This is a genomic window from Ruegeria sp. BHSC223 (assembly GCF_059613025.1).
The window spans coordinates 56,022-107,895 of record NZ_JBXWRR010000011.1 but is presented as its reverse complement, the minus strand read 5'-3'; the positions used below and the strand labels follow the sequence as shown (position 1 = coordinate 107,895).

The following is a 51,874-nucleotide window of genomic DNA, read 5'->3' as shown; positions in this document are numbered from 1 at the left end:
CACCCCGCCAACTCGCTCAGATAATCCGACACCCGCACCGGCGTACGACGGATATACGGCGCGATCCGATCATGCGCACAAAGCATGTCCTCGTAGGAAGGAATATACATCTCTCACCTCGCTCTCAGGCCGCCGCGAGCAGGGAGGTTGCGCTATGTGTCCGGAAATACGCCTGCGCGGCGGCAACACCCGACCCAAGCGGAACATCAAGCCCCAGATCGGCCATGCACATCTCGGCGGTGGCGATGCCTGACAGCGTCATGACATCGGTCAGGCTGCCCAGATGGCCGATGCGGAACACCTTGCCCGCGACCTCGCCCAACCCGACGCCAAAGGCCACGCCATATTTGCTGGCGGCATGGGTCACGATATCGGTGGCGTTGAACCTCTCGGGCGTGCGGATGGCGCTGACCGTGTCGGAATAGACATCCGGCGAGGCCGCGCACAGATCGAGCCCCCAGGCGCGAACCGCCGCGCGCACGCCTTCGGCGATGCGGTGGTGGCGGGCAAAGACATTCTCCAGCCCCTCGTCCAGCAGCATCCTGCACGCCTCGTTCAACCCGTTCATCAGGCCCACGGCGGGGGTATAGGGATAGGCGCTGTTGGCATAGCCCCTGGCCATGTCATGCACATCGAAGAAGGTGCGCGGCAGGGTGCCGGTGCGGGTCGCCTCCATCGCCTTGGGGCTGAACCCGACAATCGCCAGCCCGGCCGGCAGCATGAAGCCCTTTTGCGAGCCGGTGACGGCCACATCCACCCCCCAGTCGTCGAAGCGGAAATCCATCGACCCGATCGAGCTGACCCCATCGACGAACAGAAGCGCCGGATGCCCCGCCTTGTCGAGCGCGCGACGCACCGCCGCGATATCCGAGCGGACCCCGGTTGCGGTCTCGTTATGGGTGGCAAGAACCGCCTTGATCCTGTGTTCGGTGTCGGCGGTCAGGATCTCTTCGTAACGATCCGCCGGCAGACCCTCGCCCCAGGGGGTTTCGACGACCTCGACCGCCAGCCCATGACGCTGGCACATGTCGATCCAGCGATGGGAAAACATGCCGTTGCGCGCGGCCAGCACACCGTCGCCCGCCGACAGCGTATTGGTCAGCGCGGTTTCCCAGCCCCCGGTCCCGGTGGAAGGAAAGATGAAGACCTCGGCTGTTTCGCTCTTGAGCACGGCCTGCACCCCCGCTCGTGCCGGGTGCAGGATCTGCCCGAACAATGGCGAACGGTGATCGATCGTCGGCATGTCACAGGCCTTGCGCAGGCGCTCCGGGATATTGGTCGGCCCAGGGATGAAAACGGGGTTCTGGAAACTCATCTTGTGCCTCGTTCAACGGATTCGGTGTCCTATCATCAACCGGGCACGACCTCTTGACAATTTTTTTGAAAATGTTTTTCATGCTAAGTAAATTTCTATTTATATGTTTAATATCATGTACCTATAGTTTTTCAGCTCTCCGAAGTGCGAAGTCTGAAAAACGAAGAAACGACAGGAGTGCAGCGGTTTGGCGACGGAGAAACGGAAAAGAGGGCGACCCAAGGCCTTTGCCGACAAGAGCGAGCAGAACACCAATCAGTCGCTCGACCGGGCCATCGACATCCTCGAATGCCTCGCCTCGGCGCGGGGGCTGACGCTGTCAGAGGTGGCGGACCGGCTCGACCTGGCACCGGCGACGGTGTACCGGGCGCTGCACACATTCGAGAGCCGCCGTCTGACCGAGATCGACCCGGAAACCCAGACCTGGCATATCGGCCCAGACCTGTTCCGACTGGGATCCGCCTTTTTGCTGCGCAGTTCGCTGGTCGAGCGCGCCCGCCCCGTTCTGCGCAAGCTGATGGAAATGACCGGAGAAACCGCCAATATCGGTATCGAACGCGATGGCGAGATCCTGTTCCTGAGCCAGGTAGAGACCCAATCGAACATCCGCGCCTTTTTTCAACCCGGCACGCGCGCGCCGCTGCATGCCTCGGGGATCGGCAAGGCGCTGTTGTCGCAATACGACCGCGCCCGCATCGACAGGCTGCTGCCCGATCCACGGCTGGAACAGTTCACGATGAAGACGTTGTTCGACAAGGAACAGCTGCTGGCCGAGCTTGACCTGATCCACCGCCGGGGCTGGGCGCTGGATGACGAGGAACGGACCCACGGAATGCGATGCGTCGCGGCGCCGATTGTGGATTTCACGGGAGAGGCGGTTGGTGGCATCTCGGTTTCGGGGCCCTCGGACCGGATGCCCGACGCGCGGCTGACCGAGATCGGCAACATCGTGCGCGATGCGGCGGTCGACCTGTCGCGCAGGCTGGGGGCGCCTTTGCGAGCAGGATAGCCGGAGCGAGCGGTCCCCAACCTCTGCATTCGTCATGCGAATGTCTTGCGGGTTTTTGTGGCGTTGCGCTTCCAAAGATGCATCAGCGCCATGTTCGCTCTTGTTTTGGCAATGCCGGTGATCAGCCAAATCCCGCTTTCACAGGCACCCGCAACCCAAGCCACAGTCATTCAGTATTGAAACAGCAAGTGACTTCCGATTATGCGTTCGGCCCTATATCAGGGGGCTAACACGGGTCGGGAAGGACCCAGGCAGGATAAGGGAACGAGCATATGTGTGGAGTGGTCGGTGTCGCCGGTGTGGGCGACGCGCAGAAAGAGATTCTCGGGATGCTGACCAATCTGGAGTATCGCGGCTACGACTCCTCCGGCATGGCTGTTCTCAGCAACGGGCGGCTTCATGTCGTAAAACGGCAGGGGGCACTGTCCGAACTGAAGAAGGAACTGCTCAAGCCAACGTCCCAGTTGCATGGGTCTGCTGGTATCGGTCACACCCGCTGGGCGACCCATGGTGCGCCGTCGGACATCAACGCGCATCCTCATCTGTCGAGCGACGGCAAGATCGCAATCGTCCACAATGGCATTGTCGAGAATTACAAGGCGCTGAAGGATCAGCTGATCGACGAAGGCTATCTGTTCAAGTCGGAAACCGATAGCGAGGTCATCGCGAATTTGGCCGCGAAACTCTATCAGGACTGCGGCGCAGGGAGTTATCGCCAGGTGCTCGCGCGGCTACAAAGCCGTTTGGTCGGCGCTTATGCGGTGGTCATCCAATTCGCAGATGCACCCGACCTGATCGGCGGCATCCGTAATGAATGCCCGCTGAACTATATCCAGAAAGACGGGCAATCGGCGATCTCGTCCGACCTGTCCAGCCTGGTCCCCTATGGCAAAGACGTCTTTTGCCTGAAGGACAAACAATGCGTTATCCTCGACAGCGACGGGGTCTCGGTGTTCGACGAGATGGGAACGGATTCCGAGGCGATACCGATCACCATCAACTGGTCGGTCGAAAAGGCCCGCAAGGATGGTTTCGATACCTTCCTGCAAAAGGAAATCCACGAGGAGCCAGCGGCGGCACAAGCGTTCTATCGCGAGATTCGCAACCACAAGGCCGCGCTCGACGAGTATCTGAAGCAACACCGCTTTTCCAAGATCGTTGTCGTCGCCTGTGGCTCGGCCTCGTTCAGTGCGATCTTTGCCGAGGCGCTGGCGCGGCAGTTCGATTTGCCCATTGATGTGATTTCCGAGGTCGGGTCGGAGATGCGCTATAATCCGCCGATGATCTCGGAGACGACGCTGGTCCTGGCCATCAGCCAATCGGGCGAAACCGCCGATACTATTGGCGCGGTCAAAGCGGCCAAGCAGAAAGGGGCGCAGGTCGTTTCATTCGTCAATGTCGCGGGGAGCACGCTGGAGTTTGTCTCGGACCTGGTTCTGCCCCTGTCGGCCGGCCCAGAGATCTCGGTGCCCAGTACCAAGACCGTAACGAACATGTTCCTAGCGGTCTTTTTCTTCCTTGACGCGATGCGGCAGGCCTTGGGAGGTCAGCGCGATGAGAGCTGGTTCGCTTCGGCCGAGGAGTTCCGCGCAGCGCTGGCCGAGATGGTCGGACGCGAGCGCCAGTTCCGCAGCATCGCCGAGCGGGTTTCGGGCTATCAGAGCTGTTTTGCGATCGGGCGGGGGGTCGACTTCTCCATTGCCAAGGAAACGGCGCTGAAGCTCAAGGAAACCTCGTATCTGCATTGCGAGGCGATGAATGCGGGAGAGTTCAAGCATGGCAGCATCTCGCTGATCGAATATGGCATGCCGGTGCTGTGCATCCTGACCGACGAAATGCAGCGCAAGAAGATGGTCTCGAACATCAACGAGATCCGGGCGCGCGGGGCGCAATGCATCGTGATCTCGGATCTTCTTCCGGCCGAGATCGAGGATGCCGATGCGATGACGGTGATCACGGTCCCGGCTGTCGGCCCGGTTTGGAACACGATTCTGACGCTGATGGTCGCGCACTATATCTCGTTCCTGATCGGCAGCCTCAGAGGGATCGACGTCGACCGGCCCCGCAATCTGGCAAAATCGGTCACAGTTGAATGAACCGGCGCCCATAGTGGTCGGATAACCGGCTAAACCAGATCAGAGCAGCGCCGAAGCGATCGGTTTGCCCCTCATTCCGGCTGGAACACGTCCTTGAACTGTTCGCGCAGGATGTTCTTTTGCACCTTGCCCATGGTGTTGCGCGGCAACTCCTCCATCAGGATCAGTTGCCGCGGGTGTTTGAACCGAGCCAGCGCTGTTTCGACCCGGGCCATGATTGCCTTCGTATCGGGGGTTTCACCCGGTTGCGGCACCAGGATGCCCAGCGGGGTCTCTCCGAAGTCGGGATGGGGCACCCCGATCACCGCACTTTCCAGAACGCCGGGCTGATCGTCCAGCAGTAGCTCCAGCTCCTTTGGATAGATGTTGAACCCGCCCGAGATGATCAGGTCCTTGCCGCGTCCGACGATGGTGACATAGCCATCGGGATCCTCGAAACCCAGATCGCCGGTGATGAAGAACCCGTCGGGGCGCAGTTCTGCGGCGGTTTTCTCCGGCATCTGCCAGTAGCCCTTGAACACGTTGGGGCCGCGCACCTCGATCACGCCTATTTCGCCCTGTGGCAGGGTTTCGCCGGTATCGGGGTTGGTCACCTTCAGCTCGACCCCCGGTAGGGGCAGACCGACAGTGCCGGCGCGGCGCTCTCCCTTGTAGGGGTTTGAGGTGTTCATGTTGGTCTCGGTCATGCCGTAGCGTTCGAGGATGCGGTGGCCGGTGCGCTCTTCGAACGCGACATGGGTTTCCGCCAGCAAAGGCGCCGAGCCCGAGACGAAGAGGCGCATATGTTGCGCCAGCTCGCGGGTGAACCGGGCATCGCCCAGAAGGCGGGTGTAAAAGGTCGGCACCCCCATCATTGCGGTCGCGCGGGGCATCTGCGCGATGATCTGGTCAAGGTCGAATTTCGGCAGAAAGATCATGCTGCCGCCGGTGATCAGCGCGATATTGGTGGCCACGAACAGGCCATGGGTGTGAAAGATCGGCAGCGCGTGCAGCAGCACGTCATCAGCGGTGAACCGCCATTCGCGCGCCAGCGTCTCGGCATTAGACAACAGGTTGTCCTGGGTCAGCATCGCGCCCTTTGAGCGGCCCGTGGTGCCCGAGGTATAGAGAAAGGCCGCCAGGTCGCCGCCCTCCCGCGCGACGGTGTCGAACCGCTCGGGCATCGCGGCGGCGCGCTCGGTCAGGCTGCCCGAACCATCGGCGTTCAGGGTCTCGATCCGGGCGCCCAGACCCTTGGCGATCGGGGCCAGCATGTCGCGGCTGCGCCCGTCGCAGACGATCAGCGCGGCGCCGCTGTTGTCGATGAAATAGCTGAGTTCGTCGGCGGTATAGGCGGTGTTGAGCGGTAGAAAGATCAACCCGGCCTGGGCGCAGGCGGCATAAAGCGCTAGCGCCTCTACTGATTTCTCGACCTGCGCTGCCACCCGGTCCCCCGGTTTCAACCCCAGATTGGTGGCGGCATGGGCCAGCCGGGCCGCTTGTGCCAGAAAAGTAGTGTGGCTGATTACCCGGCCATCGGGTAGGTGCAGAAACGGCGTCTTCTGCCCGGCATGGATGCCGAAGAGGCGGTCATAGAGGGGATTTGCCATGGGGTACCCTTTCCTGCGTCGCGGTCCGGTTGTCCTTCTGGGTGATTGCGCGGCAATGGTAAAGTCCGCTAGCCAGCGCAGCGCGTCAGAGTTAGCGGTTGCGATCCCTGTGATCCCGAAGATGGGCGAGGAATGTACTGACACGGGCCAGTCCTTCGGTCAGGATCCGCGGGTCGTTAGCATAGCCGATGCGCAGCCAGCCCTCGATATGCAGGGCCGAGCCGGGGGTGAACATCACCCCGGTCTCCTCCAGCAGGCGGACACAGAAGTCGCGCGACGGCATGTCGAAGTTGTATTTCAACAGCGCGGTGGTGCCGGCGCGTGGGCGGACCCAAGAGATATCGGGCTCGCGGTCGACCCAGTCGGCCAGAATCTCGATATTGCCCCGGGTGATGCGGTGGCTGCGTTCCAGGATGCGATCCTTGGCCTCGAGCGCCATGGCGGCGAAATAGTCGTCCAGCATGCCGACGCTGATCGTGTTGTAATCGCGATGGATCGACACCGCAGCGATCAGGTCGGGATTGGCGGCGATCCAGCCCAGCCGCAGACCGGCCAGAGAAAAGGTCTTGGACATGCCGCCGACGCTGATACCGCGTTCGTAGAGATCGGCGATGGCAGGGGCAAAACCGTCGCCCTGATGATTGGTCCCACGATAGACCTCGTCACACAGGATCCAGGTCCCATGCGGGCGGGCCAGCGCGATGACCTCTTGCAACAGGTCATGTTCCATCAAAGCGCCGGTGGGATTGTTGGGATTGGCAAAGGCGATCAGCCGGGTTTCGGGCCGGATCAGCGAGGCCAGTTCCGCCATGTCCGGAAGAAAGCCGTTCTCGGGCCGCAGATGCAGGATATCGACCGTGGCGCCATAACTTTCGGGAATGGAGTAATGCTGCTGGTATGTGGGGCGGATGGCGATCACGTGATCGCCCGGTTCGACGACGGTTTCATGCACCAGCGCATTGGCACCGATGGCGCCATGGGTCACCACGATATTGTGGCGCTGCTGATGCTGGTAGAGGGTCGAGATCGCATCGCGCAACCGGTCGGAGCCTTCGATGGCGCCATAGGTCATCTTCATCGCGCGCAGGTCGTCCATCACGTCGTCATTGCGCCCGGCCAGTTCCAGCAACTCACCGATGTCGAGCGAGGCCACGCAGGTTTCGGCCAGGTTATAGGCGCAGTGGTTCTCGAACTCGTTCATCCAGATTTCGACGCCAAAGGGGTCTATGCGCATGGCTGGCCTTTCTTTCGGTCTGCTCGGCGGTCCGGTCCGCGGGACAGAGTTCCCAGATTTCGGTGCTGGACGCAATCTCTGCCAGGTTCCGCATCTGGATCAGGCGAAGCGCGCGCGACGAAGGGCCCGTTTTCCGACACGGAAAACGGGCCGGAAAATTTTGCAATTTTCCGGTTCGGAAATCTACGATTTCCGTTACCACCGCATTTGAGGGGTCAACTCTCGGCCTCATCCAGCAGGCGCCGCACCCAGCGTCCGGCCAGCCAGCTGGCCGGGATGCCCAGCGGTAGCGACCAGAGGAGCGCCGCAACTGGACCCAACGGTGTTCCACCCACCACGCGCAGCATCAGCGCTGCCATGAAGAGATTGATCGCCACCGTCGCCGTCACCGCCGGCCACAGCAGCAGCGCCAGTTTCCAGACCGGCCAGCGGCCCTCGATGCCCGGCTCAGTGGCTGGTGCCTTCAGAGAAGGTGATCTTGTTCCAGACATTGTATTTCCCCGAGGGTTTCTTCATCGGCAGGCGGCGTACTTCTTCCAGCGTCGCGGCATCATAGACAATGACCGCGCCATCCTCTTCCCAGACCGAGACCAGCGCATGTTTGCCGTCACGGGTGAACTCCACATGTGCCACCGTCTTTCCCGGTGCCGGGCGCAGAGTGCGCACGATCTCGAGGCTCTGCTTGTCGATCACATGCATCGCGTCCTTGTTGGGGCCAAAGAACACGTCGGCCCAGAAATAGGGGGTGTTCTCGTGACTGCGCAGAAAGAAGCCCGGCCCCTCGGTCGGGATCGTCGCGATGCGGGTCCAGCTTTCGGTGTCGATGACGCTCAGCTTGCCCTCTTTCAGATGCGGCGTGGCCATCACCCGGCGCCCGTCGCGTGCCCAACTGATGCCCGAACCCAGATGCGGCATGCCCTCCAGCGGCAGTTCGGCGATCTCGCGCCCGACGTTCAGGTTCACCACCACCCCGCGCACCCCATCGCGCGCGGCGCCGATCAGGTTGCGGTAATCGTCGGAGAAAAAGAAATCGTCGAGCGGCTCGGATATCTCGATCCGGCGCCGGGCGAACAGCCCTTCGGACGAGGCGATCGCCTCGACCATGCCCTTTTCGCGAGAATGGATGAACCCCTCGTAGACCGGCTCGGCATCGGGGTCGGTCGCCACCTCCCAGATCTCGGGCGCGTCCTTGAGCGCGAGGATGAAGCTCTGCCGTTGCGGCGCCTGATAGACGGCCGAGACCCGGCTGGGCGAACCATCCTTGGCGGTCACCTTCATGACCTTTGCCACCGACAGGTCCTCGGTGCTCAGCAGGGTCAGCGACATCGGCAGGTAATTGGCCACCGCCAGCCATTTGCCGTCATGGCTCATGGCGATGTTGCGGCTGTTGAGCCCCGCGCGCACCCGGCCCACCTGTTGCAGCGACCAGAGGTCGTATTTCTGCACCCAGCCGTCGCGCGACATGATGAAAACGTAACGCCCGTCGGGGCTGAACTTGGGCCCGCCATGCACCGCGAACGGCGTCTCGAAGCGGTCGAGCACCTCGAACGTGTCGCCATCCAGCACGCTGACATGATGATCGCCGGTTTCCACCACCAGGGTGATGTTCATCGGATCGGCATCCCAGACCGGCGCGGCGGCGGCGCTGTAGTCGCCGTCCAGCACCCGGCTTGCCGTGATCTCACCCTCGCCCCAGGCGGGGATTTCTGCCAGCGGTTCCTTCACATAGTCCGCCAGCGCGGCGATGGCCGCTTCGTCCAGCGTTTCCGAGAACCCCGGCATCTGGGTTGCGGTGCGGCCATCCTTGATCACAGCGGCCACTTTCGGACCGCGCATCCGGCCCAGCGTCTCGGGGATCAGCGCCGGTCCCAGCCCGCCCAGCCGCGCCGCACCATGGCAGCTGGCACAATACTCGGCATAGTCCTCGGCCGGTCCCGCCGCCACGGGTCCCGCCAGCATCAGGGCGCAGACCCCGTATTTCACTTTGCTCCAAATACTCCCGCCGGAGGCTCCCGCACGCGCGACAGGCACAGCGGATGCGGCCCCATGTGGGCGGGTTTCAAAAGAACTGATGCGCCGGGTCATGTCTCTTTCCTCGGAACGGGGTGACGGTCAGACGGTCCGAACCCGTCACGCCGATCTCGGCATCCGACAGGTAGCAGGCCGGGTCCTCGGCCCAGGGATCGCCGGTCAGTTGCAGGGCGCGGATGCGGGTATTGCCACCGCAGACATCCTTGAGCGTGCAGGCGCCGCAGCGGCCCTTGAGCGGGCGGGGGCGGGTGCGCAGCAGCGCCAGCATCGGGTCGTCGCCGGTCCAGAGCTGCGAGAACGGTGTCGTCTTCACGTTGCCCACCGTGTAGTCAGACCAATAGGTATCGGGATGCACCCGACCCAGATTGTCGATATTGGCTACGCCCAGCCCGCTGGAATTGCCGCCCCAGGCGGCCAGATGGGCGCGGATATGCGCCACCTTCCCGGCATCGAAATTGCGCCGCACCCAATCCAGGAAGTAACCCGCGTCGGCGTCGTTGTTGCCGGTCACGATATCCAGAGGCATGTCCTCGGCCGCAGCCACCCAGGCGCGGTCCAGAAGCAGGTCCATGGCGTGGCGGGTGCGCAGATGCGCGGCATCCTCGCCCCGGTTCTTGTCACCGCGCCCGGCATAGACCAGATGGCTCAGATAGAACTTGTCCACCCCCTCGTCATCGCAGAGCCGAAGCAGGTCGGGCAGGTGGTGCTGGGTGCCCTCGGTCAGGCAGAAGCGCAGGCCAACCTTGATGCCGCGCGCCTTGCAGGCGCGGACCCCGCGCAGGGCGTCGGCGAATGCGCCCTCGACGCCCCGGAACCAGTCATTGGTGGCGCCGATCCCATCCAGCGAGATGCCCACATAGCTGAAGCCCACATCGGCGATGCGGTCGGCGGTCTCGCCGTGGATCCTGGTTCCGTTGGTCGACAGCGCCAGCATCGGCACCAATTGGCGCGCGCGCAGGGCGATGTCGAAGAAATCGAACCGGTCGAGCGGCTCGCCCCCGGACAGGATGATCGCGGGCACCTTGAACTGGCCCAGATCCTCCAGCGTCTCAATCGCCTGTTCATGGCTCAGCTCGCCGGGAAAATCCACATCCGCCGAAACGGTATAGCAGTGGCGGCATTTCAGGTTGCAGCGCCGGGTCAGGTTCCAGATCACCACCGGTTTCACCGGGCCGGGGCGGCGCGGACGCACCGGGGTCGGCGCGATCAACTGGTGCATGTATTCGGTGAGCCGGAACATGTCAGGTCCTTTCCTTCAGACGCAGCCCGGTCTTTTTCAGGATGCGGGTGGAATAGAGGATGTCATGCCCCCGGCAGGCGGTGCCCAGCAGGGCGGCGATCTCGCCGCGCTTGGCCTCTACCTCGTCCCGGTCGGCGCCATGCACCATGGCAAACAGGTTATAGGGCCAGTCGGGCCGGGCGCGGGGGCGTTCATAGCAATGGGTCACAAAGGGCAGGGCACCCACGCGCGCGCCCAGATCGGCAATGCGGGCGTCATCCACGTCCCAGACGGTCATGCCATTGGAGGTCATCCCCAGCTTGTAGTGGTTGGGCGCGGCGGCGATGCGGCGGATCACGCCACGGGCCTTCAGGGCGGCGATACGCTCCATCAGTTCGGGCTCGGGCAGGGCCAGGTCGGCGGCGACGCGGGCAAAGGGCGCGGGCACCAGCGGCAGCCCCTCTTGCATGGCCGCGATGATCCGTCTGTCTGTCTCGTCGATCATGCCGCCACCCGGAAACCGATGAAGAATTCCTGCAATTTCGGAAAGCGCAGGACCGCGATCCCGGTTTCCGCCTCGATCGCATCGGCGGTGGCCGCGATCCCCTGGGGGGTTTCGGTGGCCAGCACGAACCACATGTTCAGCCGGTGCGTGCGTTCATAATTATGCGCCACCTCCGGGTGGGCATTGACTTTGGTCAGGACGGTGTCGAATTCCGCCTCTGGCACAGCCATCGCACACAGGCAAAAGGCCCCGCCCATGGCGGCGGCGTCGAAAAACGGCCCGAAACGGGTGATCAGCCGCGCCGCCTTCATCCGGGCCAACCGCGCCAGCAATTCACCCTCGGTAAGACCCAGTTCGGCGGCGACGGCGGCATAGGGATGGGCCGTCAGCGGCAGATCCTCCTGCATGCGGTTGAGGATGCGGCGGTCGGTTGCGTCGGGGCTCATGCGGCCTCCTCCTTGCGGGGTTTGATCAGCGCGCCGGTCTGTTTGAAACAGCGGGTCGAGAACAGCACCTTGTGCGGTGTGCCGGCCAGTTCGGGCAGGGCCGTGGCGCTGTCCAGCACCGCCAGCGCCTCGCGGCGCGAGCGGGCGTGGATCATGGAATAGAGCCGGTAGGGCCAGACACCCGGTACCGGGCGTCGCTCGTAGCAAAGGGTCACGCCGGGATGCGCGGCCAACACCGGACCGGCGCTGCCGATCCGTTCGGGTGGCAGGTTCCAGACCACCATCGCGTTCGACGACCACCCCAATGCCCGATGCCGCACGATGACCCCAAGACGCGAGATCACCCCGGCCTGTTGCAACAGCGCGATGCGCGCCCTTGCCTCACCCACGTTCAGGCCCAGCCGGGTCGCCAGCTCGGCATAGGGCGCGGGTACCAGCGGCAGGCCCTGGGTCAGCGCCTGCAACAGGTCGGTATCGCCGGGACGCAGCACGCTGGCATCGACCGCCCGCCGGGTCGGCACGCGCGGCGTTCTGGCACCCATGCGAAAGCCCAGATCGACATTGAAGGGCCGCAGCAAGGGCAGATCGAGTACCCGCAGCCCGCTGGCCGCTCCGATCCGCGCCAGCGTCGCGTCCACATGCGCCCGATTGGGGCCGGTGGCGACGAACCAGAGGTTCCAGTCATCCTCGCGCTGGTAATTGTGGTTCACCCCCGGCTCGGCGCCGATCATCCCGGCGATCTCTTCGATCCGGTCCTCGGGCGCGGCAACCGCGGCGAGGGTGCTGGCAGAGGCGCTGCCGGGCGCGATGGTGGCGCCCACCCGGGTGATCCGCCCCGCCGCCTGCATCCGGGCAAGGCGCGTGATCACCTCGTGCTCCGAGATGCCCAGCTGTTCGGCGAGGCCCAGGAACGGGCGGTCGGTGATGGGAAAATCGCGCTGCCAGTCATCCAGCAGGGCACGGTCGATGGGGTCGGTGATCTGGCACATGATGGTTACAACCCCGTCCGATGGGCGCGCGCGGTAAAGAAGATTCCCGAGGGGCTGTCGGCCTCGATCTCGCGCAGTTTCTCAAAGGTGCGGGTGTCGTAGACCATCACCTTGCCCGCGTCGCGGACGCTGATCCAGACCTCGTGCCCGCGCGGTGTGAATTCCATATGCAGCACGGCGGGGCCGGGTTTGAACTGGTGGATCACCTCTTTGCTGACCGTGTCGATCACCTGAATGGTGTCGTTCAGCGGATGGGCAAAGTTGACCCAGACCTGACGCCCGTCGGGCCGCGCCATGGCGAATACCGGCTGGCCATGGGTGGCGGTACGCCCGGTCTCGGTCAATGTGTCGGCATCGACCCACAGGACCTGCGCATGCCCCACGGCGGGCAGCACGAATTCGCGGCCCGTCAGCGCCCAGCCTTCCAGATGCGGCATCTTGTAGACCGGCATTTCCTGCTGGCCCCGGCCATAGCCGGGCAGCACGCGGATCGGTTGGGGCGTCTCGTCCCACAGGTCAAGCGCGGTCAGCCCGTCCTCGCCAAAGAGGCCGGTGATATAGGTGCGCCCATTGCCGGTGATCAGCGCGTCATAGGGATTCTTGCCCATGCCGGGAATGGTGGTCAGCATCGGCTCGGGCGTGGTGAAATCGGCGATCCATGTCTCGCCCGTATCCCAGACGGTAAAGACAAACCGGCGGCCCGGCGCATCGACCAGGCCGATGGTCTTGCCGCCGGTGGGGATGTCGGCAACCATCTCCAGCGTGTCGGCGTCAAAGACGCGCACCCCGCCGGGGTCATAGTTGGACACGGCCACCAGCCGCCCATCGTCGGAAATGGCGCCGCCGATGGCATTGCCAGATTGCAGCACACGGTTCACGATCTGGCGGGTGGTGATGTCGAGTTTGGTCAGACCGCCGTCGCGACCAAACACATAGGCAAAGCGTTCATCCGGAGAATAGACCAGCGAGGCATGCGAGAGATCGCCCAACCCCTCGATCCGGGCCAGCGCGGCGCGCTCGGACTGGTCGACCAGCAGGACCGAGCCGGTGGCCCGTTCGATCACCAGCCCCAGATCGCCGGTGGCGACAGTCTGGGCGTTGACGGTGCCCGCCATCAGCGCGACGGCAAGGGTCAGGACAAGCGGTTTCATCGGGCCTCCGGGTCTTGCAGGTATCGGGCGATCCATTCGGCCTCTTCCTCGGTCAGAAGCGGGCGCCAGGGCGGCATGGCGGTGTCGGGGATGCCGTCGAGGATGACGCCGGTCAGCACCTCGCGGTCGAAATGGCCAAGCGCCTCGGGCCGGATATCGGGGCCAAGCCCGCCCTTGAGCGTCAGCCCGTGGCACGAGCCGCAATCCTGCTGCACCAGCCGCCTGAGCGCGTCGGGGTCGAGGGTTTCGGCGGCAAAGGCGGTGGTGGCCAGAAACGCAGCAACGGTCAGCAACGCCTTGCCTGTTCCAACGGCGGTGCCGCTCTGAAAGCGGGGAAAGAAAGAACTGTCAGCCATGGGCCACCGCCTGTTCCAGCAACTCGGTGACCGGCTGCTCGGCATAAAGCGAGACCACCTGGCCGATGATGAAGAGGGTCGGCGCCTCAAGCGCCTCGGCCCGCGCATCCGCCGCGATCCGGTCCAGCCGCGACAGCAGGCGGCGCTCATCCGGCGTGGTCGCACGGCTGATCGCCAGAACAGGAGTGGTTGCGGGCAGGTTCTCGGTCATCAGGCCGATGGCGATCTGGCCGATATTGGCCACGCCCATATAGACCACAAGCGTGGTGTCGGGATCGGCCAGGCGTTTCCAGTCGAGGTCCAGCACCCGGTCCGCCTGCCGGTGGCCGGTGACATATTGCACGCCCGTTGCCAACCCGCGATGGGTCAGCGGCACGCCGGTCGCGCTCGAAGCCCCCTGCGCGGCGGTGATACCGGGGGCGTAATCGACCCGCACCCCGTGGGCCATGAGAAAGGCCGCCTCTTCCGAGCCGCGGCCAAAGATCATCGGGTCGCCACCCTTGAGCCGGGCCACCACATGACCCGCGCGGGCCTCGTCCAGAAGAATGCGGTTGATCCGGTCCTGCGACACGGGATGGCATTTGGGCGACTTGCCCACCGGGATCATCCGGGCACCATCGGGTGCCATGGCCACGATCCGGGGATCGACCAGCCGGTCATAGACCACCACCTGGGCCTCTTGCAGCAGGCGCAGGGCGCGCAGGGTAAGCAGTTCGGGATCTCCTGGTCCTGCGCCGATCAGGTGGACATGTCCGGTGAGTGTCATGGCGTGCTCCGTCAGGTTGGGGCTGGCGAGAGGGGAAGGGGATGGGCGGGCCCCGGGACGCAACCGGGCCCGCCCGACGGACCGGCGTCAGTAAACGTCGGACCGGGTGTTGTAGACGTTGAACTTGCCGGTCGGAGTGATCAGGCGCGGGTCCTTGATCACAGCCTTGAGTTCCAGCGTCTTGTCGTCGACAACGACGATGGCGCTTTCCAGGTCCTTGGCGTTCCAGACCGAGAACCAGATCTCGTTGCCTTCCTGGTTGAACTCGCCCTGCACGACGCGGGGCTGGCCCTCGCCGATCTCGGCCCATTCGACAATCGGAAGCACGGTGTATTCCGGCTCTTCCTGGGCCAGATCACCCAGTTTGAAGACCGCGACCGAGCCCGAGATTTCCGCATCCGGGTTCAGCGGCGCATCGACATAGAGATGCTCCGATGTCGGGTGCGATTTCACGAAGAGCGAGCCGCCGCCCTGGGCATAGAGGGTCTGCACGACCTTCCAGGCGTTGTCGGGGTGCCCTTCGGGGTCGGTGCCGATCAGAGCCACGGTCTCGTCGCCCAAGTGCGAGGTTGCCCAGACCGGACCATAGGTCGGGTGCATCAGGTTGGCGCCCCGGCCCGGGTGCGGGGTTTGACCACCGGTCTCGACCAGCGCGGTCAGGGTGCTGTCCTTGGTGTCGACCACGGCCACCTTGCCACGGGCGTTGGCCGCAACCAGGAAGTACCGCTTGGAACTGTCGAACCCGCCATCATGCAGGAAGCGTTCGGCCTCGATCTCGGTCACCTTGAGGTTCTTGATGTCCGAATAGTCGATCATCAGGATCTTGCCGGTTTCCTTGACGTTGACGATGAACTCGGGGTTGAAGTGGCTGGCCACGATCGAGGCCACGCGCGGTTCGGGGTGATAGCTCTGGTCGTCATAGACCATACCGCGGGTCGACTTGATCTTGAGCGGCTCCAGCGTGTCACCGTCCATGATCACGTATTGCGGCGGCCAGTAGGAACCGGCGATCGCGTACTTGTCCTCGAACCCCTTGAATTTCGAGGTCTCGATCGAGCGCGCTTCGGAGCCGACCTTGATCTGGGCCACGGTGGCGGGGGTTTCCATCCACAGGTCGATCATGTTCACAAGCGCGTCACGCCCGATCACGAACAGATAGCGGCCCGAGGCCGAGATCCGGCTGATATGCACCGCATACCCGGTGTCGATCACCGCGTGGATCTTGTAGCTGGCACCGTCGATCAGCGCCACCTGACCGGAATCGCGCAGCGTGACCGAGAACAGGTTGTCGATGTCGATATCGTTCATCTTCTCGGTCGGGCGATCCTCGGGCGCGACCAGAACTTTCCAGGTCTCGCGCATCTCGGCCATGCCGAATTCAGGCGGCGAGGCCGGATCGAGCAGGATGTAGCGCGCCATGATGTCGATTTCTTCTTCGCTCATCTCACCCGACGTGCCCCAGTTGGGCATCCCGGCGGGCGAGCCGTAGGTGATGAAATCGCGCAGGTATTCATAGCCCACGTCACGGGTGATGTCGGTGGTCAGCGGTTTGCCGGTGGCACCTTTGCGCAGCACGCCGTGGCAACCGGCGCAGCGTTCGAAATAGATCTTGTTGCCGATGTTGTACTCTTCCTGCGTCATCACCGGGTCGCCTTCGCGGCGTCCGGGGATTTCCAGGTTCAGGGCACCAAGGGTGGTCATGCTGGGCTGATAGGCGGCGCCGGCATCCGACCCGTGGCTGTCCTGAGCGGCAACCATGGGTGCGGCCAGGCCCAGGGCCATGGCGGCGCTGGTCAGAAACAGGGTTCTGCGAATGGCGGGGGTTGGTTTCATAACGGTATCTCCGTCGAAGGCTGGTGAGGCATGTCCGACTCTGGCAGCCCGCGCGGGGCCGCTCCTTGACTTTCGTTAAGGTCACGCGTTGTCGTCGCCGCTAGCGTGGTGGAACTGAGCGAACGGATCCCGCGCGCGCACCGCATGCGGGCAGGAGGCAAGAGATGACCGCGCTGGCGCGACTTTTTTCCGAAGGGTTTCGGGTATTTTTCCTCGCAGCGGGCCTTTACGGCCTGTTCGCCGGGGCGATCTGGGTTCTTTTTCTTGCAGGCGACGGACCTGCGCTGGCGCAGGTGCCCAGCCAGTGGCACGCCCACGAGATGGTGTTCGGCTATGCCACCGCCGCGCTTGGCGGGTTCTTTCTGACCGCAGTGCCCAACTGGACCGGCGCGCCCGGCGCGCGCCAGGGCTTCATCGCGCTGGCGGCGGGGCTATGGCTGGCCGGGCGGCTGGCGGTCTGGTACGCGGGCGCACTGCCGCCGGTCTGGGTGGCGCTGCTGGATCTGGCCTTTCTGCCGGTGCTCGCGCTCAAGATCGTGACCCAGCTGTTGAAACGACCCAAGCCGCAGAACCTGATGTTCCTTTTGTTCCTGACCTATCTCTGGGCCGCCGACCTGTGGCTGCATCTGGACTGGATCGGCACCGGCTATGGCGATGCCGAAACCGGGCTGCGCGCCGGGCTGGCGGTGCTGTGTGCGCTGATCTCGGTGCTGGGCGGGCGGATCACCCCGGCCTTTACCCGCAACGCTATGAAACGCGCAGGCGTGGCTGAAACTCTCTGGCCGGTCAGCCGGGCGCCGGTAGAGCGGCTGGCGCTGGGGCTGGCCCTGCTCTTGCCGGGGCTGGTCCTGGGCGGTGCACCGGACGGGTTGACCGGCGCGGTCGCGCTGGCCTTTGGTGCAGTGCAGGCGTTTCGCCTCATGCGCTGGGGCGGATTGTGGTGCCTGTCTCAGCCGATCCTGTGGGCGTTGCACCTGGCGCTGGCGATGCTGGCGGCGGGCATGATCCTGTGGGGGCTGGCCGGGCTGGGCCTGGGCAGCGAACTGGCGGCATTGCATCTGCTGGGCATCGGCTGTGTCGGCGGCATGACGCTGGCGGTGATGAGCCGGGCAGCGCTTGGTCATTCTGGCCGCCCGCTAGTGGCGCCGGGGCCGATGGTGCTGGGTTACGGGCTGATGGCTGCGGCGGCGTTGACGCGATGGGCGGGCAGCGGGCTTGATGCGCTCTATCTCCCCGCAATGCTGCTGGCCGGGCTGCTCTGGACGGCCGCGTTCGCCACCTATCTGGCGGCGATGTGGCCGGCGCTGATCGGCCCGCGCGCGGGCGCTGCCGGATAGTTCCGGCGTCTCACAGCCATTTCAGCAGTCGGAACAGCAACACGATGGCCAGGCCCAGCAGCGCCGAGGCGCCAGCCAGCAGCCAGAAGGCCAGCGGCGTACCCGTACCCGGCATGCCCGCGATATTGACCCCGAACAGGCCGGTGAGAAACCCCAGAGGCAGGAATACGGCGGCCACCACCGACAACACGAAGCTGTTGCGGCCCAGCAGGCGCACCTGTTCTGAGGCGATCTGATCCTGCACTGCGGCCAGCCGGTCGCGGGTCGCATCCAGTTCCTCGATGGTGCGACGCGTGCGATCGACAGCCTCGCGCAGCAGAACCAGCCCGGCGGGATCGAACAGCCCGGCCTCGTTGCGCAAGAGCGCATCCAGCGCCTCGCGCTGCGGATGCAGGTAGCGGCGCAGCTTGATTGCCTCCAGGCGCAGGGCGCTGAGCCGGTCATGCACGTCACCGGCGCCTTCCAGCGCCTCTTCCTCGATCCCGTCGGTGCGGTCGTCGAGCTCCAGCGAGACGGATTCGATCCTGTGCGACAGTCCGTGCAGCAGCTCGGACAGAAACAGGGCGATACTGTCCGGCCCGCGCCCACTGTCGGATTGCTGACGCAGCTCATCCGTGGCGCGGATGCGACGGATACGTGAGGTGACGACAAGCGCGGGCGTCACCCAGAGCCGCAGCGAAACCATGTCCTCGCGCGCCGATCCCGGGTTCAGGTTGACGCCCCGCAAGTTGAGCAGGATGCCATCGGCGAGCGGATCACAGCGGGGCCGGGTCTCGGTTTGGGTCAGGGCGCTGGCGGCCACCGGCGGGATATGCGCGTGCAGCCAGTCGGCGCTGGCTGGATCGGAAAGATCGAGGTGTAGCCAGCGAAACCCGGCGCCCGCGATGGGCGCGGCGGCGGGCCAGTCCTCGGTGACGGGGGTGGCATGACCAGCGTCGAAATCGAACGCGTGGATTGGGGCGAGGGTTTTTGCGGGCATGGTAAACGGCCTGTTTTGCACCAAGAGTGACCCGCGGCCGCACCCGCTGTCCAGCGCAAATCCTGCCGGCTCTTCCGCCCTTGCGGGCGTCCTCGCCGGGCATCGCGAGGACGCCCGCAAGGGCCAAGGAGCGGCATTCGGCGCCTGTCTTGACTTTGGTTAAGGCATCTTTCGCCCCGCCCGCCATTGTCGCCCCATCAGAAACGCGGCGCAAAGGAGAGCGCGATGCGCGAAGTCATGACCAAAAGCATGGCCCGCAACATTTTCTATGGCGGGTCCCTCTTCTTCATCCTCATCTTTCTGGCCCTGTCGGCCCATTCCCACCTGTATATCGGGTCGACCTCGACCAATGCCGAAACGCTGACCGCCAGTGTCGCCGACGGCAAACATGTCTGGGAGAAACACGCCTGTATCAACTGCCATTCGATCCTGGGCGAGGGCGCCTATTTCGCCCCTGAACTGGGCAACGTGATGACGCGCTGGGGCGTGCAGGACGATCCCGATGCCGCCTTTGAGATGCTCAAGGGCTGGATGGAGGCGCAACCCACCGGCATCGAAGGCCGTCGCCAGATGCCGCGCTTTGACCTCAGCGATACGGAGATGCGGAACCTGTCCGATTTCCTGCTGTGGACGAACACGATCGACACCCAGGGCTGGCCGCCCAACGACGCCGGCTGAGAAGGGAGCACAGACATGAAATACGAATCCCAGAAAATCGCCCTCGCCTACTTTGCCGTAGCGATGGGCCTGTTTGCGATCCAGGTGCTGGGCGGTCTGCTCGCCGGCTGGATCTATGTGGCCCCCAACACGCTGAGCGAGCTGTTGCCGTTCAACATCGTGCGGATGTTGCACACCAACTCGCTGGTGGTCTGGCTGATCCTCGGCTTCTTCGGGGCGGCCTATTTCCTGATCCCCGAGGAGGCCGAGCGCGAGATCCACTCGACCAAGCTGGCCTATATCCAGCTGGCGATCCTGGTTCTGGGCACGCTGGGCGTGGTGGTGACCTATGTGTTCAACCTGTTCGAGGGCCACTGGCTTTTGGGCAAGGAGGGGCGCGAGTTCATCGAACAGCCCAAATGGGTCAAGGCGGGCATCGTCGTGGCAGCGCTGATCTTTCTCTACAACGTCTCGATGACGGTGCTGAAGGGCAAGAAGACCGCGATCACCAACATCCTGCTTCTGGGCCTTTGGGGTCTGGCACTGCTGTTCCTGTTCAGCTTCTACAACCCGTCGAACCTGGCGCTGGACAAGCAGTACTGGTGGTACATCGTGCACCTCTGGGTCGAAGGCGTGTGGGAGCTGATCATGGCCTCGATCCTGGCCTATCTGATGCTGAAACTGACCGGCGTTGACCGTGAGGTGGTCGAGAAATGGCTGTATGTCATCGTCGCCGCCGCGCTGTTCTCAGGCATCCTCGGCACCGGTCACCATTATTACTGGATCGGGACGCCGGGGTATTGGCAGTGGATCGGCTCGATCTTCTCCTCGCTCGAGGTCATCCCCTTCTTCGCGATGATGGCCTTTGCCTTTGTCATGGTGTGGAAAGGCCGCCGGGATCATCCCAACAAGGCCGCTCTGCTGTGGTCGCTGGGCTGTGCCACGCTCGCCTTCTTTGGCGCCGGGGTCTGGGGTTTCCTGCACACGCTGCACGGGGTGAACTATTACACCCACGGCACCCAGATCACCGCCGCCCACGGGCACCTTGCGTTCTTTGGGGCCTATGTGGCGCTGAACCTGGCGATCTTCAGCTATGCGATGCCGATCCTGCGCAATCGCGATCCCTATAATCAGGTGCTGAACATGGCGTCCTTCTGGCTGATGAGCAGCGGCATGGTCTTTATGACCTTTGTGCTGACCTTCGCCGGTACCATCCAGACGCACCTGCAACGGGTCGTGGGCGAGTATTTCATGGACGTGCAGGACCAGGTCGCGATCTTCTACTGGATGCGTTTCGGTTCGGGCCTGGTGGTGGTGATCGGCGCACTGCTGTTCATCTATGCCATGTGGGTACCGCGGCGCGAGATCATCGAGCGCGGCGCCGTCGAAACACCGGCCGAGTGATGCAGATGGACGGATCGAAGCATATGGGAACGGGGGCGGCAGACGCCCCCTTCTACCTCGCCCAGGGCGATGAATGCGATATCTTCACCGCCGCTTATGACAACAATCTGCCGGTTCTGCTGAAGGGGCCGACGGGCTGCGGCAAGACCCGGTTTGTGGCCCATATGGCGGCAAAATTCGGCCGCCCGCTTTATACCGTGGCCTGTCATGACGATCTGGCCGCCGCCGACCTGATCGGGCGCTACCTGCTCAAGGGTGGCGAGACGGTCTGGGTTGACGGGCCACTGACCCGCGCGGTGCGCGAGGGCGCGATCTGTTACCTCGACGAGGTGGTCGAGGCCCGCAAGGACGTGACCGTTGTGCTGCACCCGCTGACCGACGACCGCCGCATCCTGCCGATCGACCGAACCGGCGAAGAGCTGGAGGCCGCGCCCGGCTTCATGCTGGTGGCGTCCTACAACCCGGGCTACCAGAACATTCTCAAGACCCTGAAACCCTCAACCCGGCAACGCTTCCTGTCGCTGGAATTCGACTTTCCCGCGCCCGAGTTGGAGGCGCGTGTGGTGTCGCAGGAAAGCGGCCTGTCGCTGGAGCGGTGCAAACCGCTGATCCGGTTGGCGGGCAAGCTGCGCGGCCTCAAGGGGCAGGATCTGGAGGAAGGGGTCTCCACCCGCCTCGTGGTCTATGCCGCGACACTGATCGCCCAAGGCATGCCGACCGAACGCGCCATCCTGGCCGCCATGGTCGAACCCCTGACCGATGACGAGGATATCAAACGCGGGCTCCTCGATCTGACCACCGCCGTCTTTGGGTGAGGCCGGCGATGGTTCAGATCGACTTCGAGCCATGGGAACCCGAGGAGACAATCGGGAGACTGTGGCATAGCCTTGCCAGCCGTCTCGACGCACCATTGGTGCATGAAGGAGCCGCGGTCGACCTGTCAGAGGTCGCGGGACGGCTGGCCGTTCTTTTCCGGGGCCTTGGCGGCAACGCCGGGGTCGAGCTGCGCCCGGTCTCGCCCGAGATCTCGCGCCACCGGCTGAGCTGGCGCCGCCGTCTGGGCACCGAGGCCGAGGCGCTGCCGCGCGCCAGTTTCGACGGCGAGGTTTTGCGCCTGCCCGAACGGCTGGCGGTGTTTCCGATGCGCGCGGCCAACGGGGCGCTGTATGTCTGGCTGGCCGCCGCCGCCGCCCATGCCGGCACCCGTGTCGACGAGGATGACCCACTGCGCGCCGATCTGGGGGCGCTGTCAGCGGCACAGGCGATGGTGGCGGCAACGCTTTCCGACGCACCCGGCCTGCGCCCCCTCTACGCCGAACTGTGCAAAGGCCTGTTGCAGCAGCGCGACCTGCCGGATCTGCCTCCTGCCGAGGCAGCAGTCGAAGAGTTGATCCGCCAGATGCTGGGCGACCCGCAACCGCTTTCGGCGCGGGCAACGCAGTTTCAGGCGATGGACGAGACCCTCACCGTCCCACGCGGTTATCAACCGTTTCGCCCAGTGCCGCTCTGGCCCGAGCTGCGCGCGGTGGCCCTGTCCGAGCATCACGAGGCCGAAAGCCGCGATACCGAGGGGCCGCCCGAGGACTCGGGCGAAAAGACCCATCGCGCCCGGCGCCGCAAATCCGACATGGCCGCGCGCCATGACAGCTTCATCCTGCACAAGTTCGAAGCGATCCTCAGCTGGGCCGAGTTCCTGAACCTCAACCGCCGCGTCGATGACGACGACCCCGACAACGCGAAAAAGGCCGCCGACGATCAGGACGAGATCGGGCTGGGCCAGATTTCCAAGGCGCCACCGACACGGCTGAAACTGCACCTGGATCTGGCGCCCGAGGATGTGGACCGCGAGCGGCTGTCGGGCCGGGTGCTCTATCCCGAATGGGACGTGCGCACCGGCGCCTATCTGCCGGACCATGTCAATGTGCTGACGTCGGAGGCCGAGATCCGGGACGGCGCCGAGGCCTTTGCCCACGACCCGGCCACCGCCCGCCGCATCCGCGCGGTCAAGCGCCAGTTCGAGGCGCTACGCCCGGGCCGGATGATGACGCGCGGCCATCTGGACGGCGGCCAGCTGGATGTCGAGGCCGCCGTGCGCGGCCATCTGGACCGGCTTGCCAATGGCGAGGGCAGCGAGCGCATCTGGATGCAGTCGCGCCCGGTGGCGCGCGATCTGGCGGTGTCGATCCTGCTCGACGTTTCGCGCTCGACCGAAAGCGCGGTCTCGGGCCGTGCGGTGATCGACATCGAACGCGAGGCGCTGGCGGCGCTGGCCTGGGGGCTGGATGCCTGCGGCGACGATTTCGCCATCCACGCCTTCAGCTCGTTGAAACGCGCACGCGTCTATGTGCAGCGCTGCAAGGGCTTCGGCGAGGCGATGAGCACCCAGGTCGAGGCGCGTATCGCCTCGCTGCGGCCCGGTTTCTACACCCGGCTTGGCGCCGCGATCCGCCATGCCTCGGCCGATCTCGCCGGGCAGGGGCGCAAGCGGCGGCTGCTGTTGGTGATCACTGACGGCAAGCCCAACGATCTGGACCATTACGAGGGCCGCCACGGCATCGAGGATACCGCCATGGCGGTGCGCGAGGCGCGCCGCGCCGGGCAATCGGTGTTTGGTGTCACCATCGACAAATCCGGCAAAAGCTGGTTCCCCCGCATGTTCGGACAGGGCGGTTTTGCCGTGATCCCCGACCCCAACCGGCTGACTTTGGCCCTGCCGCAGATCTATCGGCAACTGGTCGGAGCATGAGCGAGCGATCCCTGATCGACGAGTTGCCGGGCGAACTCATGATGTGGGTTCTGATCCTGTCCGAACTTTTGGTGTTCGGTGCCGGTTTGGTGGCGTTGCTGGCGGTGCGCCTGACCGATCCGGCGGGCTTTGCCGAAGCGCAGGATCACCTTTACCGCACCGGGGCCGCGCTCAACACCGTGGTGCTGGTCACGTCGGGCTACCTCGCGGCTTGCGCGCTCCACTGGTGCCGCTCGGGCCGCCGCGCGCGGGCCCGGTGGGCCCTGCTGCTTGCGGCGGGGTTGGGGGCTCTGTTCCTGGTGATCAAGGGAGCGGAATATGCCGGCAAGGCGGCCCAGGGGATCAGCTATGACACCCATCCGTTTTTCATGTTCTATTACCTGCTGACCGGATTTCACGCGGCGCATGTTCTGGCCGGAGTCGCGATCCTGTTGCTGGTGGCCTGGCGCGACGCGCCCCGCAATATCGAGGCGGGCGCGCAGTTCTGGCATATGGTCGATCTGGTCTGGGTCCTGCTCTACCCGGTTGTCTATCTGGCGGGGTGAGCCGATGCGCAGGTTCCTCTCCGACCCATTGAGCCGCGCCTGGCTGGCGCTACTGGGGTTGAGCCTTGCGGGCGCCCTGCTGACGCTGGTGCCGGTGCCGCAGGCACTGATCGGCGCGGGCGTGTTGATCCTGGCGCTGGTCAAGGCCCGTCTGATCCTGTCGCGCTATCTGGAACTGGGTGAAAGCCCGCCCTGGATGCGCGGCATCGGAACAGTCCTGACCGGGTTTGTGCTGTTGTTGCTGGCGCTGTCGCTGCTCTGATCGCCATTTCGTGACCGTCTTTGCCCGGAAAATACCGGTTTTGTGGGTTTGCCCATTGCACGTTTGCGCAAACAAAGGCAGCTTGGGCCAATTCTGGCCCCCGACCTATTGAGTCTGATATCTTTCCGAGAGCGGCGGGGGACCACTCGGACACAAGAACAGGAGCCCGCCACGTTGAACCACCCCTTGCACCCAAGCGCGACCTGCCCCGAAGGCTGAGCCATGGCGATCTTTTCCTTTCTGATCAGCCTGGCGGGCGCGACGATGCTGCTGCTGTTTGCGGTGCGGATGGTGCGCACCGGGATCGAGCGCGCCTATGGCTCGTCGTTCCAAAGGGTGATGACCGGCAATAGCGGTGTGTTGCGGGCCGGGGCGGTGGGACTGGTCATGGCGGTCGTGCTGCAAAGCTCGGCCGCGGTGGCTTTGTTGACCTCTGGCTTTGCCGGGGCGGGGCTGATGGGGTTCGGTCAGGGGCTGGCGATCGTGCTGGGCGGCGATCTGGGCTCGGCGCTGGTGATCCAGATCCTGTCCTGGCGGCTGGACTGGCTGGTGCCGCTGCTCTTGGCGGTGGGCGGCTGGCTGTTCGTCAAGACCGAGCAGCGCAAGGCGCGCCAGTTCGGGCGCATCCTGATGGGCATCGCCTTTATCCTGATCTCGCTGCGGTTCCTGCGCGAGGCGATGGACCCGATCCGCGACAGTGCCTTTCTGCCCGCCATCGCCGACTATCTGGCGCGCGACTATGTCACCGCGTTCATCGTGGGCGGCGCGCTGGCCTTTGTCATGCATTCCTCGGTCGCGGCGATCCTGATGTGCGTGACGCTGGTTCAGATCGGCGCGATCCCCTTTGCCGCGGGCCTGTCACTGGTGCTGGGGGCGAATTTCGGCAGCGCTTTCATCCCGGTCTGGCTGTCACGCGGCATGACGATGCCCGCCCGGCGCATTCCCTTTGCCAATCTGGCGTTGCGCGGCACCTGGGCGGTGTTGTGCCTGTTTGCGGTCAATCTGGCACTGCGCAACGGTCTGGGCGCCGGCGAGCATGGCGGGCAGGAGCTGGTCTATGCGCATCTGGCCTTCAACGCCTCGCTGTTGGTGCTGGCACTGCCGTTCTGCACCCTCTTGGCCGCGCCGCTGGCCCGGCTGTTGCCGGACCCGGCGCAGCCGGTCGATGCGGACACCCTGGCGCGCCCGGCCTCCAGCCTCGACCCCGCCCATATCGGCAGCCCGGCACAGGCGGTGTCGAGCCTGAAGCGAGAGTTGCTGCGCATGGCCGATCTGGTCGAGGCGATGTTCCGCCCGGTTCTGGGCCTCTATCGCGATGGCGACAAGACCCGGATCAAGGCGGTGCAATCGCTGGATAAAGAAGTAAACGCCTGCCTGTCGGGCATCCGCCGCTATGTCGCCGCGCTGCCCGCCGATCAGATCGGCAAGGACGCGGCGCGCAGCGCGCGTGACATGCTGGAATATGCGGTGCGGCTGGAAACCGCCGGTGACGTGGTGGCCGGGCGGCTTTGCGTTCTGGCGGGCGATCTGCGCAAGACCGGCAACCAGTTCTCGAAAGAGGGCTGGTCCGAATTGCAGCAGATGCACGAGACCATTCTGGCCAACATGAAACTGGCCTCGAACGTGCTGATCTCGGACGATCTGGAAAGCGCGCGCCTGTTGAGCCTGGAAAAGACCGAGTTGAAACGCGCCGAGCGCAGCAGCCGCAAGCGGCATTTCCGGCGCTTGCAGAATGGCGAGGTGCAGAGTTTCGACACCAGCGATTGCCATCTGGAAACGCTGCGCGCCCTGCGCGAGTTCAACAGCCATGTCTCGGCGGTGGCCTATCCGATCCTTTATGCCAACGGTCAACTGCTGGAGACCCGCCTGATCGAGACCCTGCCCGCCACGCAGGACGAGAACTGAGATGTCGGCGGGCATCGTCGCCATCATCCTGTCGGCGGCCCTGTTGCACGCGGTCTGGAACGCCATCGTCAAAGGCGCGGCGGACCGCACCACGATGCTGGGCCTTGTCGCGTCGGGCCATGTGCTGGCGGGCGGGGTCATGGTCACGCTGCTGCCGCTGCCCGCACCCGAAAGCCTGCCCTATATCCTGCTCTCGACGGTGATCCATTTCGGCTATTACTACATGCTGGGTCAGGCCTATCGTCATGGCGATCTGAGCGTGGTCTATCCCATCGCGCGCGGAATCGTACCGGCGCTGGTGGCGCTTTGGGCGCTGCTCTTGCTGGGTGAAACCCTGCCGGCGCAGGCCTGGGTCGGCATTGCCACCATCGCCGCCGGTATCCAGCTGAGCAGCTGGTCGGCGCTGCGCCACGGGGTCGGGCGCGCGGCGCTGGGGTTTGCGGTGGGCACAGGCCTGTGCATCTCGGCCTATTCCGTGGTGGACGGGATCGGGGTGCGACTGTCGCAGAACACCCTGTCCTATTGGGCCTGGGGGGCGTTCCTGCATCTCTTCATCGCGGGTTTTGTGGCGATCCGCAAACGGAGCACGCTGGCGGGGCTGAAGCCAAAGGTCTGGGCCACCGGCATCCTGGGTGGGCTGGTGTCGATGGCGGCCTATGGGCTGGTCCTGTATGCCAAGAACTTTGCCCCCCTTGGTGCGGTCTCGGCCCTGCGCGAAACCTCGGTCATCTTTGCCGCCCTGATCGGCTTTGTCTTTCTGGGGGAAGGCAACTGGAAACGCCGTCTGGGGGCGGCGGCGCTGATGGCGGCAGGGGTGGCGCTGATCGGCATGGCGGGTTGAGATAACGGCGGATCAAAAATTTGATCATATCTGGCAGGCCTCTGAATTTGCTGCTATAGCAGGCGGCGAAACAGGGGATGAGATGATGGACCTGCTGACCGTAAACGACCGCCCCGGCGAATACCCGCCGTCATATTATGCCGCGCAGGCAAAGAAGCTCGACCCGTTCCCACAGGCAAAGGGCGCGCTGAGCTGCGATGTCTGTGTCGTGGGCGGAGGGTTCACCGGCCTTTCGGCGGCGCTGCATCTGGCGCAGCGCGGTTATGACGTGGTCCTGCTCGAGGCGCAGCGCGTGGGCTTCGGCGCCTCTGGCCGCAATGGCGGCCAGGTGGGGCAGGGTCAACGGCTGGAGCAGGAAGAACTGGAAAAGATGCTGGGCCGCGAGCATGCCCATGCCCTGTGGCAGGTGGCGCGGCAATCGGTCGATCTGGTGCGCGAGCTGGCCGCCTCGGATCTGGTGCATGCCGATTTCCATCCCGGCATCATCCATGCCGATCATCGCGAACGCTTTGTCCGGCACAGCCACGACCATGTCCGCCATATGCGCGAGGACTATGGCTATACCGCGATCCGGGCGCTCGACCGGGATGAGATGCGGCACCTGGTGGCCTCGGACGCTTATCACGGCGGCGCTATCTACGAGGATGCGGGCCATATCGACCCGCTGGAACTGGTGCTGGGTCTGGCCCGGATGGCGGTGGCCGCGGGCGCGCGCATCTTCGAGCGTTCGAAGGTAACCGCGCTCACCGAAGGCGATCCCGCCCATCTGCGCACCGATCAGGGTGAGATTTCCGCGCGGCATGTGGTCTTGGGCTGCAACGGCTATCTGGGCCGGCTCGACGACCGCGTGGCGGCGCGGGTCATGCCGATCAACAACTATATCATCGCTACCGAACCGCTGGGGCCCGAACGGCAAGAGGCGCTGATCCGCAACAACCACGCGGTGGCCGACAGCAAGTTCGTGATCAACTATTTCCGGTTCTCCGATGATCACCGGCTGCTGTTCGGTGGCACCGAAAGCTATGGATACCGCTTTCCGTCCGACATCGCCGCCAAGGTGCGCAAGCCGATGCTGGAGATCTTTCCGCAGCTTGCGGATGTGCGCATCGACCATGCCTGGGGCGGCACGCTGGGCATCACCATGAACCGGATGCCGCATTTCGAGCGGCTGTCGGGCAATATGCTGAGCCTGTCGGGCTTTTCCGGCCATGGCGTGGCACTGGCAACGCTGGCGGGTCAGATCGCGGCGGAAACCATCGCCGGACAGGCGGAACGGTTCGACCTGATGGCACGCGTGCCCGGGCGCCCGTTTCCGGGCGGTCCGGCCCTGCGCACGCCGCTGCTGATCCTGGCGATGCTGTGGTTCAGCCTGCGCGACAGGCTGTGACGCAGGCTGCAATTCTTTTTGAGCAATAGATTTTACGGCCTAAGCGCGAGAAGCGATTGCCAAAAACAACTTTGCTCTTCTACCATGCCTGCAGGTATTCTCTGTTTAGGACATAGCCGTGCTTTGGTATGATAGTCGTGCGCAACGTTTGCGCGAAAGAGCCGCAATCTGGACCCATAACCGGATCAAGAACGAGGCTCTCCAAGGCCTTCCCCCGAAATACGCAGAAGAGCTTCAAAAGAGAATTCTGGGCACGGTGGTGCTGCCGGGCGATCCCGAATACGACACCGACCGGATGCTGTCGAACCCCCGGTTCTCGGCCTATCCGCAGGTCATCGTCTATTGCGAGGTCGAGACCGACGTGGCCGAATGCCTGCGGGTGGCGCGGGCGCTGTCGATGGCGGTCGTGGTGCGCTCGGGCGGGCACAGCACGGCGGGCTTCTCGTCGCAGAACGGGTTCCTGATCGATGTCAGCCGGATGAACGATGTCTGCGTCAGCCCCGAGGCGCTGCGCGCCTGGGTTGGACCGGGCACCAAATTCGGCAAGTTCAACGCCAAGCTTCTGCCCTATAATCTGCACACACCCGGCGGCGCCTGCCCCGATGTCTGCGTGGGCGGCTACATGCAGGGTGGCGGATATGGCTTTACCGCGCGTATTTTCGGCATGAACTGCGACCAGGTCGAGGAAATCCGCGTGATGATGAGCGATGGTCGCATCGTGCATGCCAATGCCGAGGTGAACCCCGATCTGTTCTGGGCGGTGCGCGGCGGCACCGGCAGCAATTTCGGCGTGCTGTTGGGGGTCAAGTACCGGCTCTATCGCAGCTCGACCTTCGCGGGCTTTTCGGTGCGCTGGTCGATGCAGACCGATGCGGGCGTTCAGGATGCCGCCACCTCGCTGGCCTGGCTGCAAGAGAACTTCATGCGTACCGGTGCGCCCGACACCATGGGTTATCAGATGATCTGGGCCTTTGAGGGACCCGAGGGGCAGACCAAGGAACCGGTGCTGCTGATGCGCGGCATGTATCGCGGAACCCGCGAGGATTTGCAGGAGAAGCTGGCCCCGGTGCTGGCGCTGCCGGGCGCGACCTTGCAGGCGCTTTATGATCCGCAGCAATATATCGACCTGAACCGCATCCTGCTGAGCGAGCCCTACGAGGTGCCGGAATTCCCCGCCGACATGACGCCGATGCCGCCGCCCGAGGCAAAGATCAGCCGCTATGTCGCCAAGCCGATCGACGCGGCAGGCTGGAAGACGCTGCTGGACTATTTCCGAACCTCACCCAGCCCCTATACGATCGCCGCGATGGAGATCTATGGCGGCGCCATAGCCCGGATGCCGAAGAGCGAAACCGCCTTTTTTCACCGGGATGTGTATTGCGACCTGTTCTTTGACGTGTTCTGGCTGACGGAACAGGAGAAGGAAACCATGCTGGCGTTCATCGCGGGGTGGGAGGCGGCCTTTGCCCCGCATTGGACCGGGCAGAGCTATCAGAACTATCCCAGCCCGGACAATCCCGGCTTTGCCGATGAATACTGGGGTGATACCTATTGGCTGCTGCGTTTGATCAAACACAAGTACGACCCGCTCAACCTGCTCCGCTTCCCGCAGAGCATCGAGCCGCTGGAATGGCATCCGCCGGGGCCGGGTTTCCCGCCGGGTTTCCATGGCTTCGAGGAACCGATCAAGGCGATCACTGGATAACGGAGAAATGACCGACATGTCCCGAACCATCGGCTCTGTCACCTCCTGGCTGGCCGATCTCGGCCTGGAGGTTTATGCCGAGCGGTTCGAACAGGCCGATATCGACCTGGAGGTGCTGGAGCATTTGTCGGATCAGGATCTGACGGATCTCGGGGTGACCTCTCTGGGGCACAGGCGCAAGATCCTGGCACGCATCGCCGACCTGCGCGATGCGCCTGCCGCCGTTGTGCCTCCCGCCCCGGTCGAGGACCAGAGCGAACGCCTCTATCTGACCGTGGTGTTCTGCGATCTGGTCGGATCAACCCAACTTGCCCATTCCCTGGGCGAGGAACGGTTCACCGATCTGCTCGGTGAATTCTACCGTGCAGTGGACGGCGCGGTGGATCGCTATGGCGGACATGTGGCGCAATATCACGGCGACGGGGTGCTGATCTATTTCGGCTATCCGCAGGCGCTGGAGGATGCCGCGCTGCGCGGGGTGATGGCGGCCTGCGAGTCCTGCCGCCGCGTCGGCGCCATCGCGGTGCCGGGGGCGCGGCCGATGCAGGTGCGGGTCGGGGTCGCCTCGGGGCCGGTGGTGATTGGCGACCGGCACCTCAGCCAGCACGCGCGGGGCGGTCGGGCCTATGGCGCGGTGGTCAATCTGGCCGCGCGGCTTCAGGCCGAGGCGCAACCGGGCGGTGTGGTGGTCTCGGACACCACAGCGGCACTCATCAAGCATCATTTCGAGTTGAATTTCCTCGGCCTCAGGCAGCTCAAGGGGATCGACGAACCCGCGCCGGTCTACGCGGTCGAGGCACGCCGGACCCCCGATCTGGGCATGGCGCTGCTGGCGCGTCCAGACCGGGTGCCCTTTGTCAATCGCCGGGCGGAACTGGCGCGGCTGTCGGCCTGCTGGAATGCGGTGGCGATGGGGGCGTTCAACCTGATCACCGTGGCCGGTGAGCACGGGATCGGAAAATCACGGTTGGTGGGAGAGTTCCTTGACCGTCTCCGGCGCGAGGACCGGCCGGTGCGCCATGTCAACTGTCCCCAGCAAGGCCGCGACACACCCTATGGCGCCTTCCGGCTGCTGTTGGATCACGATCCCGATCTGCCTGCCGCAGCGACCCTGCGGGCCGAGTTGGAGGCCGTTCCCAGAGCCACCCAGGCCGAGCGCCGTCAGCGCCGGGCGCGTGTGATCGGCCTCTTGGCCGATCATTTCGGCAGAACCGCATCCGGGCCCAAGGTATTGTGGATCGACGATCTGCAATGGGCCGATCCCTCGACCATAGACGTTCTGCTGACACTGGCCTCGCGCCGCCCGCCGGGCCTGATGCTGATTGTCAGCGCCCGCAACGCACTGCCCGACCCGCGCTTGATGCATGTGGACGGATCGGTGCCGATCTCGCTGGGGCTGATGTCACCGGAGCATACCAACAGCATCGTGCGCGAGGTGCTTGGAGATGTGAAGGGCGCCGAGGCGCTGGTGGCGCCACTGGTGGCAAGGGCCGAGGGTATTCCCGTCTTTGCCGAGGAACTGGCGCTGGAGATGCGCGCGCGGCTGGCCGGGCCCGAGGATGTGGCTGCCGACAGCCTGCCGGACATGTCTGTGCCCTCCAGCCTGCAACAAAGCCTTCAGGCCCGCATCAGGCGGCTGGTCCGCGCCCGACCCCTGCTGCGACTGGTGGCAAGCATAGGGCGCGAGGCGCCCTTGCCGCTGCTGCGCGACCTCTGGCCCGGTCCCGGCTCCATCGAAGAGGCGCTGGACGAGTTGATCGCGGCGGGGCTGGCGGAACTTCACCTTGCCCGCGACAGCCAGCACGACAACCGGCTCATCCTGCGGCACCAGCTTCTTCAGGATTGTGCCTATGACATCATCCTGACCCGCGATCGCGAGCGCATTCACACCGCCATAGCCGAAGCTCTGGACCGGCGCCGCGCGGCGGGGCAGGCGGTGGAACCGACCTTGCTGGCCGATCAGCTGGAGCGCGCCGGGCGGTTGCGCCCTGCCGCAGAACTGTGGGCCGAGGCCGGGCGCGCCGCTGCCGCGCAATCGGCTGATGCCGAGGCGGTGGCCCTGTTCCGCCGGGCATTGGCGCTGCTGCCCCGGATCGGCACCAGCGAGGGCGACTGGAGCGATCAGTTCGAGGCCGACACGCTGCTGGCGCTGTTCCCGGCGCTGATCGGGGCCAAGGGATACCGAGCCGCCGGCGAGGATGTGCTGGGCCGGATCAATGCGCTGATCGAACGTACTGGTGGCAGCCAGCGGGTGTTCTCGACCATGTTCTTTCGCTGGATCGACATCTGCGTGCAGGGCGATATCGACGCGGGCCACGAATTTGCCGTGGGGCTGGCCGATATCGCGCGCTCGGATCCGACCGGCCTGCATGCGCTGGTGCTGGACCGGATGCTGGGGTCGAGCCACATGTTCCGGGGGGAGTTCGACGACGCGCGACAATATCTGGACCGGTTCCTCGCCACCTATGACCCGGACCTTCATGCCGAGCCGTTGCGGCCGTTCGGCGCCACCGACAATCACGCCACCGTTCTGTGTTGCATTGCCGCGATCGAGGCCTTTACCGGCACCCCCGAGAACACCCGCGCCGCCACGGCGGCGGCGCTGGCCTCGGCACGTGCCTCCGAGATGACCCACACGTTGTGTCACACGCTCACCTTTGGTGCCGCCTTTCCGGCGGCGATCCGCCGCGACTGGGGGGCGTTTCGCGACCATGCCAGCGAATTGAAGCAGCTGGCCCAGAGCAGGCAACTGGCCTTTTGGCTGGTCTATGCCCGGATGCTGACCGGCATCGGGGATATTGCCGCGGGACGGGTCGACGAGGGCCAGGCCGAGTTCGCCTATGGCAGCAAGGTTCTAGGCGAGCAAGGGTTCGAATTCCTGCAACCCACCTTTCGGGTGATCCATGCCATGGCCGAGGAAACCGCGCGGCGCGACGGACCAAGCGGCGATCTGGCGGCGCTGGAACGCGCGATCCGTTCGGGCGAGCGCTGGATGCTGCCCGAATGCCTGCGGCTCAAGGAGCGCTGGGGCAGGTCATAGCCCTTCGAACAGTTGCTCGATATCCGCGATTTCGAGCCGCCGACGCCCGGTCTCGATCACTCCGGCGGCGGCAAGCCGCGCCATCACGCGGCTGACCGCCTCGCGGGTGGCGCCAATATAGTTGGCAATCGCGTCATGGGTCGGGCTGGGTTCTAGAACGCCGCCCGGCTTGAGCTGCCGTGCCGCCTGCGCCTGCTGGATCAGCAGCGCCCGCACCCGCTTGTCCACGTCGTGCACCACCAGGCCAAACACCCGTTCGGTCAGTGTCCGGTTGCGCTCGGCCAGGTCGATGGCCAGGTTATGCGCCAGCCGCGGCTCTCGCGCCATCCAGTCAAGCAACCGCTGCGCCGGCATCCGCGCCAGAATCGTGGTTTCGGCGGCAGAAATGGTGAGAGAGCGCGGCCGCCCGTCCAGAGCCGACAATTCGCCGAAATAGCGACCTGATGTGATCTCGGTAAACGCGACTTCCTTGCCATTGGGCGACAACAAAAGACCGACCAGACGACCGCGGACCACAACGTACATTTCGGTCGAGGTTTCACCCTGCTCCATGACGGTCTGGCCGGTATAGACGGTGACAAGCTCCAGATCGGCCGCGAATTCGGCCAGAACCTCGGTCTCGAGCCCGGCCAGCAGCGAAACGCCCGTCAACACGGTTTCAAGCGGCGGAATGGTTTTTCGGTTCGTGGGGCGCACGCGCTGCCTTCCTTCTCGACCGAGACTTGTAAATCCAAGGGGTTAAACGTCTATCTGGACAGAGGAGTACTGCGTCGGCGCCCGATTGCCAAGTCCCGTGCGCGGGGGCGGACAGAGAACCGATTGCACAACGCAAGGTAATGCCCGCACCCCATATGCCCGCAAGGCGCGAGGGTTTTTCTTCAAATCACGGAGCGTCGGTGCTAGAGTTGCGGGATATTTGAGACCTGATTTCCCATTCGCATATTGAAGGAGACCGCCATGCTGGACCTGTTGAAAGCAGCGGCGCGGGTGGCCACACCCACGGGGCAAGAGGCGCTGCCCACAGACATCCTGTCCTTTACCCTGGAATACCCCGAACCGGTCACGGTTGAGGCCGTGCGCGGCGCCATCGCGACACTGCTGGAAGCGGATCGGTTCGACTTGTTCCGCGCGACCCAGGCGGATGACGACATGCTGGTCCTGCAATTCCCTGGCGTTCCGATCGAACAATCGCCCGGATACCTCTTTGCCGAGGCGGCGGCGTTGAAAGAGGCGCTGGGTCTGGTTTCGGTCACGCCCGATATCCTGCCGCCCTTCACCGATGCCGAAAGTGTGCCTCCCCCTGTTGAAAATGTGGGCGATGTGATCTGGGACCTGTGCCGGGCGCACACGCCGCCGCTGGCGGATCGCAACTGGGCGCTGCGGCTGATCCGGGCCGACCGGGCAATGACACGGTTCGGGGTCACCGGCGCCGGTCAGCGGATCGGCCAGCCCGATACCGGCGTGGCCGCCCATAACGAACTGGATCACGGTATCGACATGGCGCGGGGTTACAATTTTGTCGACAACACGCCTGACCCGACCGACCCGCTGTTGCCCTCTATGGGATCACCGGGCCATGGCACCGGCACCGCCTCGCTGGTGATCAGCCGCCGCTCGGGCCGGGTCAATGGCAGCGCACCGCGCGCCTCGCTGGTGCCGTTGCGGACCAATAACGCCGTGGTGGTCGGGTCCTGGGTTCCGGTGGCCCGCGCGCTTGACCACGCGCGGGCCCAGGGCTGCCGGATCGTGACCATGAGCCTGGGCAGCGGCTTTGGCCCACGGGTGATGCGCCGGGCTGTGGCGCGCGCGGTCTCGGCGGACATGATCGTGATGGCGGCGGCGGGCAATTGCGTGCGTTTCGTCACCTATCCCGCCTTTGACCGAAACGTGATCGCGGTGGCCGGGGTCGACCATGCCGGGCGGCGCTGGCGCGGCTCGTGCCGGGGCCCCGAGGTCGACGTCTCGGCCCCGGCCGAGAACCTGCATGTGGCCCGCCGCCGTCCGGGTCAGGTTGATCTGAGCGATGTGACCGATACCGGGCAGGGTACCTCCTTTGCCGTTGCGCTGACGGCCGGGGTGGCGGCGCTGTGGCTGGAGCATCATGGCTGGAGCGCGCTGCGGCAAGAGGCGCATCGTCGAGGCTGGCCCCTGCAAGAGCTGTTCCGCGCCGCGCTGCGTCAGACCGCGCACGCGCCCGCGGGCTGGGATCACGGCATGATGGGTGCGGGCATCGTCGATGCCGAGGCGCTGCTGGCGCTGGACCCCGCCGACATCGTCGGGGGGGCGGCCTCGGAAAGCGCCGGTCCCGCCGAGCTGCTGTTCGGCGCCGATTTCGACGCAGGCGGATTGCAGGCCGAGGCGGATTACCTGGCCTTTGACTGGCGGCTGCGCGAACAGCCCGAAGCCTCGGTCACGGTCGAGAACGCGATGCGCGAAATGCCGTCCCCGGCGCTGGCCGATCTGTTGGGAGACCGGCAACCGCTGGGCGCACCCGGGCTGGTGCTGGCCCCCGCCGCGCCGCCCGCACCGCTGGATCGCGCCTTTCGCCGGGTGGCCGCCGGGCGCGGCGGCACCACCGAGAGCGCGACCGATCTGAGTTATGAGGCCTCGGTCGACCGGCTCAGGGGCGAGGGGCTGGATACTGTCATGGAAACGGTCAACGACTTGTTCAAGGCGCGGGCCGAGTCCGCGCCCGATCTGGTCGATACCGCCATGCAGGCCGAAGCGGCAGACAAGATCCGGCAGGCGGTGCAATCGCATCTCGACCCGGACCGCGATGTGCGGCTCAGCCCGGGCGAGGTCGGCTATGCGCTCGAGGCTCTGGTCAAGCTCAGCGGGCGACCCGCGATCCGGGTCCATGAGAGCGGAGACGAACTGTTCGATCCGCTGCTGGGCAGTTGGCGCGCCGACCTGTTGACGGCGGTCGACCGCTGGCAACCGCTGGTGCGCGCGGTGGGCCGCATCGACGCCCGCAACCCGCAAGGGGTCTGGGTGCATGTGGGCACCGGGTTCCTGCTGTCGGACGGGCTGGTGATGACCAACCGCCACGTGATCGACGCCTTTGCCGAGCCGATGCCCGAGGAAAACGGCCAGCGCCCGTTCAAGCTGCGCTTTCCGGTCTCGATCATCTTCGACCCCGAGGCCTCTGACGAAACCACCCGCTATACCCTGACCGAGGTGGTAACGGCGGGCGCGTCCCGGATCGGGCGGACGGTCAACATGGCGCGGCTTGACATGGCGTTGATGCGGATCGACCCCGACAACAGCCACGCGCCGCCGCCCGACCCGATCGACCGGGGCCTGATCTCGACCACCGATCCGGCGCTGACCAAGATCCTGGTGGCGGGTTATCCGGCCGAGCCGCGCAATGTGCGCGGACCCGACCCGCGCGAGGACCGGGATACCTATCTGGCCTTCTGGGCGCGGCTGGGCGAGCTCTATGGCGACCGCTATGGGGTGAAATACATCAGCCCCGGCATGATCGAGGCACGCCCCGGCGCGGTGGCGGGCGATCCGCGCGGCTGGGCCTTCAGCCATGATGCGACCACCTTGCCCGGAAACTCGGGTTCGGCCATCCTGTCGCTGCACAATCCGGGCCAGCTCTGCGGGCTGCATTTCGGCGGGCAGTCGATGGAGACCAACCTGGCACATGATATTGAGGCGGTGCTGGGGATGGGCGACGGGGCCTTTGCCACCGGGTTGCTGAACGGGCAGGGGGAATGACGGAACAGGACTGGACCGAGGAACGGCTGATCTCTTGTGTGCTGGGCGTGGTGCGGGGGTTGCATTTCGCGCGTCCACAATTGCGCGGTTGGTACGATGGCTGGCTGGCCGCCCGGCGTCTGCCGGGGGCGCCGGTCAGCTTTGCCCATGCAATGGTGGTGACCGGGCGCGGTGGCGGGCTGGACCCGGCCCGCGACGCCGATGCGCTGTGCCTGGCGCTGGCCGCCCTGCGCGGACCGCAGGCGGTGGCCGACTGTTTTGCCGCCGCTGTGTCGGCGGGCCTGTTCGACATCGGTGCCGCGGCACCCTTGCCGGTGCATCGCCGTCAACTGGCGCAAAAGATGATCAGCGCGCTGGGGCTGAAGCGCGCCCATGCCTCGCTGCAACGGGCCAATACCGAATCCCTGGTGAACGAAACCGCGTTCTGGACCGATCCCGGCAATATCCTGCCCGGCATCATCCTGGGCCGCAGGCGGCTGTGCCGGGTCGAGGCCCGGAATGATATGGGCGATCGGGTGACCGGCAGCGGCTTTCTGATCGGTCCCTCGATGGTCCTGACCAATTTCCACGTGATCAAGGATGTGATCGAGCTGGACCTGGAGCCGGGCGATCTGCAAATCCGCTTCGACTATTCGTCGACAACCGGCATCGAAGAAGGCAAGGGCGCCGTGTTCGACGTGGCCGAGGACTGGCTGGTTGCTCACAGCGAGACCGGGCCCGTTCTGGAGGAAGATTACGCCTGGGACAAGCTGGCCAAGCGGCGTGGCTGGCTGAACGCGGTCGAAGGGTTCTGGGATTATGCTGTCATCCGGCTGACCGGAGCGCCGGGCCTGCAACGGGGTTGGTTCGACCTGGCGCGGGTAACACAGGACGTGCCGAACGGGGTCTGGATCCTGCATCATCCGGGGTCTGAGGAACACACCATCACCGGCGGCAAGGTGGTCTATGGCCAACCGCGCCAGCACCGGCTGTTCCATCAGGCGACCACGGCGCACGGCTCCTCGGGCGGACTGGCGCTGGACCAGAACGGCCAACCGGTGGCCCTGCACTATCTGGGGCTTGAGGCCCTGACCCCGCCACCCGATGCCCGTCACCACCGCGCGCTCAACGTGGCGGTGCCGCTGACCGCGATCGCCGCTGATCTGACGGCCAAGGGGATGCTGGGCAAGCTGGCCGAAATCCCCGGTCTCAGCCCGGTGGGGGGCTGTCTGGACGGGCGCCGCCCGGTCTTTGGCCGGGCCGACTACATCGCCGCGCTGGAGCAGCTGTGGAAAGGCGACCGCCGTATTCTGCGGGTACATGTGGAATCCGACAAAGACGTGCCGATCACCCGTCCCGGCAAGAGCTTCTCGGTCGAGATCCTGCGCGCACTCTTTGCCGCGCCCGAGCATCACCATATCGTGTTTCGCGCCGGAGACGTGCAGGTCGACGCCTATCGCATGGCCTGCGATACGCTGGCCAGCTTTGCCCCCGATGCAGTGGCCAGCCTGCCCGAAGCGCCCGACACGACAACGCCCGCCTATGTCAAACGGCTGGTGTCGAAATTCATGCAGCAGGTCAGCGACCGGCTGGGCGACCGCATGGTCTGGATCCTGCTCGACGATCTGGACCGGCATGACCTGTCCGATGCCTCGGGGCGCGAGTTTCTGTCGACGCTGTATGACCAGATCGGGCGGCAGGACAATCTGCGGCTGGTGCTGATCGGGTTGCGCGAGGATGTCCAGATCAACGGGCTCGACCCCAATCTGGTGCTGAAATCGGCGATCCGCACCCGGGATCTGGCCGATCCGGGACAGGTGTTCCGCCAATGGCTGAACCTGCGCGGCGCTCGGGACACGCCGTTCGACGAGACCAGCCTTGGTTTTCTCAGCAATATCGTCGCCTCGCTCGCCGGCGCGGAGGCGCCGCTGGAGCGGATGTCGGAATTTGTCGAAACCCATGTGGCGGGTGCGGCGGATGCGCTTTTTGGACGGGTCGGCGCACGGGTTGGAGAGGAGGAGTAATGCGAGAGGCCCTGATCGACCTGGCGCACGAGCTGAGCGCGGTTTGCGGTTGCTACGAGCCTGACGAGCTGTGCGACGCGCTCGGGGTCGATGGGCGGCCCGACCTGCGCCACAGTGTTCTAGGCGCGCTGTCGCGTGGCGTGACCGAGGTTCTGTGCCCGGCGCCGGGGGCGGCGCCCCGCTATGGCTGGATGCTGGCGCCCGATCCGCGCAACGCCGCGCTGCGCCGGTTCCTGACCCGGGCGCAGCTGGATCAGGCGCTGGATCTGGCGCCGCCACCCTGGGCCGACGATCTGTTCGGGCAGGTGCTGCACCAGCTGCTGGCCGGTGCGCGGGTCGAGGTGGCCCGGCCCAAGAGCAGCGATGACGAAACCCGCCTGCTGACCCATCTGCGCCACAACGCCGCCATCCTGGACGCGGTGCAGTTTGCCCGTGCGGTGCCTGCGCTGAACGGCAGCCCGCTCGAAACGCTCGAAAGCGAGGCCAAACGGCAAATTCAAGAGGTGCAGAAATGGCGCGATCTGGTCATCGTGCTGCCGCGCCGCCATTTCGGCTATGACAATGTACGTCGGCGCCTGTCCCGCTTTCTGCGCGGCAAGACCAAGGATACGCGGCCTCTGCTGCTGACCGGTACCGGGGGCATCGGCAAATCGGCCGTGCTGGCCCGGCTGTTGCAGGATTGGCAGACCCGCCGCGATGCCCCGATCACCGTGATCCTCGATTTCGACCGGCCACAACTCAAATCCGGGGCGCCGTTCCAGATCGCCCGCGAGATTCTGAACCAGATCGCCATGGGCGTGACCCGCACGTTGGAACCGCCCGAGGCCGCTGCGAATGTGTCCAGGCAGCTGCGGGCACGGCGGGCGGCCCTGTCCTCGACCGATCTGATGGGCGAGGTGCGCGATCATGGCGCCCAGGCCGATTTCCTGGAAAGCCAGCTGCCCGGCTGGTTCCGGGGCGACTGGGCGCATGGACTGCGCTCGCAGCCCATCGCGCTGGCCTTTGACAGTTTCGAGGCGGTCGACCGGCAGGGCGGCGAGGTGGTGCGCCTGATCCTCGCGGTCGAGGAACAGTTCCGCCGCGAGCTGCCCGGCCTGCGCTGCGTTCTGTCGGGTCGCGCCGAGCCGCTGGAGGGCGACGAGCTGGACGATCGCTTTGGCCCGGCCTCGCGCCGTATCGCGCTGGATGGTCTGTCGGTCGAGGCGGGCGCGCAGCTGATCGAGGAAGAGGACCGGCGCCTGTCCGAGCAGGACAAAGAGCGCAAGGGCCTCGACCGCCCGCCGGTGCTGAGTGACGAGACCCAGCGCCGCACCGTCAGCCGCCTGCTCAAGGGGCATCCGTTGGCGTTGCTGATCTTTGTGCAATACGCGCGCGGCCATGACGGCGATATCGCCGATCTGATTGCTGACCTCGAAGAGGATGGCGCCGAAGCGTTCCGCTCGGAATTCGCCCATCGCTTCCTCTATGAACGCATCCTCGACCGGATCGACGATCCCGAATTGCGCAGCCTGGCCCATCCCGGTCTGGTGCTGCGGCAGATCAACACCGACCTGATCCGCTTTGTGCTGGCGGTGCCCTGTCTGGGCCTCCCCGAGGGTACCGTGCTGCCGCTGAGCAAGGCAGCGGCATTGCGCGAAAAGCTGGAGAACGAATACTGGCTGGTCGAACCGGGAGAGCCGCCCTTTGACCTGCGCCACCGCGCCGATGTGCGGCGAATGATGGTCGCCGGCCTCTTTGCCGGCCCGCGTGAGGCCGATACCGCCGCCGACCGCAAACGCAAGGCGCGGCTGCGCAAGGATGCGCTGGCGGTCTGTTCCGCCGCGCGCGACTATTTCCGGCTGGGTCCGCCCGATGGCGCCGATCAGGGCGCTCGCCAAAGGTGGGAGCGGATGGACCCCGAGATGCGCGATCTTCAGGCGCTCTATTACGAGGCGTTTCTGTCACCGCGCGAGGTGCCGGAATTTGATGCCGTTACCGCGCGGGCGCTGGACCTGTCGCTGGGCGAGGATCTGGACACCCTGCCCGCCGCCTGGCGGGCGCGGGTGAATGTGCTGCTGGGCCGGGTGCTGAGCAAGGAAGAGGCGTTCGATCTGGGCGACGATCTGCGCGAACTGGCCGAAAAGCAGGAATTCACCTCGGCCGCGCAACATGGGCTGAGCACGGCAGACGAGGATTTCACCACCGTCAGCGATTCCAGCGAAAGCCGCGCCGCTGATCCGCTGGGCGTTCGGGCGCATGAAGATGTCTATCGCCCCGACGGGTCCGACTGGCGATCGGCCTCGCGCCTGTCGCGCGACATCCAGCGCGCCTTTGCCGCCGCCCGGTTCGCCGAGGTAGCCGATTTGGCGCCGCGCTATTTCGAAGCGTTGCAGACCCGCAGCAAGGACGAGGCAAAAGAAGATAAGGCAAGCGCCTTGCAACGCGGATATTGGCGGCATCCGATCTGGCAATGTCTGCTGGTGGCGGGCAGCGGAATGGATACGGTGGCAATGGCCGCTGCCGCTGACGCGAATATGGAGTTTGTGGGTGATCATCGCGCGATCTTGAGCGCGATCGCCTATACCGAAGCACGACCTGAACCAAAGGTGTTGGAAGGTTTGGGTGACCTGCGCTTTACCAGTTCAAAATCCTATATAGACGCCTACCGCCTGGCCGAAAGTCCTCTGGATGAGTGGCTGATCCGGTCTCGGCCACGCTCGGCCACGTTGTGGCGATGGGGGCGTTCAGAGAAGCCCGCTGTTTGCTCTCCGCGCGCCTTGGCGCTGGCGGCAGGGCGGGTCAAGCGGGCGGAGGAGGAGTTCGGCGCCCTGTTCGAGGCCGCGCCGGATCTGGCCGGTCGATTGGAGAAGTTCTGGGCCCATGGCGCGCCGGGGATTTCGGATATCACCGATCTCTATCGCCAGTTCGGCGAGGAAGAGGACCTGACCCGGCTGCTGGCCAGCGATGCGCTGCCGCAGACGGACCTGGCCTGTCGTATGTTCCGCGGGCTGAACCCTGACCTCTACCCGCCCTTGCGGCGCATCCTTGAGGAGCAGGAGGGTGAGGTGGTGCTGCGTCTGGCCGAGGCGCTGGCCCAACGGGCCCGCCATTGGCCGGAAGAGCTGCGGATGTCGGCGCTGAGCGGGTATAGCCGCAACCAGTCGGCAACGCTGGTCGAAGTGGCCGATCAATGCGGCGAACTGGGCACTCTTTGCGCCTGTCTATCGGAGTTCGACAGCCGCGCCGGCACGGTGCGCGAGATGTTTGACAGCCTCACGGCGTGGTTCTTCCCGTTCGCGCAAGAGCTGGAGGTCTAGACCTGATCACAAGCGACCTGTGATGACGGTCGAAATGGCCGATTAATCCCTGACCAGGAAACCAGACGAGATATTTGTCGCCATGCGGATGGCCTGGGTCCGGTTGCCGCAATTGGATTTCGACAGGATCGACTTTACCTGCGAGTTGACCGTGTCCAGAGAACGGCCACGTTCTTCGGCGATCTGCTTGTTGGTTTTGCCTTCGGCCATCAGTTCGAACACGGCGCACTCGGCTTCGCTCAGGTCAAACAAGGCGGCGATGGTTGGCATTTCCAGCCGATAGGTGCGGCTGGTGTCCGTGCTCATCAACAGGTACCCGTCCAGCGCCTCGTTTCCAATGTCATCTGCCTGATGCAGGGGAGAGATGTCGATGCACAGCGCATCGCCGTTATGGGAGTCGCTCTGATGAACGGCCTCCAACGCTTCCTTGCGGGGGCGGGCGCCGAATCTGCCATGTTGTTTCGGATTGCCCAGCAAGGCGCGGGCGCGGTTCAGATCGTCATCGCTACGAAAACTCAGCTTGCCCTGCGGGTCTCGGCGGAATACGCCGCTTTCCTCGGACTGGCGGCGGAATTCTTCGTTGCCGGCGATCACGTTCATGCGCTTGTCGAGAACACAGAAGCCTACATCCAGCTTGTCCAGTGCATTCATCACTGTGTCGTGCCGTTTCTGTACCGCCTGAAGCGGGCGCCCGATGCTGAGCGCCTTGGCAATATGCGGTAACAGCCGCGATGCGCGCGCCAGCCGCTGCGGCAGGTCTTCTGAGGCGTCCGAACCGAATTGCATCGAAAACCGGTCGTGAAACAGCTGATCCTTGTTCAACAGCGCGCCACAGCGATAGCGGATGCCATATTCCATCATCGTTTTCTGATTGGGCCGCGCCAGCAGTTCGGCCTCGGATGCGGCCAGCACCGAATCGGGAATCAGCTGAATGTCGTCCGAGGCGCGGGAATGACGCGCAAAAACGGCCTGATCGGCGATTTCCAGATCGTTGTGCTGGTTCAGATACCCTTCCACCAAGTCGATCTGGTAGGTGTCGCTGAAATGCGAGGCCAGCAGATGCGGCTGATCGCCCGGCGTTTCGACCTCGAAGATCATCGCACCGATCCCCCCAGCATAGCGCGCGATCCGTGTGAGAAGCTCCGGCCACTTTCCAGGGTCCAGCGCGGCATCGTAAATTGAGAGAACGAGTTGATCGTGCTGGTCAGTCGGGGCCATGGGTCTTGATGATTCGAGGGGTCTTTTCACGAATATAGCGTGTTTCACCATTTCGGGTGATTATTGTCGCATTTCCAAGCCTTACCCTACGTCTCATTGATAGCTGAGAGTGAGTGGCTCGGTAAAAATCATAACCTGCTGAGTTGGTGCCTGTGTAAGGCCGTTCATCGAACGGTGCAGGGTTTCGTCGGGGAATTTCGACCCGGTCCTACGTCAAGAGCGGTTGGCAGCGGGTACCACTCAGCATTTTGGTTGGGTGGGATTGAAACGGGCGTAGAGGCCCAGAAAACTGAACAAGACATTTGAAAAACACGCAAGGGTTGCGGCAAGATGGCGTCGTTACCCCCAGTGTGACTTGGTTGCGGGGCATGGAACGGGATGCGCAACAGACCGGAGATAGACTGATGATTTCGAAACAGCTGATTGGTATCACCCTCGCGACTGGTCTGGTTGCCATCACGGCGTCGGCAGAGCGGGCGCAGGCGCAAGCAGGTTGGAATGTTTGTCGCGACGTGGAATGCCTCGACCAGGGCTGGAACGATGCGCAACGCCGATGGTGGTACACCACCACCCAGGGTTCGCGTCTGTTGCCGCTGTCCTGGATGCGTGCGCTGGAACAACCCGGTGACGGGGATGGGGCGATCCGCGCCTTTCTGGACCGTGCCTATATGGACGAGCTGGGCTATATCGCCAATCCCGACCCGGTGCACAATCCCGAGGGGCTGCCGCTGGGCTGGGTGGTGGATCAGGACAAGACCCTGGATGCCGACCTGATGTGCGATACCTTCCCGGAAACCTGCGATGCGCTGACCATGCGTGAACCCTGGGTCGGGCTGACCTGCTCGGCCTGCCACACCAACGAGATCACTCATCAGGGCCGCCGCCTGCGGGTCGAGGGCGCGCCGACGCTGGCCGATTTCCAGCGGATGGAAGAGGACCTGTTGCAGGCGCTCAAGGACACCGTCGCCGATCGTGACCGGTTCGACCGTTTCGCGCGCGCGGTGCTGGGGTCCGACCAGACGATCGACGGGCGCGAGTCGCTGGAACTGCAACTCAACGAACAGATCGTCTGGCAACAGGTGCTGGCCGACAAGAACGCAGCACCCAAGGTACGCTATGGCCATGCCCGGCTGGATGCGCAGGGCCATATCCTGAACAAGGTGGCGCTGACCATCCGCCATCCGAACCAGATCACCAATGTGCTTGCCGACGCGCCGGCCAGCTATCCGCATATCTGGAACACCTCACAGCAGGACCAGCTGCAATGGAACGGTATCGCGCCGCGCATGTTCAAGATCCGGTTCCTGGGTGAGAATACCGAGCTGGGCGCGCTGGTGCGCAATACATCCGAAGTGATTGGCGTCTTTGCTCATCTCGAAACGGACAAGTCCAAGGTCCTGCGCGGCTACCCCTCCAGCGCCCGGGTGCGCGAGCTGATTTCGCTGGAACGCCAGCTCGAAAGCCTGCAATCGCCGCGCTGGCCCGAGGAGATGCTGGGAGCCATCGACTGGGATCTCGCAGCACGTGGGCGCGAGGTCTTTGCCCGCAAGATCGACGGTGAAAGCTGCGCCGACTGCCACAGCCACATGGCGCCGACCGATACCAGCAGCAATATGAAAATCAGCATGACGCCGCTGGCAGAGTTGGGGACGGATGTGTTCACCACCTGCAATACCTTCCTGCACCGCTCGAAATCGGGCAATTTCGGCGGTCAGCTGGTGGATACCAAATTCACCCGTATCGACCGGGACGAGGATTATACCCGCCTGATGCTGGTCAACGCGACCGTGGGCACCATCCGCGGCAAGCTGTTCGAGGTTCTGGCCGCGATCCTGGGAGAGGATGATCGGCCCAGCGGGATTCGCACCGAGACCGGGTTGGTGACCGAATACCTTCCCGGTGTCAGCGACGCGAAGAAGAAAGCCGATGCCGAGGAATGCCTGACGCAGGAGCATCCCCTCTTGGCCTACAAGGCCCGTTCGTTGAACGGGATCTGGGCCACCGCGCCCTATCTGCATAATGGTTCGGTGCCGACGCTCTATGACCTGCTGTTGCCCGCGCGCATGCGCAACGTCGCCACCGCGCTTGACGCGGAACTGCCCGAGGACGCGGCCACCCGGCCCGAGGTCTTTGGCGTCGGCAGCCGCGAGTTTGACCCGGTCAAGGTCGGTTTCGTGTCGGGTCTTGACCAGAACCCGTTCACCTTCCGCGCCCGTGGCGAGGATGGCGAGCCGATCCCGGGCAACTTCAATTCGGGCCACGATTATGGCACCGCGGGTTTGAGCGAGGAGGACCGCCGCGCGTTGGTCGAATACCTCAAGACGCTGTAACCAGGCGGTGCGCCTTCGGCGCGCTCGGGATTTCGTCGTCGTTCCTCCTCCTCGGCGCGGGATGAGAGGTGACGTATCCTCGCCCCGGCTGCGCGGTTTGCCGGGTGCGGCGCCTTCGGTGGGAGTATTGTGAACCAGAAAGAAGCAGGGACCCTCTTGTTTCTTTCTGGTCGGAAATACTCCAGGGGGTCTGGGGGACTGGTCCCCCAGCGAGGTCGTCAGGATCAACCGCTCAGAGAGGTCCCCAACAGGTAGGCAAGCGCGCAGAGCGCCACGCTGGCGAGGATGTTGACGGCGGCGCTGGCGATCGAGCGGGCGCGATGCAGGTCGAGCGTCTGATAGGCAAAGCTGGAGAAGGTGGTGAAGCCGCCACAGAAACCGAGGATCAGCTGGCGGCTTTGGTCCGGATCCGCTGCACCGGTTGCGGGTTGGCCGAGCCAAATACCCAGCAGCAGGGTACCGAGCACATTGACCACAAGGGTTGCGAGCGGCAGGTCATGTGTCACGCGACGCGCGACCCAGTGGCGCAGGACCGCCCCGAGACCGCCGCCGAGTGCAAAGAGCGCATGCAGGGCAAAGGTCGTCATCGCCGCGCCTCGTGGCTGCGCCCCAGCGCTTCGCCCAGGATGGCGGCGGCAAGGCCCGCGGCGATTTCCACCGTCATGGCGACGAGGCCGATGGACCAGCCGCCGGAATTTGTGAGCCGGTCCAGTTCGAGCATGAATGAGGAAAAGGTCGAAAGACCGCCACAGAACCCCACTGCGCCCAGATGAAGCAGATGGGGGTGTAGCCGGTGGCGGATGGCAAAAAGCCAGCCGAGCACGAAACAGGCGGCGGTGTTGATGCCGAATGTGGCGGTGAGGAAGGGTAGTCCTGGCAGTTGGGTACCCAGCACCTCGCGCAGGACAGAGCCGATTGCCCCGCCCGCGAATACCGCCAGATAGCTGCCCGCCTTTTGTCTCATCGGGTCCGCATAGCGGGGTGTGCGCCCGTTTTCAATTCCGCGCCGTTGCCGGAAGGTCGAGAAGCTCACGTGCCTGCTGCCAGGTGGCGACGGGGCGCTGGTATTTCTCGCAAAGTTCAACGCTGCGCCGTACCAGCGCGGCGTTGGAGGGCGCAAGCGTGTGCCGGTCGAGACGGATATTGTCCTCTAGCCCCGTGCGGGTGTGTCCGCCCGCAGCGATGGCCCATTCATTCACCGCCAGTTGATTGGCGCCAATACCGGCGGCGCACCATTCGGCTTGCGGCGCACGCGTCTGCATCATCCGGACGTAGAAATCGAACACTTCGCGATCGGCAGGCATCGCGTTCTTCACCCCCATCACGAATTGCACATAGAGTTTGCCGTGGAGCAGCCCGCGTTCGTGCATGTCGATGGCGCGCAGGATATGGCTGAGGTCGAAGGCCTCGATTTCCGGGGTGACCTGATGGGTCCGCATCTCGGAGGCCAGCCATTCGACCAGGTCGGGCGGGTTCTCGTAGACCCGCGTGGGGAAGTTGTTGGACCCGACCGAGAGCGAGGCCATGTCAGGTTTCAGTGGCAACATGCCACCGCGCGCCCGACCGGCCCCTGACCGACCGCCGGTCGAGAGTTGCACGATCATACCCGGGCAATGCGTGTGAAGCCCCTCCAGCAGGCGGGCAAAACGGTCGGGGTCGCTGGTGGGGGTGCCGTCGTCGTTGCGCACATGGCAATGGGCGATGGTGGCGCCGGCCTCGAACGCCTCATGCGTGCTTTCGACCTGTTCGCTGACCGTGATCGGCACGGCGGGGTTGTCGGCCTTGGTGGGAACGGAGCCGGTGATCGCGACGCATATGATGCAGGGCTTGTCCATGGGCGGTCTCCGGTCTCAGATATCGAAGAAGACGGTTTCCTGCGGGCCTTGCAGGTGAATGTCGAAACGGTAGAGCGGTTTGCCCTCGCGTTCGCCTCGGACAGCGATCAGGGTGGCGCGGCGGTTTTCCCATTCGATCAGGTTCAGCACCGGGTCGGCGGCATTGGCATCGGCCTCGTCACCGAAATAGAGCCGGGTGTTGAGGCCGATATTGATTCCGCGCGCCACGATCCAGAAGTTCAGGTGCGGCGCCTGTATCGCGCCGTTGCGGCCTGGCACCGGGCCGGGCTTGACGGTGTCGAACGCCCACTCGCCGGTCTCGAAATCGGTGATCACCCGGCCCCAGCCGCGAAACCCTTCCTCGACCCGGCCGGCGTGTTCGGGATGGGCATGGATGCCGGCGGCATTGGCCTGCCAGACCTCGATCAGCACATCCTTGACCGGACTGCCGGTGCCGTCGATCACCCGGCCCTCGACCCGGATACGCTCACCGGCGGCATTGGGTCCGGCGATGTCCCAGCCCAGTTCCTGCTTGTAGATGTCGAATCCGGCGGCGCCGGGGGCCAGACCTATATGCACATAGGGGCCTGCGGTTTGGGACGGAGTTTCCTTCAGATAGTCGAGCTTCTGGACCATGATCCTCTCCTCGTTGTCGCGTTTGCGAACCGGAAAACCGGGTTTCGCTTCCAGTGGAAACGCATCAATTTCCCTCAAGCCGGTTCTCGAACAGGGTCGAGCGGCGCCCGCGCAGCACCACGTCGAAGCGATAGGCCAGACAGTCGAAGGGGATCGCGGCATTCATGTCGAGCGGAGCGATCAGGCGGTCGATGGCGGCGGGGTCGGGGATGGTGTTGACGATCGGGCATTTGTGGATCAGCGGGTCGCCCTCGAAATAGAGTTGGGTGATCAGCCGCTGGGCAAAGGCGGTGCCGAAGATCGACATGTGGATATGGGCGGGTCGCCAGCTGTTGACCCAGTTGCGCCAGGGATAGGCGCCGGGTTTGACGGTGCGAAAGTAGTAATAGCCGTTCTCGTCGGTCAGGGTGCGCCCGCAACCACCGAAATTGGGATCGATGGGGGCCAGATAGGTATCTTTCTTGTGGCGATACCGCCCGCCTGCATTGGCCTGCCAGATTTCCACCAGCGTGTTCGGCACAGGCCGAGAATTTTCGTCGAAAATTCTCCCATGCAAGAGGATCCGCTCGCCGATGGCGCTTTGGCCCGTCTGGGCGTAGTTGTGGATCAGGTCATTGTCGTCGGCGCCGATATCGGTGTGGCCGAAAACCGGGCCGGTGATCTCGCTCACCGTGTTCTCGAGGCTGATCAATGCCTGCCGGGGAGAGCGCGCAACCGAGGTCTTGTAGTCGGGGACATGCGCGGGCGGATGCCAGGCGCGGTCACGCTGGTAGAATTCGCCGGGTTTGGTCATCTGGGCTGTCTCCTCTTGACTGGGCCGTTCGCGCTCCGGTCCGCTCATTCCGCTTCCATCTCGTCATAGGTCTGCCGCGCCAGCTTCAGCGCCTGATTGGCGCGCGGCACGCCGGCATAGATCGCCACATGCTGGAAGGCCTCGAGCACGTCCTGCTTGCTGGCGCCGGTCCGGGTGGTGGCACGGATGTGCATGGGAATTTCGTCGAAATTCCCCAGCGCCGCCAGCAGCGCCAGTGTCAGCATCGATCGTTCCCGGTCGCTGATCCCGTCGCTGGCCCAGACCGTGCCCCAGGCGCCTTCGGTGATCAGGGTCTGAAACGGGCTTTCGAACTCGGTCCGGTTCGCCTCGGCCTGGTCGACATAAGCGTCACCCAGCACCTGGCGGCGTACCTTCATTCCGTTGTCATAGCGTTCTGACATTCGTCTTCCTTTCCGCCACGCCCTAGTAGGGCAGACCGACATAGTTCTGTGCAAGCACCGTTTGCGCATCGCGGCTGTCGCGCAGGAATTCCAGCTCGGCCCGCTGGATGCGCAGGTCGAATTCGGTCTGCTCGGGAAAACGGTGCAAAAGCTTGGTCATCCACCAGCTGAACCGCTGGGTTTTCCAGATGCGGGCCAGTGCCTGTTCGGAATAGCGATCGATCCCCTCGGCCTCGCCGGTCTCGAACACCTGCACCAGCGCGTGATACAGGTAATGGATATCGCTCGCCGCCGTGTTCAGCCCCTTGGCGCCGGTTGGCGGCACGATATGGGCCGCATCGCCGCACAGGAACAGCCGCCCCCAGCGCATCGGTTCGCAAACAAAGGACCGGAGCGGTGCGATGGATTTCTCGATCGATGGCCCGGTGACCAACCGGTCCCCCACCGCGCGTGGCAGCCGCTGGCGGAACTCGGTCCAGAAGGCATCATCGCTCCAGTCCGTGACCTTGTCGGACAGGGCACACTGGATGTAGTAGCGGCTGAGCGTGGCGTTTCGCATGGAACAGAGGGCAAAGCCGCGCTCGGACAAGCTATAGAGCACTTCGTCGCTCACAGGTGGCGTTTCGGACAACAGCCCCAGCCATCCAAACGGATAGACCTGTTCATATTCCTTGCGGATGCCGGCCGGAATGGTTTGTCGACTGATCCCGTGGAACCCGTCGCAGCCCGCAACATAGTCGCAGTCGATCCGGTGTTCGCTGCCGTCACTGCTGTAGGTGACATAGGGCGCGTCGCTGTCGGCATCGTGGATCGTGACACCCTCGGCATTGAACACCGTCTTGCCGCCCACAGCATCGCGGGCGTCATAGAGATCATGCGTCAGTTCGGTCTGGCCATAGACCACCACGTGTCGCCCGATCAGATCCTCGAAACTGATGCGGATCTGTTCCTCGCCATGGGCCAGGATGGTGCCGTGATGCACGAAACCTTCGCGGTCCATCCGCTTGGCGACACCGGCCTCGCGCATCAGGTTGACGAATCCCGCCTCAAGCACACCGGCCCGGATGCGGCCCAGCACATGCGCGCGTGACTGGCGTTCCAGTACCACCGTGTCGATGCCCTTGCGATGCAACAGCTGCCCCAGCAGCAGGCCCGAGGGGCCACCTCCGACAATCACTATTTGCGTGCGCATCGTGTCTCCTCCCGTTGAGAACAGGATGAATGATTGAATGCGTGATGTAAAATGAGTAAAGAGGCAGTTTAGTTTCCAAAATGGGAAAGTAAATGATCGACCGTCGCATCAAGTTCCGCCACATCCAGTGCTTTGTGGAAATCGCGCGCGAGGGCAGTCTGAAGACGGCGGCGGAGAAACTGTTCCTGACCCAGCCGGCAATGTCCAAAACCCTCAAGGAGTTGGAAGAGATCACCGGCACCACCTTGATGCGCCGCAGCCGGGCGGGGGTAGAGCTGACCAAGCCGGGCGAGGTGTTCCTGCATTTCGCACGGATGTCGCTGGCCAGCCTGCAACAGGGGCTTGACGGGATCGAGACCGAGGGGCGCCGTCAGCGGGAAACGCTGTCGGTGGGGGCCTTGCCCAGCGTGGCGGCCTATCTGATGCCGCGCGCGGTGGGCGAATTCGCGCGACTGGCACCGCATGCGCTGTTGCGGATCCAGGACGGGCCGCATGGCTATCTGGTCGAACGGCTGCGTTTGGGGACGCTGGATCTGGTGATCGGGCGGATGGGGCCGCCCGAGACAATGCAGGGGCTTTCATTCACCCAGCTCTATCAGGAACAGGTGGTGTTTGTGGTGCGCCCGGGTCATCCGCTGCTGGCTGCGCCCGATCTGGCGCGGGTGGCCGACTGGCCGGTGATCTATCCGCCGCCCGGCGCCGCGATACGGCCGTTGGTCGAACAGATGCTGATCGCAAACGGGATCGGCGAGTTTCCCAACCGGCTGGAAACCGTCTCGGGCGCCTTTGGCCGGGTTCATACACGCCGCTCGGATGCGGTCTGGATCATCTCGCGCGGGGTGGTTGCCAACGAGATTGCCGAGGGGCGATTGGTGGCGTTGCCGTTCCAGACCGGGCTGACCAGGGGGCCGGTGGGGTTGATGACGCGGCCCGACCGGCCGGATAGCCCGGTGGCGCAGCTCTTTGCGCTGGCGTTGCGGAATGTGATCGCAGCCGAGGTAGGGGCCTGACCAAAGTCAAGTAAGCGGCGCGGCGGGACGCATAGGACTCGGGCCAGACGCAATCCCGTGCCCGAGGTG

The 51,874-nt window shown here is 64.6% G+C and carries 42 protein-coding genes and 1 pseudogene; 19 read left to right on the top strand and 24 right to left on the bottom strand.

Annotated features, from left to right (window positions below):
* Both AC2FNY_RS15850 and bhcA read right to left on the bottom strand, forming a co-directional pair.
* Positions 1-110: pseudogene (locus AC2FNY_RS15850) on the bottom strand (threonine/serine dehydratase); the annotation flags it as partial.
* 14 nt (positions 111-124) lie between these two features.
* Complete coding sequence (gene bhcA, locus AC2FNY_RS15845) at positions 125-1,315, bottom strand: L-aspartate--glyoxylate aminotransferase BhcA (RefSeq protein WP_496803055.1); 1,191 nt, start codon at positions 1,313-1,315, stop codon at positions 125-127.
* Between the two features lie 187 nt (positions 1,316-1,502).
* On the opposite strand from bhcA, the gene bhcR reads away from it, so the two are divergent.
* Together bhcR and glmS are read left to right on the top strand one after the other, a co-directional pair.
* On the top strand, positions 1,503-2,324 hold the full coding sequence (gene bhcR / locus AC2FNY_RS15840; protein WP_234217169.1) for an HTH-type transcriptional regulator BhcR: 822 nt from the start codon (positions 1,503-1,505) through the stop codon (positions 2,322-2,324).
* A 272-nt stretch (positions 2,325-2,596) separates the two neighbouring features.
* Positions 2,597-4,420 (top strand): glutamine--fructose-6-phosphate transaminase (isomerizing), encoded by a 1,824-nt coding sequence (gene glmS, locus AC2FNY_RS15835; RefSeq protein WP_496803054.1) that lies wholly within the window; start codon positions 2,597-2,599, stop codon positions 4,418-4,420.
* A gap of 71 nt (positions 4,421-4,491) precedes the next feature.
* Here glmS and AC2FNY_RS15830 read toward each other — a convergent pair whose 3' ends face one another.
* From AC2FNY_RS15830 to AC2FNY_RS15775, 12 genes are all read right to left on the bottom strand, one after another.
* Positions 4,492-6,009, bottom strand: coding sequence for a malonate--CoA ligase (locus AC2FNY_RS15830; protein WP_234176990.1), 1,518 nt, complete (start codon positions 6,007-6,009; stop codon positions 4,492-4,494).
* 91 nt (positions 6,010-6,100) lie between these two features.
* Positions 6,101-7,243 carry an aminotransferase gene (locus AC2FNY_RS15825; protein ID WP_496803053.1) on the bottom strand — a complete coding sequence of 381 codons (1,143 nt, stop codon included), beginning with the start codon at positions 7,241-7,243 and terminating at the stop codon, positions 6,101-6,103.
* A gap of 215 nt (positions 7,244-7,458) precedes the next feature.
* Positions 7,459-7,734 carry a hypothetical protein gene (locus tag AC2FNY_RS15820; protein ID WP_234140189.1) on the bottom strand — a complete coding sequence of 92 codons (276 nt, stop codon included), beginning with the start codon at positions 7,732-7,734 and terminating at the stop codon, positions 7,459-7,461.
* Complete coding sequence (locus AC2FNY_RS15815; RefSeq protein ID WP_496803052.1) at positions 7,691-9,202, bottom strand: cytochrome D1 domain-containing protein; 1,512 nt, start codon at positions 9,200-9,202, stop codon at positions 7,691-7,693. Before AC2FNY_RS15815 ends, AC2FNY_RS15820 begins: the two co-directional genes overlap by 44 nt.
* Positions 9,203-9,302: 100 nt before the next feature.
* On the bottom strand, positions 9,303-10,514 hold the full coding sequence (gene nirJ, locus AC2FNY_RS15810) for a heme d1 biosynthesis radical SAM protein NirJ (RefSeq protein WP_496803051.1): 1,212 nt from the start codon (positions 10,512-10,514) through the stop codon (positions 9,303-9,305).
* Position 10,515: 1 nt separating this feature from the next.
* Entirely contained in the window at positions 10,516-10,998 is a 483-nt protein-coding gene (ahbB, locus tag AC2FNY_RS15805; protein ID WP_496803050.1) for a siroheme decarboxylase subunit beta, read from the bottom strand.
* Positions 10,995-11,444 (bottom strand): Lrp/AsnC family transcriptional regulator, encoded by a 450-nt coding sequence (locus AC2FNY_RS15800; RefSeq protein ID WP_496803049.1) that lies wholly within the window; start codon positions 11,442-11,444, stop codon positions 10,995-10,997. The genes ahbB (AC2FNY_RS15805) and AC2FNY_RS15800 overlap by 4 nt, the downstream gene beginning before the upstream one ends.
* Entirely contained in the window at positions 11,441-12,433 is a 993-nt protein-coding gene (ahbB, locus tag AC2FNY_RS15795) for a siroheme decarboxylase subunit beta (protein ID WP_496803048.1), read from the bottom strand. Before ahbB (AC2FNY_RS15795) ends, AC2FNY_RS15800 begins: the two co-directional genes overlap by 4 nt.
* Positions 12,434-12,438: 5 nt before the next feature.
* Positions 12,439-13,584 carry a cytochrome D1 domain-containing protein gene (locus tag AC2FNY_RS15790; protein WP_496803047.1) on the bottom strand — a complete coding sequence of 382 codons (1,146 nt, stop codon included), beginning with the start codon at positions 13,582-13,584 and terminating at the stop codon, positions 12,439-12,441.
* Positions 13,581-13,940: a c-type cytochrome gene (locus AC2FNY_RS15785; protein ID WP_234140182.1), complete on the bottom strand. Its 360-nt coding sequence runs from the start codon at positions 13,938-13,940 to the stop codon at positions 13,581-13,583. Before AC2FNY_RS15785 ends, AC2FNY_RS15790 begins: the two co-directional genes overlap by 4 nt.
* Positions 13,933-14,706 carry a uroporphyrinogen-III C-methyltransferase gene (cobA, locus tag AC2FNY_RS15780; protein WP_496803046.1) on the bottom strand — a complete coding sequence of 258 codons (774 nt, stop codon included), beginning with the start codon at positions 14,704-14,706 and terminating at the stop codon, positions 13,933-13,935. Before cobA ends, AC2FNY_RS15785 begins: the two co-directional genes overlap by 8 nt.
* A gap of 87 nt (positions 14,707-14,793) precedes the next feature.
* Entirely contained in the window at positions 14,794-16,539 is a 1,746-nt protein-coding gene (locus tag AC2FNY_RS15775; RefSeq protein WP_496803045.1) for a cytochrome D1 domain-containing protein, read from the bottom strand.
* Positions 16,540-16,703: 164 nt separating this feature from the next.
* Here AC2FNY_RS15775 and AC2FNY_RS15770 point away from each other — a divergent pair, with 164 nt between their 5' ends.
* A complete protein-coding gene (locus AC2FNY_RS15770) occupies positions 16,704-17,876 on the top strand; it encodes an NnrS family protein (RefSeq protein ID WP_496803044.1) in 1,173 nt (390 codons plus the stop codon).
* 10 nt (positions 17,877-17,886) lie between these two features.
* Here AC2FNY_RS15770 and AC2FNY_RS15765 read toward each other — a convergent pair whose 3' ends face one another.
* Complete coding sequence (locus tag AC2FNY_RS15765) at positions 17,887-18,855, bottom strand: zinc transporter ZntB (protein WP_234140178.1); 969 nt, start codon at positions 18,853-18,855, stop codon at positions 17,887-17,889.
* 225 nt (positions 18,856-19,080) lie between these two features.
* On the opposite strand from AC2FNY_RS15765, the gene AC2FNY_RS15760 reads away from it, so the two are divergent.
* From AC2FNY_RS15760 to AC2FNY_RS15710, 11 genes are all read left to right on the top strand, one after another.
* Entirely contained in the window at positions 19,081-19,533 is a 453-nt protein-coding gene (locus tag AC2FNY_RS15760; RefSeq protein ID WP_496803043.1) for a c-type cytochrome, read from the top strand.
* A gap of 15 nt (positions 19,534-19,548) precedes the next feature.
* Positions 19,549-20,916 (top strand): cbb3-type cytochrome c oxidase subunit I, encoded by a 1,368-nt coding sequence (locus AC2FNY_RS15755; RefSeq protein WP_496803042.1) that lies wholly within the window; start codon positions 19,549-19,551, stop codon positions 20,914-20,916.
* Positions 20,917-20,921: 5 nt separating this feature from the next.
* Positions 20,922-21,731, top strand: coding sequence for a CbbQ/NirQ/NorQ/GpvN family protein (locus AC2FNY_RS15750; protein WP_496803041.1), 810 nt, complete (start codon positions 20,922-20,924; stop codon positions 21,729-21,731).
* Positions 21,732-21,739: 8 nt separating this feature from the next.
* Complete coding sequence (locus AC2FNY_RS15745) at positions 21,740-23,662, top strand: nitric oxide reductase activation protein NorD (protein ID WP_496803040.1); 1,923 nt, start codon at positions 21,740-21,742, stop codon at positions 23,660-23,662.
* On the top strand, positions 23,659-24,207 hold the full coding sequence (locus AC2FNY_RS15740; RefSeq protein ID WP_496803039.1) for a cytochrome c oxidase subunit 3: 549 nt from the start codon (positions 23,659-23,661) through the stop codon (positions 24,205-24,207). Before AC2FNY_RS15745 ends, AC2FNY_RS15740 begins: the two co-directional genes overlap by 4 nt.
* A 4-nt stretch (positions 24,208-24,211) precedes the next feature.
* On the top strand, positions 24,212-24,469 hold the full coding sequence (locus tag AC2FNY_RS15735) for a cytochrome C oxidase subunit IV family protein (protein ID WP_496803038.1): 258 nt from the start codon (positions 24,212-24,214) through the stop codon (positions 24,467-24,469).
* Positions 24,470-24,691: 222 nt separating this feature from the next.
* Complete coding sequence (locus tag AC2FNY_RS15730; RefSeq protein WP_496803037.1) at positions 24,692-26,374, top strand: Na/Pi cotransporter family protein; 1,683 nt, start codon at positions 24,692-24,694, stop codon at positions 26,372-26,374.
* Between the two features lies 1 nt (position 26,375).
* Positions 26,376-27,215 carry an EamA family transporter gene (locus AC2FNY_RS15725; protein ID WP_496803036.1) on the top strand — a complete coding sequence of 280 codons (840 nt, stop codon included), beginning with the start codon at positions 26,376-26,378 and terminating at the stop codon, positions 27,213-27,215.
* 85 nt (positions 27,216-27,300) lie between these two features.
* Positions 27,301-28,602, top strand: coding sequence for an NAD(P)/FAD-dependent oxidoreductase (locus AC2FNY_RS15720; RefSeq protein WP_496803057.1), 1,302 nt, complete (start codon positions 27,301-27,303; stop codon positions 28,600-28,602).
* Positions 28,603-28,720: 118 nt separating this feature from the next.
* Positions 28,721-30,307: an FAD-binding oxidoreductase gene (locus AC2FNY_RS15715; RefSeq protein WP_496803035.1), complete on the top strand. Its 1,587-nt coding sequence runs from the start codon at positions 28,721-28,723 to the stop codon at positions 30,305-30,307.
* 7 nt (positions 30,308-30,314) lie between these two features.
* Positions 30,315-33,347 carry an adenylate/guanylate cyclase domain-containing protein gene (locus tag AC2FNY_RS15710; protein WP_496803034.1) on the top strand — a complete coding sequence of 1,011 codons (3,033 nt, stop codon included), beginning with the start codon at positions 30,315-30,317 and terminating at the stop codon, positions 33,345-33,347.
* Here the strand turns inward: AC2FNY_RS15710 and AC2FNY_RS15705 are convergent.
* Positions 33,342-34,043 (bottom strand): Crp/Fnr family transcriptional regulator, encoded by a 702-nt coding sequence (locus tag AC2FNY_RS15705; RefSeq protein WP_234177007.1) that lies wholly within the window; start codon positions 34,041-34,043, stop codon positions 33,342-33,344. The genes AC2FNY_RS15710 and AC2FNY_RS15705 overlap by 6 nt on opposite strands.
* A gap of 261 nt (positions 34,044-34,304) precedes the next feature.
* Here AC2FNY_RS15705 and AC2FNY_RS15700 point away from each other — a divergent pair, with 261 nt between their 5' ends.
* The 3 genes from AC2FNY_RS15700 to AC2FNY_RS15690 are packed head-to-tail and all read left to right on the top strand — an operon-like array spanning position 34,305 to position 42,369.
* Complete coding sequence (locus AC2FNY_RS15700; RefSeq protein WP_496803033.1) at positions 34,305-37,070, top strand: S8 family serine peptidase; 2,766 nt, start codon at positions 34,305-34,307, stop codon at positions 37,068-37,070.
* Positions 37,067-39,073: a trypsin-like serine peptidase gene (locus tag AC2FNY_RS15695; protein ID WP_496803032.1), complete on the top strand. Its 2,007-nt coding sequence runs from the start codon at positions 37,067-37,069 to the stop codon at positions 39,071-39,073. Before AC2FNY_RS15700 ends, AC2FNY_RS15695 begins: the two co-directional genes overlap by 4 nt.
* Entirely contained in the window at positions 39,073-42,369 is a 3,297-nt protein-coding gene (locus tag AC2FNY_RS15690; protein WP_496803031.1) for a hypothetical protein, read from the top strand. The genes AC2FNY_RS15695 and AC2FNY_RS15690 overlap by 1 nt, the downstream gene beginning before the upstream one ends.
* A 42-nt stretch (positions 42,370-42,411) precedes the next feature.
* Here AC2FNY_RS15690 and AC2FNY_RS15685 read toward each other — a convergent pair whose 3' ends face one another.
* On the bottom strand, positions 42,412-43,587 hold the full coding sequence (locus AC2FNY_RS15685; protein ID WP_496803030.1) for a helix-turn-helix transcriptional regulator: 1,176 nt from the start codon (positions 43,585-43,587) through the stop codon (positions 42,412-42,414).
* A 404-nt stretch (positions 43,588-43,991) separates the two neighbouring features.
* Between AC2FNY_RS15685 and AC2FNY_RS15680 the strand changes: the two genes are divergently transcribed.
* Positions 43,992-45,917, top strand: a complete 1,926-nt coding sequence (locus AC2FNY_RS15680; RefSeq protein ID WP_496803029.1) for a di-heme-cytochrome C peroxidase — start codon at positions 43,992-43,994, stop codon at positions 45,915-45,917.
* Between the two features lie 224 nt (positions 45,918-46,141).
* Here the strand turns inward: AC2FNY_RS15680 and crcB are convergent, their stop codons facing one another.
* The 7 genes from crcB to pobA form a co-directional block, all read right to left on the bottom strand.
* Positions 46,142-46,504: a fluoride efflux transporter CrcB gene (gene crcB, locus AC2FNY_RS15675; RefSeq protein WP_234168210.1), complete on the bottom strand. Its 363-nt coding sequence runs from the start codon at positions 46,502-46,504 to the stop codon at positions 46,142-46,144.
* Positions 46,501-46,881, bottom strand: a complete 381-nt coding sequence (locus AC2FNY_RS15670; RefSeq protein ID WP_496803028.1) for a FluC/FEX family fluoride channel — start codon at positions 46,879-46,881, stop codon at positions 46,501-46,503. Before AC2FNY_RS15670 ends, crcB begins: the two co-directional genes overlap by 4 nt.
* Before the next feature lie 31 nt (positions 46,882-46,912).
* Positions 46,913-47,752 carry a 3-oxoadipate:acetyl-CoA acetyltransferase gene (locus AC2FNY_RS15665; RefSeq protein WP_496803027.1) on the bottom strand — a complete coding sequence of 280 codons (840 nt, stop codon included), beginning with the start codon at positions 47,750-47,752 and terminating at the stop codon, positions 46,913-46,915.
* 15 nt (positions 47,753-47,767) lie between these two features.
* Positions 47,768-48,388, bottom strand: a complete 621-nt coding sequence (gene pcaG / locus AC2FNY_RS15660) for a protocatechuate 3,4-dioxygenase subunit alpha (RefSeq protein WP_496803026.1) — start codon at positions 48,386-48,388, stop codon at positions 47,768-47,770.
* 64 nt (positions 48,389-48,452) lie between these two features.
* Positions 48,453-49,181 carry a protocatechuate 3,4-dioxygenase subunit beta gene (gene pcaH / locus AC2FNY_RS15655; protein ID WP_234143722.1) on the bottom strand — a complete coding sequence of 243 codons (729 nt, stop codon included), beginning with the start codon at positions 49,179-49,181 and terminating at the stop codon, positions 48,453-48,455.
* A 44-nt stretch (positions 49,182-49,225) separates the two neighbouring features.
* On the bottom strand, positions 49,226-49,603 hold the full coding sequence (gene pcaC, locus AC2FNY_RS15650) for a 4-carboxymuconolactone decarboxylase (protein ID WP_496803025.1): 378 nt from the start codon (positions 49,601-49,603) through the stop codon (positions 49,226-49,228).
* Between the two features lie 22 nt (positions 49,604-49,625).
* A complete protein-coding gene (gene pobA / locus AC2FNY_RS15645) occupies positions 49,626-50,795 on the bottom strand; it encodes a 4-hydroxybenzoate 3-monooxygenase (RefSeq protein WP_496803024.1) in 1,170 nt (389 codons plus the stop codon).
* 92 nt (positions 50,796-50,887) lie between these two features.
* Between pobA and pcaQ the strand changes: the two genes are divergently transcribed.
* Positions 50,888-51,805, top strand: a complete 918-nt coding sequence (pcaQ, locus tag AC2FNY_RS15640) for a pca operon transcription factor PcaQ (RefSeq protein ID WP_234184873.1) — start codon at positions 50,888-50,890, stop codon at positions 51,803-51,805.
* Positions 51,806-51,874 lie beyond the last annotated feature (69 nt).

What these genes read in the sequence shown, in the direction of transcription:
- AC2FNY_RS15830 (WP_234176990.1), bottom strand. Translation starts at nt 6,009, where the DNA reads ATGGCAAATCCCCTCTATGACCGCCTCTTCGGCATCCATGCCGGGCAG.
- AC2FNY_RS15750 (WP_496803041.1), top strand. Translation starts at nt 20,922, where the DNA reads ATGGACGGATCGAAGCATATGGGAACGGGGGCGGCAGACGCCCCCTTC.
- AC2FNY_RS15790 (WP_496803047.1), bottom strand. Translation starts at nt 13,584, where the DNA reads ATGAAACCGCTTGTCCTGACCCTTGCCGTCGCGCTGATGGCGGGCACC.
- ahbB (WP_496803048.1), bottom strand. Translation starts at nt 12,433, where the DNA reads ATGTGCCAGATCACCGACCCCATCGACCGTGCCCTGCTGGATGACTGG.
- AC2FNY_RS15720 (WP_496803057.1), top strand. Translation starts at nt 27,301, where the DNA reads ATGGACCTGCTGACCGTAAACGACCGCCCCGGCGAATACCCGCCGTCA.
- AC2FNY_RS15670 (WP_496803028.1), bottom strand. Translation starts at nt 46,881, where the DNA reads ATGAGACAAAAGGCGGGCAGCTATCTGGCGGTATTCGCGGGCGGGGCA.
- AC2FNY_RS15665 (WP_496803027.1), bottom strand. Translation starts at nt 47,752, where the DNA reads ATGGACAAGCCCTGCATCATATGCGTCGCGATCACCGGCTCCGTTCCC.
- AC2FNY_RS15710 (WP_496803034.1), top strand. Translation starts at nt 30,315, where the DNA reads ATGACCGACATGTCCCGAACCATCGGCTCTGTCACCTCCTGGCTGGCC.
- AC2FNY_RS15695 (WP_496803032.1), top strand. Translation starts at nt 37,067, where the DNA reads ATGACGGAACAGGACTGGACCGAGGAACGGCTGATCTCTTGTGTGCTG.
- AC2FNY_RS15680 (WP_496803029.1), top strand. Translation starts at nt 43,992, where the DNA reads ATGATTTCGAAACAGCTGATTGGTATCACCCTCGCGACTGGTCTGGTT.
- AC2FNY_RS15735 (WP_496803038.1), top strand. Translation starts at nt 24,212, where the DNA reads ATGCGCAGGTTCCTCTCCGACCCATTGAGCCGCGCCTGGCTGGCGCTA.
- AC2FNY_RS15820 (WP_234140189.1), bottom strand. Translation starts at nt 7,734, where the DNA reads ATGTCTGGAACAAGATCACCTTCTCTGAAGGCACCAGCCACTGAGCCG.
- pcaH (WP_234143722.1), bottom strand. Translation starts at nt 49,181, where the DNA reads ATGACCAAACCCGGCGAATTCTACCAGCGTGACCGCGCCTGGCATCCG.
- AC2FNY_RS15690 (WP_496803031.1), top strand. Translation starts at nt 39,073, where the DNA reads ATGCGAGAGGCCCTGATCGACCTGGCGCACGAGCTGAGCGCGGTTTGC.
- AC2FNY_RS15775 (WP_496803045.1), bottom strand. Translation starts at nt 16,539, where the DNA reads ATGAAACCAACCCCCGCCATTCGCAGAACCCTGTTTCTGACCAGCGCC.
- ahbB (WP_496803050.1), bottom strand. Translation starts at nt 10,998, where the DNA reads ATGATCGACGAGACAGACAGACGGATCATCGCGGCCATGCAAGAGGGG.
- AC2FNY_RS15740 (WP_496803039.1), top strand. Translation starts at nt 23,659, where the DNA reads ATGAGCGAGCGATCCCTGATCGACGAGTTGCCGGGCGAACTCATGATG.
- AC2FNY_RS15730 (WP_496803037.1), top strand. Translation starts at nt 24,692, where the DNA reads ATGGCGATCTTTTCCTTTCTGATCAGCCTGGCGGGCGCGACGATGCTG.
- glmS (WP_496803054.1), top strand. Translation starts at nt 2,597, where the DNA reads ATGTGTGGAGTGGTCGGTGTCGCCGGTGTGGGCGACGCGCAGAAAGAG.
- AC2FNY_RS15765 (WP_234140178.1), bottom strand. Translation starts at nt 18,855, where the DNA reads ATGCCCGCAAAAACCCTCGCCCCAATCCACGCGTTCGATTTCGACGCT.
- pcaQ (WP_234184873.1), top strand. Translation starts at nt 50,888, where the DNA reads ATGATCGACCGTCGCATCAAGTTCCGCCACATCCAGTGCTTTGTGGAA.
- pobA (WP_496803024.1), bottom strand. Translation starts at nt 50,795, where the DNA reads ATGCGCACGCAAATAGTGATTGTCGGAGGTGGCCCCTCGGGCCTGCTG.
- AC2FNY_RS15770 (WP_496803044.1), top strand. Translation starts at nt 16,704, where the DNA reads ATGACCGCGCTGGCGCGACTTTTTTCCGAAGGGTTTCGGGTATTTTTC.
- AC2FNY_RS15700 (WP_496803033.1), top strand. Translation starts at nt 34,305, where the DNA reads ATGCTGGACCTGTTGAAAGCAGCGGCGCGGGTGGCCACACCCACGGGG.
- AC2FNY_RS15725 (WP_496803036.1), top strand. Translation starts at nt 26,376, where the DNA reads ATGTCGGCGGGCATCGTCGCCATCATCCTGTCGGCGGCCCTGTTGCAC.
- AC2FNY_RS15785 (WP_234140182.1), bottom strand. Translation starts at nt 13,940, where the DNA reads ATGGCTGACAGTTCTTTCTTTCCCCGCTTTCAGAGCGGCACCGCCGTT.
- nirJ (WP_496803051.1), bottom strand. Translation starts at nt 10,514, where the DNA reads ATGTTCCGGCTCACCGAATACATGCACCAGTTGATCGCGCCGACCCCG.
- pcaC (WP_496803025.1), bottom strand. Translation starts at nt 49,603, where the DNA reads ATGTCAGAACGCTATGACAACGGAATGAAGGTACGCCGCCAGGTGCTG.
- AC2FNY_RS15685 (WP_496803030.1), bottom strand. Translation starts at nt 43,587, where the DNA reads ATGGCCCCGACTGACCAGCACGATCAACTCGTTCTCTCAATTTACGAT.
- AC2FNY_RS15825 (WP_496803053.1), bottom strand. Translation starts at nt 7,243, where the DNA reads ATGCGCATAGACCCCTTTGGCGTCGAAATCTGGATGAACGAGTTCGAG.
- pcaG (WP_496803026.1), bottom strand. Translation starts at nt 48,388, where the DNA reads ATGGTCCAGAAGCTCGACTATCTGAAGGAAACTCCGTCCCAAACCGCA.
- AC2FNY_RS15745 (WP_496803040.1), top strand. Translation starts at nt 21,740, where the DNA reads ATGGTTCAGATCGACTTCGAGCCATGGGAACCCGAGGAGACAATCGGG.
- AC2FNY_RS15755 (WP_496803042.1), top strand. Translation starts at nt 19,549, where the DNA reads ATGAAATACGAATCCCAGAAAATCGCCCTCGCCTACTTTGCCGTAGCG.
- AC2FNY_RS15760 (WP_496803043.1), top strand. Translation starts at nt 19,081, where the DNA reads ATGCGCGAAGTCATGACCAAAAGCATGGCCCGCAACATTTTCTATGGC.
- AC2FNY_RS15815 (WP_496803052.1), bottom strand. Translation starts at nt 9,202, where the DNA reads ATGCTGGCGGGACCCGTGGCGGCGGGACCGGCCGAGGACTATGCCGAG.
- AC2FNY_RS15800 (WP_496803049.1), bottom strand. Translation starts at nt 11,444, where the DNA reads ATGAGCCCCGACGCAACCGACCGCCGCATCCTCAACCGCATGCAGGAG.
- bhcA (WP_496803055.1), bottom strand. Translation starts at nt 1,315, where the DNA reads ATGAGTTTCCAGAACCCCGTTTTCATCCCTGGGCCGACCAATATCCCG.
- crcB (WP_234168210.1), bottom strand. Translation starts at nt 46,504, where the DNA reads ATGACGACCTTTGCCCTGCATGCGCTCTTTGCACTCGGCGGCGGTCTC.
- cobA (WP_496803046.1), bottom strand. Translation starts at nt 14,706, where the DNA reads ATGACACTCACCGGACATGTCCACCTGATCGGCGCAGGACCAGGAGAT.